The organism is Mesorhizobium sp. WSM4846 (assembly GCF_055811415.1).
In genome coordinates this window covers 1-55954 of sequence record NZ_JBVVPZ010000039.1, presented here as the reverse complement: position 1 = coordinate 55954, position 55954 = coordinate 1, and the positions used below count along the sequence as shown (strand labels likewise).

Here is a 55954-nt window from a genome sequence, read left to right as displayed (position 1 = left end):
TGCGCGGACCGGTCGAGGCGGGCAGGGCGCTGAGAGCGCGGCAGCGATCCGGACAGCGCACCGGCATCCTGTTCGGCCGCGAGCGGTTCGGGCTCTATAATGACGAGGTCGGCCTCGCCGACGAGATCGTCACCTTCCCGGTCGATCCCGCCTTCTCCTCGCTCAACATCGCCCAGGCCGCCCTGCTGATGTCCTATGAGTGGATGAAATCGGGCCTGGAAGATGAGACCAAAACCAATTTTTCCAGTCCCGACATGATGCCGGCGTCCAAGGAACAGTTGCACGGCCTGTTCGCCTATCTGGAAGGCGCGCTCGAAGCGCGCGGCTATTTCCGCCCGGCGGCGAAGAAGCCGAAAATGGTCGACAATCTGCGCGCGGTGCTGACGCGCGCCGGCTTCGCCGAGCCGGAGCTCAAGGTGCTGCGCGGCATAATATCATCGCTGGACAGGTTTTCGCCGGCCATGCCGCGCGGCGACGGATCGCCGGGCGATGATCCAAGGCGGCTTCCGGCAGCGGCCCGCGCCGCCAAGGCGACAGACAAGGACCAGGCCTAAGAGACAGGGGCTTTAGCCGTAACCGAATGTTATTTGCTGTGGTCCATCATCCCAAAATGATGGATCAGGAATTTGTATCATCTTCCCGCCGCGGGCCCGCAGCCTTCTCCGCCTTCTCCTGTAGACGATGACAATGACCGATCCTTCAAGCGCCCGCCCGATCCTGATGTTCGATTCCGGCATCGGCGGCCTGACGGTGCTGCGCGAAGCGCGGGTGCTGATGCCCGACCGCCGCTTCGTCTATGTCGCCGACGACGCGGCTTTCCCTTACGGGGCTTGGGAGGAAGCGGCACTGAGGGCACATGTGCTGGAGCTGTTCGGCAAGCTGCTCGACCGTTTTTCGCCGGCCATTTCGGTCATCGCCTGCAATACCGCCTCGACGCTGGTCATCGATGCATTGCGCGAAAGATTTCCCGGTCATCCTTTCGTCGGCACGGTGCCGGCGATCAAGCCGGCGGCGGAACGCACGCGCTCCGGAATGGTTTCGGTGCTGGCGACGCCCGGCACCGTCAAGCGCCAGTATACGCGCGACCTGATCGGCAAATGGGCGCAAAAATGCCATGTCCGCCTGGTTGGCAGCGACAGTCTGGCGGGATTGGCCGAGGTCTATATGCGCGATGGCTTTGTCGATGAAGACGCGGTGCGCGCCGAGATCGCGCCATGCTTCGTCGAACATGACGAACTGCGGACCGACATCGTCGTGCTTGCCTGCACCCACTATCCCTTTCTGGCCAATCGCATGCGCAAGACGGCACCCTGGCCGGTCGACTGGCTCGATCCCGCCGAGGCGATCGCCCGGCGGGCGCTCTCGCTGCTCGCGGGCGCCGAGGCCAACCACCGCGGCGAGGCGTTGCCGGAAGGCGCCGACCTTGCTGTCTTCACCTCGAAGCGGGTCGATTTCCCGACCCGCCGCCTGATGCAGGGGTTTGGGCTGGCGATTTCCTGATATCTGGGAACATCACCACGACCGCTGCGTTTTTCCCTCATCGCAAGACGGGAGAAACGATCATGCCAGCCACTTCAAAAGCCCAGCAGAAAGCCGCCGGCGCGGCATTGTCCGCCAAGCGTGGCGAGACCAAGAAGAGCGAACTCAAAGGCGCTTCGAAGGGAATGTACAAGTCGATGAGCGAAAAGCAGCTCGAGGAGTTCGCCGAGACCAAGCGCAAGGGCCTGCCCGAGAAGAAGTCGAAACACTAGCCGCTCGTCCGCACCCGAGGTCGGGACCGGTCCCATGGTTGGATAGCTGCGGTGCAGCACGCGCGCGCGGGGTACCGCGCCGTATCGGCTGCCATCACCGACGCCAGCCGCGAGCTTGACACCAGTTAAATCTCCGTCTAATCAGCCCACCAGCACCGGGCCGCAATGTCCGGTGGTTTCTTTATGTGCGCAAGACATTTGGGAAGCCGCTCTATTTTTCCCAGAATCTTGTCTAGAATGACGTGTCCCGTGGGTTTTCCGCCGCGTTGCGTGGGAAAACCCTGTCAGGTCTCGAAAACGGAGGCCAGAGGAGGGCGCGTTTCCTTCACCCGGACCATGAGGTTCCGGGTGTGTCTTTTTGAAAGGGAATGCGATGAGCAAGCGCGAATCCGCGAAATACAAGATCGACCGCCGTCTCGGCGAAAACATCTGGGGCCGCCCGAAGTCCCCGGTCAACAAGCGCGAATACGGTCCCGGCCAGCACGGCCAGCGCCGCAAGGGCAAGCTTTCCGATTTCGGCCTGCAGCTGCGTGCCAAGCAGAAGCTGAAGGGTCACTACGGCGACGTGTCGGAAAAGCAGTTCCGCAAGGTCTATGAAGAGGCGAACCGCCGCAAGGGCGACACCTCGGAGAACCTGATCGGCCTGCTCGAGTCGCGTCTCGACGCGGTCGTCTACCGCGCCAAGTTCGTGCCGACCATTTTTGCCGCTCGCCAATTCGTCAATCACGGCCACATCAATGTCAACGGCAAGCGCGTCAACATCGGCTCGTACCGCTGCAAGCCGGGCGATGTCATCGAAGTGCGCGAAAAGTCGAAGCAACTGGTGATCGTCCTGGAATCGGTAGGCCTGGCTGAGCGCGACGTGCCTGATTACATCGAGGTCGATCATAACAAGATGACGGCGTCCTTCGGGCGCATCCCCGGGCTGTCGGATGTTCCCTTCGCCGTGCAGATGGAACCGAACCTGGTCGTCGAATTCTATTCGCGCTGATCGTTTTTTTCATCTGCGACATCATCGAAGGCCGCCCTCGAGGCGGCCTTTTCTTTGGGGTTCCGAAAATCGATTTCGATTTTCGGGCCGATGCGCTACTCCGGGCAGCAACAAGGATTTTTGGGGCCGCCGCGCCATGAACATGCTGCCAGAAACAATCGAACCGATCGCCGATGCCGCAGGCGGCTTTCATCCGCTGTTTGCCGATGTGCCGTCCTCCGTCGAATTCAACAAGCTGCGCAAGCGGCTGCTGCGCCTCGCCCGTCAGGCGATCGATGATTTTTCGATGGTCAGGCCCGGCGATCGCTGGCTGGTCGCGTTGTCCGGCGGCAAGGATTCCTACGGCCTGCTTGCGTTGCTGCTCGACCTCAAATGGCGCGGGCTGCTGCCGGTCGACCTGCTGGCCTGCAATCTCGACCAGGGCCAGCCGAACTTTCCAAAGCACATTCTGCCCGATTATCTCAACAGATACGCCATTCCGCACCGCATCGAATATCAGGACACCTATTCGGTGGTGACCGACAAGCTTCCCCAGGGCAGCACCTATTGTTCGCTGTGCTCGCGGCTCAGGCGCGGCCATCTCTACCGCATCGCGCGGGAGGAGGGCTGCTCGGCTTTGGTGCTTGGCCACCACCGCGAAGACATTCTCGAAACCTTTTTCATGAACCTGTTGCATGGCGGGCGCCTCGCCGCCATGCCGCCAAAACTGCTCAACGACGACGGCGACGTCATGGTGCTGCGGCCGCTTGCCTATTGCGCCGAGGCCGATCTCGAAAAATTCGCCGGCGCCATGAGATTCCCGATCATCCCGTGCGATCTGTGCGGCAGCCAGGACGGCTTGCAGCGCAATGCGATGAAGGCGATGCTCGGCGACCTGGAAAAGCGCATGCCCGGCCGCAAGGACACGATGATCCACGCCATGACCAATGTGCGGCCCTCGCATCTGCTCGACAGGAAGCTGTTCGATTTCGCCGCCCTCAACGAAACCCTTACACGGCAAGACGATGACATTTGACGATACCGCGATCGACTGGCTCGCCAAGCTTCTGTCCGACGCCGCCATTGCCGAGATCATGCCGCGCTTTCGCCGGCTGGATGAGGGCGACGTCCGCCAGAAGACCTCGGCAGCCGACCTGGTGACAGAGGCCGATGTGAGTGCCGAGCGGCTCATCACCGTCAGGCTGCGTGAGCGCTACCCGCAGGCGATGATCGTCGGCGAAGAAGCCTGCTCCGACGACCCGGCGCTGCTCCAGGGCCTCGGCGAAGCCGATCTCGCCTTCGTCATCGATCCGGTCGACGGCACGTTCAATTTCGCCTCAGGCGTGCCGCTGTTCGGCGTCATGCTCGGCGTCGTGGTGAAGGGCGAGACCATCGCCGGCATCATTCACGATCCGATCGGCAAGGACTGGCTGATCGGCGCCAGGGGTGCTGGCAGCCACATACGGCATGCGCATGGCACTTTGGAAAAGGTGCATGTCGCCGAGCCTGCGCCGATCTCGCAAATGACCGGCGCGGTTTCCTGGCAATACATGCCCGAGCCGGAACGGTCACGGCTGGCGCGCAACCAGACGAAAAGCTTGTCGCAATTCGGCTATCGCTGCGCGGCACACGAATACCGCCTGCTGGCGAGCGGCCACGCCCACTTCGTCGTCTACAACAAGCTGATGCCGTGGGATCATCTGGCCGGTGTGCTGATCCATGCCGAGGCAGGTGGTTATGCGGCGCGTTTCGACGGCAGCGCCTATCGGCCTTCGCATGTCGGCGGTGGCCTTCTTGTCGCACCGGACGAAGCAAGCTGGCGCGAACTGCGCCGGGAACTCTGGGCGGAATAGGCTGTTGGGGATCGGCCCGGATGAAGCTCGCCGAGGATTATGGGGCCGAGCTGATGTATTCGCACGACATGGAAAACTTCAAGACCGATCGGACCGGCACGCAATTCTACGGCTGACCGCCGCCAACGCGGAGAAAAGACCATGCGCTATCTCGAACACGCCGAACCGGTCATCACACTTACTGCCGGGCCGGTGAACGCCTATCCCGACGTGCTGCGCGGCCTCGGCCGCACCGTGCTCTACGATTACGACCCGGCGTTCCAGCTCTTATACGAGCGTGTGGTTGACAAGGCGCAGAAGGCGATGCGGCTGTCCAACAAGCCGGTCATTCTGCATGGCGAGCCGGTTCTTGGCCTGGAGGCCGCGGCAGCCTCCCTGATCACGCCCGACGACGTCGTGCTCAACCTTGCCTCGGGAGTCTACGGCAAGGGGTTTGGTTATTGGGCGAAGCGCTATTCGCCGCATCTGCTCGAAATCGAGGTGCCCTATAACGAGGCGATCGACCCGCAGGCGGCTGCGGCAATGCTGGAAGCGCATCCGGAAATCAGCATCGTTTCCGTCTGCCATCACGACACGCCGTCGGGCACCATCAACCCGATCGATGCCATCGGCGCGCTGGTTTCGGGGCATGGCGCCTATCTGATCGTCGACGCCGTTTCGTCCTTCGGCGGCATGAAAACGCATCCGGAGGACTGCAAGGCCGACATTTATGTCACCGGCCCGAACAAATGCCTCGGCGCGCCTCCGGGGCTGACGATGATTGGCGTCAGCGAGCGGGCCTGGGCGAAAATGAAGGCCAATCCACTGGCGCCGCGCGCGTCGATGCTCAGCATCGTCGATTGGGAGCATGCGTGGTCGAGGGACAAGCCGTTTCCGTTCACGCCGTCTGTCGCGGAAGTGAACGGGCTCGACGTCGCGCTCGACCTCTACCTCAACGAGGGACCGGCGGCGGTGTGGGCGCGCCACGCGCTCACCGCCAAGGCCATGCGCGCCGGCGTCGCCGCGCTGGGTCTGTCGATCTGGGCGGCCAGCGACATCATCGCATCGCCGACCATGACTGCCGTCCGGACGCCCGAAGGCATCGACGAGGAGGCGCTTCGCCAGGCTGCGCGCGCCCGTTACGGCGTGGTGTTTTCGTCTGGCCGCGGCGAGACATTGGGCAAGTTGACGCGCATCGGCCATATGGGCCCGACCGCCCAGCCGATCTATGCGATCGCGGCGCTGACGGCACTTGGCGGCGCGATGAATGCTTTGGGCGAAAAGCTCGCCGTAGGCAAAGGCATCGATGCGGCGCTCGCCGTTATCGACGCCGACGTCTGAAAGGATCCATCCGCAGCGCTGATACTCGATGGAAGCTTTCGTCGAAAATTTCGATTACATTTATCCGCGCGAAACCGGAGACCCGAGATGAAACCTCGGTCCGCAATTGTCGCCCTTACCCTTGCCCTGGTTGCCGGGCCTAACGCGGCAACATCGCAGGAGCGCGGCTGTCGCAGTCCCGAACCCGTCGACACCATAAACGAGATGTTCTCCGCGATCGTCGCCTGTTGGGAGCCGCCGCCCGGAACCGCGGGCATGACCCTGACGCTGCAGTTCTCAATTCGCCGAAACGGCACACTTATCGGCAAGCCTCGCGCCACCTACTCCCGTCTGGGGGATGATGGCAGCCTCAACCGGGCTTTCGTCGCCTCCGTCCTCGAGGCGCTCGACAAGGCTCTGCCACTGCCGGTTTCGGACAGGATGGGTGGAGCGATCGCAGGGCGTTTGCTGTTCCCTCGCTTCACCGCAGCGAGCGGGGGTGAATCCTGAAACGCGTCCGGCCTTAAACCGGCGGGTTCTGCGGCTGGAAGAATTTGCCGCGCTCGGCGATCAGCACCATCACCAATGCGCCAAGCGAAACGCTGCAGAATCCGGCGGCCAAGGGTGTCACGGTGCCGTCGAAGGCTTGGCCGATCAGCGTGCCGAGCACGCCGCCGAGGAAGGTCTGCATGAAGCCCAGAATGGACGACGCTGTCCCGGCCAATTGGCCGAGCGGCTCCATGGCGAGTGCGTTGAAATTCGCGCCGAGTGCGCCGAACGGGACCATCGTGCAGGCAAAGAAGGTGATGAAAAGCCAGAGCGGCATCTTCATTTGGAGGGAAACGACCAGCCAGGCGAGGCTGATGGCCAGAAACAAGAGCAGCGCGCTTTGCGACAGGCGGCGCATCCCGATGCGGCCGACAAGGCGCGAATTCAGATAGCTCGAAAAGGAGAGCACGCCGGCGATCCCTGCGAAAATCACCGGGAACATCGCGCCGACGCCGAAGACGCCGACATAGATCTGCTGCGCCGAGTTGATGAAGCCGAACATCGCGCCGAAGGCAAAAGTGCTGGCGAAGGCATAGCATAGCGCGATGCGATTGGTCAGAACGATGCGGAAACCGCCGAGGACGGATAATGCCGTCAGCGGCCGGCGATATTCGGGATGCAGCGTTTCGGGCAGGCGCAGCAGCGCCCACACCGACACGATCAGCGCCCCGGCCGCCATTGTGATGAAGATCCAGTGCCAGGAGGCAAACAGCATGATGAACTGGCCGATGGCTGGCGCCACCACCGGAATGGCCATGAACACCATGAAGATCAGCGACATCACCTCAGCCATGCGCCGGCCTTCGAACGTGTCGCGCACGATCGAGACGGCGATGACGCGTGTGGCCGCGGCGCCGATGCCTTGCACCACCCGGCATAGGATAAGCGTGGCGAATGTCGGGGCGATCGCCGCCGCACTCGCCGCTGCGACGTAGATAACCAGTCCGACGACGAGCGGAGCGCGGCGTCCGAAGCGGTCCGAGATCGGCCCGAAGAAAAGCTGTCCGCCGCCAAAGCCGAGAATGTACGCGGCAATCACATATTGACGATGGTTTTCATTTTCCACGCCTAGCGAGGCGCCGATCTGCTGCAGCGCCGGCAGCATGATGTCGATGGCCAGCGAGTTGAGCGCCATCAACGCCGCGCACAGCGCGATGAATTCCCAGCGCGGAATAGGCAAGGTGCTTGCCTGTTGCTGCGCTTCTGCATGCTGATCCACGGCAAAGTCCGATCTTCAAACGAAAAAGCGCCGGCGCACCGGCGCATTCATTCGTCTTGTGCCCCGATACCGGGGAGATAATCAGCTTGGCGAAGTGCCCTAAATGTTCGTCAGGCGGCGCCTTTGACGCTGACGCCCTTTTCGACGAGGAACGTCTGCAGTTCGCCAGCCTGGAACATCTCGCGGACGATATCGCAACCGCCGACGAACTCACCCTTGACGTAGAGCTGAGGGATTGTCGGCCAGTTGGAGTATTCCTTGATACCTTGCCGCAGCTCGGCCGAGGTCAGCACGTCGACGCCCTTGTAGTCGGCCCCGATATAGTCGAGGATCTGCACGACCTGACCGGAAAATCCGCATTGCGGAAAACCGGGCGTGCCCTTCATGAAGAGAACGACGTCGTTGGCCTTCACTTCGCTGTCGATGTAGTCGTTGATACCGCTCATAGAAAATCCTTTCATGCCCGCGGGAGTCGGGCTCGAAACATTCCCTTTCAAATAAACCCATAGGTTGCCTGAAACAAGACGTTTGCCGCCCTCGTCACGCAAATGGCGCAAAGGATGGCCTGGGCCAAGAGCATCGGACGGCTATTTTCCCAAGCCAGCAAAGCCCAAAAAAAGCTTACTCCGGCACGCTGGTCTGCAGAGCGAGCGCGTGCAGCACGCCGCCCATATTTCCCTTCAGCGCGTCGTAAACCATCTGATGCTGCTGGACGCGGCTTTTTCCGCGAAAGCTTTCGGCCACCACTTCGGCCGCATAATGGTCGCCGTCGCCGGCCAGGTCGCGAATCGTCACCTTGGCGTCCGGAATGCCTTCCTTGATCAGCCGTTCGATGTCGTGCGCGTCCATTGCCATGCGAGGATTCCTTGTTCAGATCTCATAGATATGATCGAAATGGCGGATGAACCACACCGAAACGGGCCCGCTCGATCAAATCATGGGTCCACGACCTCATTTGCCATGAAGCGAGGAAACCAGGATTCGTGGGCAGCGGTCAATTCGCCGACAGCGATCGCCTGTGCCTCGCCAAGTTTCAACTCACGGCCGCCGGTCGAGCCGATCCACGGTGCGAAGATGCCGAGCTTGCTCTGCTGTTCGCGAATGGCGTCCCATTCCTTGCTTTGCGGATCGATCGACAGCGTCAAGAGGTAGCGGCCCTGATCCTCGCCGAACCAGACCGGGATCGGGTCGGTCCCGACCAGGCCGGGGACGGTCGCGCCGATACCGGACGCCATCGCCATCTCGGCCAGCGCGACGGCAATGCCGCCATCGGAAACGTCATGCGCTGATGTGACGACGCCGGAGGCGATCAGGGTGCGTACATGGTCGCCGACGCGCTTTTCGTGGTCGAGGTCGACCGGCGGCGGCGGGCCGTCGGTGCGGCCATGGATGTCGCGCATATAGGCCGACTGGGCGAGATGCGTTCCCCACATCGATGGCGCGCCGACCAGCAGGATCATCTGGCCCTCGGCGGCAAAGCCGATCCGCGCCATCTGGGACCAGTCGGCGATCAGTCCGACGCCGCCGATGGTCGGCGTCGGCAAGATGCCTTGTCCGTTGGTTTCGTTGTAGAGCGAGACATTGCCGGAGACGATCGGAAAGCCGAGCGCGCGACAGGCGTCGCCGATGCCTTTCACGGCGCCGACCAACTGGCCCATGATCTCGGGTCGTTCCGGATTACCGAAATTGAGGTTGTCGGTGGCGGCGAGCGGCAGGGCGCCGGTGGCGGTAAGGTTGCGCCAGCATTCCGCCACCGCCTGCTTGCCGCCCTCGTAAGGGTCGGCCTCGCAATAGCGCGGCGTGACATCGGAGGAGAAGGCGAGCGCCTTGGTCGGATGGCCCTCGACGCGCACCACGCCGGCATCGCCGCCCGGAAGCTGCAGCGAATTGCCCTGAATCAACGTGTCGTATTGTTCCCATACCCAGCGGCGCGACGACAGGTCGGGTCCGCCGAGCAGTTTCAGCAGCGCCTCGGCGACATCCGCTTGTGGTGCATCGCCGGCCGCCAGCGGCGCCGGCTTCTTCGGCTCGGTCCAGGGACGGTCATATTCCGGCGCCTGGTCGCCAAGGTCCTTGATCGGCAGATTGGCGACCTCGTCGCCCTGGTGCAGCACGCGAAAGCGCAGATCGTCGGTTGTCTTGCCAACGATGGCGAAGTCGAGGCCCCATTTGTGGAAGATCGCCTCGGCTTGCTTTTCCTTTTCGGGGCGCAGCACCATCAGCATGCGCTCCTGGCTCTCCGACAGCATCATCTCATAGGCGCTCATGCGCTCCTCGCGCACCGGCACCTTGTCGAGGTCGAGCTCGATGCCGAGGTCGCCCTTGGCGCCCATCTCGACAGCCGAGCAGGTGAGGCCGGCAGCACCCATGTCCTGGATGGCAATGACGGCACCGGACGCCATCAGTTCGAGGCAGGCTTCGAGCAGGCATTTTTCGGTGAACGGGTCGCCGACCTGGACGGTGGGCCGCTTCTCGTCGATCCGGTCGTCGAATTCGGCCGAGGCCATGGTGGCGCCGCCGACACCGTCGCGGCCGGTCTTGGCGCCGAGATAGACGACCGGCAGGCCGACGCCCTTGGCTTCCGACAGGAAGATCGCATCGGTCTTGGCCAGCCCCGCCGCAAACGCGTTGACCAGGATGTTGCCATTGTAGCGCGCGTCGAAATTGACCTCACCGCCGACCGTCGGCACGCCGAAGGAATTGCCGTAGCCGCCAACACCGGCAACGACGCCGGCGACCAGGTGCCTGGTCTTGGGATGGTCCGGCGCACCGAAGCGCAGCGCGTTCATCGCCGCGATCGGCCGCGCGCCCATAGTAAAGACATCGCGCAGTATGCCGCCGACGCCGGTTGCCGCGCCCTGATAGGGCTCGATGAAGGAGGGGTGGTTATGGCTCTCCATCTTGAAGACGACGCAGTCGCCGTCGCCGATATCGACCACGCCGGCATTCTCGCCCGGCCCCTGGATGACCTGCGGCCCGGTGGTCGGCAGCGTGCGCAGCCACTTTTTCGAGGATTTGTAGGAGCAGTGCTCGTTCCACATCGCCGAAAAGATGCCGAGCTCGGTAAAGCTCGGCTCGCGCCCGACCAGATCGAGGATGCGCTGATATTCGTCGGGCTTCAGCCCGTGCGCGGCAATGAGTTCCGGAGTGATCGGCACGGAATTGGAAATGGTCATGGGCGGCAATTTATGTCCTTGGGATCGAGTCCCGTCTTATCGCAAGCTTTGCAGCCGATACACCCATCAAGCGACGAAAAACGATGGAAAGGGTGCAGCAAGTAGCGAAAGATCGCCACTCGGCCCGCCGGTTTCAAGCCGGTTCAGGAGAAACTGTCGTAGCCGGCGCGGCCCTCGTCCAGCAGCCGCCGGATCACGCCGACGCCGCCGGCGATGTCCTCTCGTCGCTCCGGCTGTGAAACGCCAAACCGCACGCCGTGAAAAACCTGCTCGGAACGCCCGGCCTTGAACTCGTCCTCGTCGTCGATGAGCACGCCATGTTCGAGACAGGCGTTCTTGAAGGTGCCGGAAAGCCATGGATCGGGCAGGGTGAGCCAGACGAAGGGCACATTGTCTAGTGCGTTGAAGTCGAACCCGGCTAGTGTCTCGCGCACGCTCGCCACGCGCGCGTTGATCTCGACGATGCTGCGCTTGCGCATCTCGCTGGCCTGGCCGGACAGAACCAGTCGGCTACACACTTCCGCCAGCAGGAAGGGGAGGCCACCCGTCAGCATTTTGTGAGCGACCCGGATCCGGTGGCGATAGGCCGGCGGACAAGCGAGCCAGCCGCCGCGAACGCCGGCCGCAACCGATTTCGACAGGCCGCCGGCAACGATGGTCCGTTCGGGGGCATATTCGGCCAGGAGCGGCGTCGGGTCGTCGGTCAGATCGCCATAGAGATCGTCCTCGATCAGGATGACATTGTATTCGCGCGCGACGCGCGCGATGGCCTCGCGGCGCGTCGCCGACAGCGTCACCAGTGTGGGGTTCTGGGCCGTCGGCATCAGGAACATCATTTTCGGGTGTTTTTGCGCGCAGACGCGCTCGAAATCCTCCGGATCGAGCCCTTCCGCGTCCGACGTGACCAGCGCGGTGCGGCGGCCGATCAGGCCGGCGCTGCGTGAAATCTGCGAATAGGTGAGGTGCTCGAAGACGATATAGTCACCGGGCGTGGTCAGCGCGGCAATCGCCGCCATAACCGCGGCATGGGTGCCGAGCGTCGGAACGATGCCATCGGGGCTTGGGCGAAACGAATTTCGCGACAGCCAGCTGCAGCCGGCCTCGGACCAGCGGTCGGGAAAATCCCGCGTATAGCTTGAAATCTCGTACGGATGCTCCTGCGCCGTGCGCGAAAGCACATCGGCGACAATGGCGCCCTGGCCGGTATCAGGCGCAGCCGTGCTGTCGAAGCGCAGTTTGCCGCGAGGCGCATCGATATAGCGCGTGCCTTCCACGTGCGGGTCGGGCGCCAGCAGATCGGTCTTGGTGTCATGCCGGCCAAGCACATAGGTTCCGCGTCCGACTTCGCCGCTCACCAGGCCCCGCTCGCGCAACAATTGGTAGGCCCTGCCGACCGTGCCGACGGTCGTGCCGATGTCGTATGCAAGATCGCGCTGCGGCGGCAGTTTTGCCCCGGCGGCGATCACGCCACGGTCGATGTCCGTTTCGATGGAATCTGCAAGCCGCTGATAGAGCGGCCCGGAGCCGGTGGAAAGGTCGGGAAGCCAATTTGTCATGGTGACAATTTTCTATATTGCACCGTTTTGACAGTCAATACATATGTGATCGCGCAACAAATAGGTACAATCTCGAATTTTGGTAGTAAGAAAATGGCTGCAATCGATACAATCCGTTACATGAGAGCTGGATTGCCCGGAGCCCGCCCGTCAGGCCGGCAAGGCTATGTCCGTCGCCTGGTGCGAATGGTCAACTCACTCGCAAACCGGATCGGCAACTTGCTGGATCGCCGGCGCAGCCGGCTGGTCTTGCTGGAGATGACCGATGACCAGCTTAGGGATATCGGCATCTCGCGTGCGGACGCCCATCGTGAGGGTCTGAGGCCGTTCTGGGACTGAGAATACGCGCCGAAATAGAAGACCAGCGAGCCGAAAAAACTGCGGCCGGCTGCTATCGACGCTGGAACGGTGATGAAGATTTGCAGGACAAGTGCGGCCAGGCCGATGACCAGACCGGCGACCTGCAGGCAGCGGCTCACTGCCCTATGCAGCCGCACCGCAGGCCGGATTGCCAGCCTGCCAGCGGGCAATGTCCGAGCCGATGCGTGCGCCGAGCGGTTCGGCCATCAGCGGACCGTACACGTCGACCCGGCGTGAATTGCCCTGTGCCTGCACCACCAGCAACGGCTTTCCGCCATAATGCTTGACCGGGACCAGCAGGAAGCGCGGCGTGCCGGTGAACGAATTCAGCTCGTTGGCCATCTGATAGGGCTTGAAGGCGGGATCCTTGCTGGCGATCCAGCATTTGTGGGCGGCGATCGCCACTTGTTCCATGGCAAGCAGCGCCGCACTCTTGCCCGAAGGCGCCGGCGCGTTCTTCGGCTTCGACTGGCAGGAGGCGAGCACAAGGCCGGCTGCGGCGACGAGAGCGAGGCAGGCAATCGTCGGTCTCATGGTCAAGCGCCTATGTCGAGTTCGGGAAGGGGACGAACGCTGAAGAATCAAGCGGCGATGCCAAGCGCACTTTCGAACAGCGCCCGGCCGTCGCTGCCGCCATGCGCCGCTTCGATCAGGTTCTCGGGATGCGGCATCAGGCCGAGCACATTGCCCTGGCCGTTGATGATGCCGGCAATGTCGTTGATCGAACCGTTGGGATTGGTGTCTTCGGCATAGCGGAACACGACCTGGCCTTCGCCTTCCAGCCTGCGCAGCGTCTCGGCGTCGGCAAAATAATTGCCGTCATGATGCGCCACCGGCGAGCGGATGATCTGGCCCGGCTGGTAGCGGCGGGTGAACATTGTGTTGGCGTTGGCGATCTGCAGCTTGACCTGTCGGCAGACGAATTTCAGCGACGTGTTGCGCATCAAGGCGCCTGGCAAAAGGCCGGCCTCGACCAGGATCTGGAAGCCGTTGCAGACGCCAATGACCATCACGCCCTTGGCCGCCTTTTCGGCGACCGCCCGCATCACCGGCATGCGCGCCGCAATGGCGCCGCAGCGCAGATAATCGCCGAAGGAGAAGCCACCGGGAATGGCGATCAGGTCGACGTCGGGGATTTCGGTATTGGTCTGCCAGACCGTCACCGGCGGCGTTCCCGAAATCTTGGTCAGCGCCGCGATCATGTCGCGGTCACGGTTGAGGCCCGGCAGAAGAACGACGGCTGATTTCATTTCGGTTCGTAAGGCCCCTGGGCTTCGGCAAGTCCACGCAATTCGAGACGGCGCTCTATACGTTCGAGACGATCGTCTTGACGGCCAAGAATGCCGTAGATGTTATGGATGTCGCTTTGCGTTGCGACCATGTGACCCCGAATTGCGTTCAACTCCCGCTTCACTTCGGAAACATCTGGTCGAAGTTCAGCAACTTCGTGGTGCACACGCTTCAGGAGCTCGTACATCAACTCGTTCGTGGCTTCAGTCATATACCCTCCGGCACAACCTCAGGTAATGGCCACACTATAGTTCTCAATCACCGTATTCGCCAGAAGCTTGTCGCACATGGCTTTGAGATCGGCCTCGGCCTTGGCCTTGTCGCTCTCGGCAAGCTCGACGTCGAAAACCTTGCCCTGCCGCACCTGGCCGACGCCGTCAAAGCCCATCCCGGACAATGCGTGTTCGATCGCCTTGCCTTGCGGGTCGAGCACGCCGTTCTTGAGAGTGACGGTAATGCGGGCCTTGATCACGCTGGACATGCTCCTGTTCGACGTGTTGAGCGGCAAGAAATCTCAGTGCGGCTTGCCTTTGAGGCCATCGGTCGAGGCGACGAGCACCGGCCCGGCGGGACGCGGCGGCTCGTTCTCGTTCATGATGCCGAGGCGGCGGGCGACTTCCTGATAGGCTTCGACCAGACCGCCCATGTCGCGGCGGAAACGATCCTTGTCGAGCTTGTCCTGGGTCGCCACGTCCCACAGACGGCACGAGTCCGGCGAGATCTCGTCGGCAACGACGATGCGCATCATGTCGCCTTCGAACAGCCGGCCGCATTCGATCTTGAAGTCGACAAGCTGGATGCCGACTCCCATGAACAAGCCGGAGAGGAAATCGTTGACGCGGATGGCCAGCGCCATGACGTCGTCGATCTCCTGCGGGCTTGCCCAGCCGAAAGCAGTGATGTGCTCTTCAGACACCATTGGGTCGTCGAGCGCATCGGCCTTGTAATAGAATTCGATGATCGAGCGCGGCAGCACGGTGCCTTCCTCGATGCCGAGACGCTTGGCCAGCGAGCCGGCGGCGACATTGCGCACGACCACCTCGAGCGGGATGATCTCGACTTCCTTGATCAGCTGCTCGCGCATGTTGAGCCGCCGGATGAAATGGGTCGGAATGCCCATCCGGTTGAGATGGTTGAAGATGTGCTCGGAAATGCGGTTGTTGAGCACGCCCTTGCCATCGACGATTTCGTGCTTCTTCTTGTTGAAAGCGGTCGCGTCGTCCTTGAAGAACTGGATCAGTGTTCCCGGCTCAGGACCCTCATAGAGGATCTTGGCCTTGCCTTCATAAATGCGGCGGCGATTTTTCATCTGATCTTTTCTCTGGATTTCCGGGCAGGCGGCAAGCGACCAGTTCCTGTCCGTACGCCTAAATTAGTGCGGCAACGGTAGGGGTTCAATGCCGGTGTCTATCCCAATCGCAGTGTTTGCTCAATCGGCAAATCCTTTCAATCACCGCTTTCCGGAATGAAATGCCGCAGCGCAGCAAGTGATGTAGCATATTGACCGGCCCGCGGCCTTTTGGTTTGTGCTGGGCAGTACACATATTTCGACTGCCAACCAAATCGGATTTGACCGGAGGGATGCCATGAGCAGCATGAAAGATCGCGAGGAGGGCTTCGAGCGCAAGTTCGTAATCGACGAGGAACTCCGGTTCAAGGCTGCGGCGCGCCGCAACAAGGCGCTCGGCCTGTGGGCCGCCGAAAAGCTCGGCAAGGCCGGGGCCGACGCCGAAGCCTATGCCAGCCAGGTCGTCCTCGCCGATATCGAGGAAGCCGGCGACCACGACGTTTTCCGCAAGATCCGCAAGGATTTCGACGAAGCTGGAGTCGCCCAGTCGGATCATCAGATTCGCCGCACCATGGACGATCTGATGGCGCAGGCAATCGAGCAGATCAAGAACACCTGACCCTTGCTCTGAGCCAATCGACACGCTGGACCAATCGACCGCCTCGCCCCTCCGGGCGGTTTTTCTTTGCCTTTGCAGCGGTTTCCGGCTGAACTGCATTAGAGCGACGTGCATCCATTCGGAAAGTACGAGGTACGCTCAACTTTGACTCCTCGCATCGGGCTTGCCGATTTTGGGCCGATGCGAGGTCGAATAAGGAAGGCGCCCATGTCCCTCAAGTCACGCCTTGCGGCCGATGAAACCTTGTGCACCGCATGGTCTGGCGTGCCTGATGCCCTGACGGTCGAGATTCTTGCCAGACAGGGGTTCGATGCCGTCACGCTCGACATGCAGCATGGCGGACATCATGAGGACAGCGTGCTGCGCGGCCTTGGGCCGGTGCTGGCCGCCAACAAACCGGCGCTGGTGCGCATTCCGGTTGGCCGCTTCGACATGGCCAGCCGCGCGCTCGATTTCGGCGCCGAGGCGGTGATTGCGCCGATGGTGAATTCGGTGGCGGATGCCAGGCTGTTCGCTGCCGCCATGAAGTATCCGCCGCTCGGCGAGCGCTCCTGGGGCCCGACCTATGCCTTTCCGCGTCATGGCAAGGGCGACTATGCCGACTGGCTGCGCGACAGCAACGCGCGCACCATGGCCTTCGCCATGGTCGAAACGCGCGCCGCGCTCGATGCACTCGACGGCATCCTCGACACGCCGGGTATCGACGGCATCTTCCTCGGGCCATCGGATTTTTCGATTGCCTGGTCGAACGGCGCCGCCGTCAACTCGACGCTCGAAAGCATGATGGAAACAGTCGCCTCGATCGCCGAGCGGACGCGCAAGGCCGGCAAGCATGCCGCGATCTACGTTATCGAGCCGACCATCGCCGGCCGCGTCGTGTCGATGGGCTATCGGCTGCTGGCGATGGGCTCCGAGCACGCGCTGATCGGGCTGGGGGCAAAGACCCTGCTGAAGAGCGTGAGGGACTCGATCGGATCCTGAAGGGTCGAATCGAAGGGATGCAGCGCGCTTGAAATCTTTGTTTTATGCATGTCGTTGTCCCAAAACCGCTTCGCACCCTCGGGTCAGGCCCGAGGGCATGCTTTTGGGCGACATGCACTAAAGGTCGGTCAGGAATTTCGCAAAAGTCATCGAGCCTTCCGGCCACGGGCCGAAGCCGGCATCGGCGTTGAGATGTCCGGCCTCGCCGGCGTCGATGAACAGCGAGCCCCAGGCGCCGGCAATGTCCTCGGCCACCTCGAAGGTGCAGAACGGGTCGTTGCGGCTGGCGATCACCACCGAGGGAAATGCCAGCGGCTCGCGCGGATAAGGGCCGAAGGTCATCAGGTGCCTGGGTTTTATCTCTGGGTTGGCGACGTCGGGCGGCGCCACGAAGAAGGCTCCGGCGACCGGACGCTGGAACTGTGGCATTGCCTGGATCACGGCGGCGACGCCGAGCGAATGAGCGACGACAACGACCGGTCGCTCGGCCTCGTTGACCGCCTTCGCCACGCTCGCCGTCCAGTCTTCGCGCACTGGCTTCGACCATTCCGCCTGCTCGACGCGCCGCGCCGTCGACAATTTCGATTGCCAGCGGCTCTGCCAATGGTCGGGGCCGGAATTGGTGTAGCCCGGCACGATAAGAATGTCTGCATCCCTGACTTTCATGGCGCGCATGTAGCGAGGGACACGGTTTCGTGCAACCGTGATGATGATCGGTGCGATACTCACAAATAGTGAACACCATGTTCGCTTCTTGCCGTCTTGTGTGAACGATCGCGATCGACGATCTGTCATCGGGAAAAGAAACAGCCGTGTAATGAGAACCAGGATTTGGAACTGACACGACGTACGATGGTAGGTGGCGCCGGGCTCCTGGCTTTGGGGATCTCGTCGAAGGCCGCCCAAACGGGAGACTTTGATGAGTGAATTGCCTTTTGCCGCCACGACCCCGGTCAGCGTTGCCCGCGTCGGGCTGCGCGCGCGGAACGCTGAAAGCCTGGCCGCTTACTATCGCGATGTCGTCGGGCTGCGGGAACTGAGCCGCACCGGCGGCACGATCACGCTGGGCGCCGCCAATCGTCCCTTGCTCGACATCGAAGCGGATGCAGCGGCGAAGCCCGACGATCCGCGCAGCGCCGGCCTGTTTCACACTGCCTTCCTGCTGCCCAGCCGGGCCGACCTCGGGCGCTGGATCAACCACGCCATCGCCAACAATATCGGCATCGACGGCGCTTCCGACCATCTGGTCAGCGAGGCGCTCTACCTGACCGATCCCGAAGGCAACGGCATCGAGATCTATTCCGACCGCCGCCATGAGGACTGGAAGTGGAATGGTGACAAGATAGCGATGGCGACCGAACGGCTCAACATTTCGTCGGTCGTCGCCGACGTGCCCGCCGGCAATGCGGCCTGGCAGGGCATGCCGGACAACAGCATCGTCGGCCATGTCCATCTGCGCGTCGGACGGCCGGAAGACGCCGAGGCCTGGTGGCACCAGGAATTCGGCTTCGATACCATGGCGAAATATGGTGGCGCGGCGGTGTTCCTGTCATCAGGCGGCTACCATCACCACATCGGCGCCAATTCGTGGCAGAGCGCCGGCGCCGGCCGTCGCGATCCTTCCCAGTCCGGCCTCGCCTGGGTTGAAATGTGTTCGAACAATGTGACTGATGAAACGACCCGCGAGGACCCATGGGGAACGGTGATCAGGGCCGTTCCCGGCAAGGCTTGATTATTCGAACCTGACGGTGCGACGAGGTCGATGCCGTCTTACCTCCCCTTGTTGTGGGAGAAGGTGGCCGCCCACGGGTCTTGCCTCCGGCAAGCCCGAGGACAGGCTCCGCGGTCGGATGGGGGGTGCTCCAGCTTGGAACCGCCGGCCAGAACCGGTCAAGTCCGCGTGGCCTCACGCTTCTCCGAACACCCGCTTGAAGATCGTGTCGACATGCTTGGTGTGATAGCCAAGGTCGAATTTTTCACGAATCTCGGCTTCGGGCAAGGCTGCGGTGACCCCCTTGTCGGCCAAAAGTTCCTCAAGGAAATCAGCGCCTTGCTCCCATACTTTCATGGCGTTTCGCTGCACCAGCCGGTAGGCGTCCTCACGGCTGACGCCGGCCTGCGTCAGCGCCAGCAGCACACGCTGCGAATGCACGAGGCCGCGGAACTTGTTCATGTTCTTCAGCATGTTGTCGGGATAGACGAGCAATCTGTCGATGACACTGGTCAGCCGCGACAGCGCGAAATCGAGCGTAACAGCCGCATCCGGGCCGATCATGCGCTCGACCGACGAATGCGAAATGTCGCGCTCGTGCCAGAGCGCCACGTTCTCCATCGCCGGCAGCGCGAACGAACGCACCATGCGCGCAAGCCCGGTGAGGTTTTCGGTCAGCACCGGGTTACGCTTGTGCGGCATCGCTGACGAGCCCTTTTGCCCGGGCGAAAAATACTCTTCGGCCTCCAGCACCTCGGTGCGCTGCAGATGGCGGATTTCTGTCGCCAGCCGTTCGATCGACGAGGCGATGACAGCGAGCGTCGCAAAGAACATCGCATGGCGGTCGCGCGGGATCACCTGCGTCGACACCGGCTCCGGCTTCAATCCGAGTTGCTTCGCCACATGCTCTTCGACATAGGGATCGATATTGGCGAAGGTGCCGACTGCACCTGATATGGCGCATGTCGCAATATCCTCGCGCGCGTGCACCAGCCGCTCGCGGCAGCGCGAGAATTCGGCATAGGCCTGCGCCAGCTTGACGCCGAAGGTGGTCGGCTCGGCATGGATGCCGTGGCTGCGACCGATGGTGACGGTGTCCTTGTGTTCGAAGGCGCGGCGCTTGAGCGCCGCAAGCAGGCCGTCGATGTCGGCCAGAAGGATGTCGCTGGCGCGGGTGAGCTGCACGGCAAAGCAGGTGTCGAGAACGTCCGAGGAGGTCATGCCCTGATGAATGAAGCGGGCGTCCGGCCCGACGAATTCGCTGAGGTGGGTGAGGAAGGCGATGACGTCGTGCTTGGTGACGCGCTCGATCTCGTCGATCGCCTCGACGTCGAACTTGGCGGCCCCGCCTTTTTCCCAAATGGTTTTGGCGGCCTCCTTCGGGATCACGCCGAGCTCGGCCAGCGCGTCGCAAGCGTAGGCCTCGATCTCGAACCAGATGCGGAACCGGGTTTCGGGCGACCAGATGGCGACCATTTCCGGCCGGGAGTAGCGAGGGATCATCGGTCAGTCCTGACTTGCGAGGGCGTTCGCCCGCGTCGTAACAGAGGCGGACAAAATGCTCAACGCTGCTGCCGCGCAAACCAGATGCTGGCGAGAGCAAGCGCGATGAAACCGAGCGGAAAATAAAGCCGGATGCCCAGCACGATGAATTGATAGAACGCCGTTGCCATGGTGTGCACGAACTGGATGGACCAGCCAATGGTCAGTGCAGGTTCATGCCACTGGGCATAGTAGGAACGGTATTGCAGCGCAAAGAGCCCACCGGTGAAGCCGATCGTGGTGGCAAGAAGGCAGACAAACGCGGCCGCCAAGGCTACTTGCCAATGCCGCCCGAGCGAGACGAGCCGCGCCAGGAACAGGCCAACCGGAAAGGCGAGCGCACCGCCCGCCGCATAGAGCAACGAGACGAAGCGGATATTTGCCGGGGTCACCCAGTCGTCCAGCAGCAGATTGACAAGTGCGCTGGCGGCCATCGCTGCGGCCCACAGCAGGGCGCCGCAAACTGCGGCGGACGGCGACGGCAAGGCCTTGCGGATGCGATTCAGGACGCCGTTGCGCATGGCGGGGAGCGACGTCACAGCCGGCCGGTCACCGCGATCCAGCGATAGTCGGGCCCTTCGAAGCCGTACCGGCGCACCGCGATCAGCACGGCATAGGCGCTGAGGCCCTGCATGGAAAATGTCTGCACCGCGCCGATCCGATAGCCGTTCGGGCAGCCTCTGCTTTTGGGTATCGACTTGTCCTCGTGCAGGAGTTCAGTCTTGCCGCCGTCTTTCGCCTCGATGCGCATCAGGCGAAAGCCGTTGATCTCGCCAAGGTTTTGGCAGGTTTCGGTATCGTTCATGCCGATCTCGTCGAGCCGGAACTCGAGCGGATCATCGACCGGCGAAAAGATCGGCCGCGGGTTGACCACCATGCGGAACGGATCGGCCGAAAGCTCGGTCACCGGATTGGAGCCGGCGGTGATGCCGCGATTCGCGGTCAATTCCGCCTGTTTGATGACAGCTTCGCCTTTCTGCCGGGCTGCAAGGCGCGCCGCGTCGAGCGTTGCGTTCTCGTCGTCAAGCCGCACCCTGATCGGTGTGCCCTTGAGAAAGCTGTCGTCGGCGGTGTTGATGTAATAGCGATTGGCATAGGGAAACCCCGACCCGTCCTGGACGCCATATTCCTCGAAGGCGAAGGCGCCGCCATCCCCGGTGAAGCCGAGGATCTCAAGCTCGGCAACATCGCCGGCATGCGCGGCGAGCGAGGTTGCAAACTGGGCGAGGAGGGACACAACAAGCAGGACGAGAATTCGCATCGGATTTCCGTTTGAGCAGCCAGCGTTGTTTCGATCACTATCACTCATCGTCAAAACGTCGTGCCCTCTGAGACGCAACCCGATGCATCCAATCGTGCCGTCATTTGTTTAAGTTGGCAGCTTGAAATGGAGAACCCACAATGACCGATGCAGCCAGCATTCGCGAACATATGGAAGTGATCGGCGCCGACGGCGTCCATGTCGGCACTGTCGACAAAGTCGAGGGACAACGAATCAAGCTGACCAAGCGCGACAGCGGCGAGGGCGCCCACAGGGGGCATCACCACTTCATTCCGCTCAGCCTCGTAGCCGAAGTCGAGGGCCAGAAAGTCCGGCTGTCGGCAAATTCGGATGTCGCGGTCACGTTCGAGGAGGAAAAATCCGACCCCACCTGATGACGGGTCACGGCAGCCCGCATTCAGCGCGACGACCAGACCGGAAACAGGTCGCCATCGGCGGGCGTCGCGGCAAAGACGCCGCGGCTGATGGCGCGCGCCATGGTGGCGCCGGCCGCGGCGTAAAGCTCGATGGCGTCGTTGGGGGCGAGCTCGATGCCGCTCTTGCCGGTCGCCAGCGCGAAAACCAGATCGCCGTCGGCCGGCGTATGTGTCGGCCAAATGGCGCGCACGAAGCCGTCATGCGCTGATATCGCCAGGCGTTTTGCGGCGGCCTTGGTGAGAAGGGCGTCCGTGGCGATGACGGCGATGGTCGTGTTGCCTCCGACATGCTTGTCGCGAAACTTCAGCAGGATCCTTTTCGCGTCCGCCGGCATCGGCGCGGGATAACCGAGCCCGCCGAACTCGTCGCCGATCTCGAAGGGCGCTGCCCAGAAGTGCCTGCTTCGGGCGATCGTCACCGAGCCGGTCGGATTGACGGCGGCGAGTGCGCCGATGGTGACGCCGCTGTCGAGCATCGTCGAGGCCGATCCGAGGCCGCCCTTGAGGCCGGAACTCAGGGCACCGGTTCCCGCGCCGACCGTGCCGAGCGGAAAATCGATGCCGACTGCCTGTGCCGCCTCATAGCCGAGATCGCGGTAGGGCGGATAGCGGCCCCAGTCCTTGTCGCCGCCGTTGCGCAGGTCGAACAGGATCGCCGCCGGCACGATCGGCACGCGAAAGCCGCCGACCTCCACGCCGATGCCGTTTTCGCGCAGTGCCGCGTGTACGCCGGAGGCGGCATCGAGGCCGTAAGCCGAGCCACCCGAAAGCACCACGGCATGGATCGCCTCGATCGAATTGTGCGGATCGAGCAGGTCGGTCTCGCGGGTGCCTGGCGCACCGCCCAGGATCTGGACACCGGCCACCGCCGGTTCGTCGCAGACGATGGTGGTCACCCCGGACTTCAGCCTCACATCGGAAGCGTTGCCGACGCGCAGGCCGGCGACATCGGTGATGAGATTGCGCGGCCCTGTCCGAAACATCATTTGGCCTCCGCCGGCACGAAATGTGCGCCGTTGAAACGGAAGACCCGATAGAGGTTCTCGGTCAAGTCGCCCTTGCCGTCAAAGCGGATGGGCCCGATCGCGGAGCTGAAGTCATGCGCGGTAAGCGCCTCGGCCAATGGCTTGCCGGAGGTTTCCGCCAGCGCCGTCGCCGCTTCGGCGATCTCGACCGCCGCAAAGGCCGGCAGCGTGTAGCCGTCCGGCACGATCTTTTGTGCGGCAAAGCTTTCGAGCACCCTGGAGTCGGCCACATCGGCCCATTCGGGCGGCGCAATCATCAGCGTGCCCGTGGCATAAGGCACGTCGCCGGGCGGAGTGCGCAGCGCTTCGCCGCCGGCAAAAATGATGCCGGCATCGAGTTGGCCGGCGTCGCGGCCTATGATGGCGATGTCTTCGCCGTCGCCGCCGGCGAAGACATGCGTTGCACCGGCCTTCCTCAGCCGCCCGATCAGCCCGATCTGGTTGTCGAGCTGCGGCCTGAATGTGTCGACGAACACCGGTTTCAGCGCCGCCTGCTCGGCTGCCGCCCGAAGCGTCTCGGCGATTTCGCGGCCGTAAATCGTGCCGTCGTCGATGATGGCGAACAGCTCGTTCTGCCATTGGCGGGTGAGATTGAAGGCGACGGCGTTGCGCTCGTCATCGCCGCGCGGCCCGAGCCGAAAGATCGGCCAGCCGGTCTTGGCGCGCCGGTCGGTCAGGCTTTCGGTGCGCACGCCAACGGTGATGACCGGTATGTCGGCGTCCTTCAGGATCGGCAGTGCCGCCTCGATCGCCTCGGTGCAGAGGAAGCCGACGACCACGCCGACTTTCGACGCAACGAATTTCCTCGCCGCGGCAGCCCCGCCATCGGCCGTGCAGGCGTCGTCGACAACCTTGAGTTGAGCACCGTTCGCCGCTGCCGCCAGGCCGGCGCCCGCCTCGATCTGCTTGCCGAGGGTCGCCGACGGCCCGGACAGTGGTGCTGCGACGCCGACCAGCAGCATCTCAGCGTTCGCATCACCGGCGAGAGACAGCCAAGCCAGCACCGCTATTGTCGTTGTCGTGCCTATTGTCCGGGGTCGCATGCGAGCGAAGAATTCCTCCGCGCCGGTCGCGTGTTTGCCGGCGCCACTTCCTGCCAAGACCTAAAGGCTGGTCAGCTTTCACGCAACACGCGAAATTCAGGATGCATGTCAACCACTTCGCTTGTGGCATGCAATATGCCGCCATATATAACGGTTGGGTTCATCTCGCTTCAAACCAATGGAAATCGCCGGTGCTGAAGAAGAACGACATAGGGCCGCAGGCCTATCGCGACGCGATGGCCCATTTTGCCGGCCACGTCCATGTGGTCACCACCGATGGTTCCGCCGGCAGGCGGGGTGCGACTGTCATTGCAGCCTGTTCGGTGTCGGACACGCCGCCGACCATCCTGGTCTGCCTCAATCGCGAAAATCCCAAGAACGAGCCGTTCGTGAAGAATGGCAGGTTCGCCTTGAACGCGCTGGCTTCGGACCAGGAGGCGCTGTCGGTCGGCTTTTCCGGCCTCACCGGCCTGCCCGTCGAGGAACGCTTCGCGCTCGGCGAGTGGGATATGATCTCGACCGGCGCGCCGACACTGAAGGGCGCGCTTGCCGTGTTCGACTGCGAACTGATCGATACCAAGGATCTGGCCACCCACCGTGTGCTTTTTGGCAAGGTGACAGGCCTGCGTATCGGCGATAATTTGCGGCCGCTGATCTATCACGACCGCGGCTATCACGCTCTGTAGAGGCTCTGGATGGGCCGCACGCACGGAGAGAGAATGACCGGGTTGAAACCACGCCCTACGCCGCGGACGATCGATGAGACGCTCGATCTCCTGACCGGCGCGGACTATGTGGCGGACCGGTCGCTGGCGACCGTGCTGTTCTTGTCGCTGCGCATGAAACGGCCGCTGTTCCTCGAGGGCGAGGCCGGCGTCGGCAAGACCGAGATCGCCAAGGTGCTGGCGCAAGCGCTCGGGCGCCGGCTGATCCGCCTGCAATGCTATGAAGGCCTTGATGTCTCTTCGGCCGTCTACGAGTGGAATTACGCCGCGCAGATGATCGAGATCCGCATGGAGGAGGCGGCCGGCAAGGTTGACCGCTCCGACATGGAGCGCAACGTCTTTTCCGAAAAATACCTGATCCGCCGCCCGGTGCTCGACGCGCTGACCGGCAAGGCGGGCGCCGCCCCGGTCTTCCTGATCGACGAGCTCGACCGCACCGATGAGGCCTTCGAGGCGTTCCTGCTCGAAATCCTCTCCGACTTCCAGGTCACGGTGCCCGAGCTCGGCACGATCAAGGCGGAGGAGCCGCCGATCGTCATCATCACCACCAACCGCACCAGAGAGATCCACGACGCGCTGAAGCGGCGCTGCCTCTATCACTGGGTCGACTATCCGAATGCCGAGCGCGAGCTGGAAATCGTGCGCCGGAAAGTGCCGCAGGCCAACAGCCGGCTGTCGGCCGAGGTGGTTTCGTTCATCCAGAAGCTGCGCCAGATCGAACTGTTCAAGGTGCCGGGTGTGGCCGAGACCATCGACTGGGCCGGCGCGCTGACCGAACTCGACAAGGTGGCGCTCGATCCGGAAACCGTTTCCGACACGATCGGCGTGCTGCTGAAATACCAGGACGACATTGCCCGTATCGAGCAGGGCGAAAGCCGGCGCATCCTCAACGAGGTCAAGGCCGAGCTTTCGGCGGCGGAGTAGGGCGATGGCAACGCCGCATCCCGAACCGAAAGAGGCCACGCCGGACGGGCGGATCGCCGATAACATCGTCTATTTCGCCCGCACCTTGCGCAAGGCCGGCATGCGGGTCGGCCCGGCCTCGGTCAAGGAGGCCATCGAGGCGGTGCTGGCCGCCGGCATCGGTTCCCGCGACGATTTCTACTGGACGCTGCATGCCGTGCTGGTATCGCGGCACGAGGACCACCCCACCTTTGACGAAACCTTCCGGCTGTTCTGGAAATCGCACGAGCTGATCGAAAAGATGCTAGCGATGTTTTCGCCGGTTGCGCCGAACAATCGCGAGAAGCAAAAGCCGCGAGCTGCGGAAAACCGCGTCAGCCAGGCGATGTTCGAGGGCCACCAGAAGAACCAGCCGGTGCAGGAAATCCCCGAGATCGAGGTCGACGCCCGCTTCACATTTTCCGGCAACGAGGTGCTGAGGGGCAAGGATTTTGCCCAGATGAACGCCGCCGAGATGATCGACGCCAAGAAGGCGATCGCCGCGTTGCGGCTGCCCTTCGACATGGTCAGGACACGCCGCTTCAAGTCCAATGCGCATGGTCGCCGTATCGATCCGCGCGCCATGATGCGTTCCTCTGCGCGCACCGGCGGCGAATTGATCCTGCCGAAATTCCGTTCAGCCCGCGAGGTTCACCCGCCGCTGGTCGTGCTTGCCGATATTTCCGGTTCGATGAGCCAGTACACGCGCATCTTCCTGCATTTCCTGCATGCGCTGACCGAAAAGCGCCGGCGCGTGCACGCCTTCGTTTTCGGCACCAGGCTGACAAATCTGACGCGGCAGATGCGCCATCGCGATCCGGACGCAGCACTCGCCGACTGTTCGGCGGCGGTGATGGACTGGTCGGGCGGCACCCGCATCGGCGATACGATGGGCGAATTCAACCGGCTGTGGTCGCGGCGTGTGCTGGGGCAGGGTGCGGTGGTTCTCCTGATCACCGACGGGCTGGAGCGCGACGACGTTGCCGGCCTGTCGGAGGAAATGGAGCGCCTGCGCAAATCCTGCCGGCGGCTGATCTGGCTGAACCCGCTGCTGCGCTTCGACGGCTTCGAGGCGCGCGCCCGCGGCGTCAAGGCGATGCTGCCGCATGTCGATGAATTTCGCTCGGTGCACAATCTCGATGCGCTCGCCGACCTGTGCGCGTCGCTGGACAAGACTTCGGCGCGCTCCGTCGATCCACGCCGGTGGATTGAGGGTGGCGCGAGAAGCGCCGCATAGCCATATGTTTTCTCCGGGAGAAACGGTGATGGAAAACAGCATTTATCTCGATGAGGCGCGCGATCCGCTGATCATAGCTGAGGGTTGGATGAATGACGGCACGGACGTCGCCATTGCCACCGTGGTCGAGACCTGGGGCTCGGCGCCGCGCCCGGTCGGAAGCCACCTTGTCATCGACGCGGACGGCAATTTCCACGGTTCCGTCTCTGGCGGCTGCGTCGAAGGCGCAGTGGTCACCGAGGCGATCGACGTCATCGACTCAGGCAAGGCGAAGATGTTGGAGTTCGGCGTCGCCGACGAAACCGCCTGGCAGGTCGGCCTATCCTGCGGTGGTCGCATCAAGGTCTATGTCGAGCGATTGGGTTAGGCTAGCACTATGGATCCCTACGCGCTGAAAACGCTGAACGCCGAACGCCGCGCCCGCCGCGCGGTGATCCTGGTCACCGATCTCGGCGATGGCCGCGATCGCATCGTGAGGGAGGGCGATCAGGTCGCCGGCGAATTGGGCGCTGCGATCGCCAAGGCGTTTCGATCAGGCAGTTCCGGGTCGGTCGAGGCGGAAGGGCAAACCTTCTTCCTCAACGCCTATCTGCCGCAGCCGCGCCTGGTGGTGATCGGCGCAGTCCATATCAGCCAGGCACTGGCGCCGATGGCCAGGATCGCCGGCTACCCCGTGGAGATTGTCGATCCGCGCACGGCCTTTGCCACCGCAGACCGCTTTCCCGATGTCGCGCTGCATGCCGAATGGCCGGAGGATATCCTGAAGCGCCAGCCGCTCGACAGCTTTACGGCGCTGGCCGCCGTCACCCATGATCCGAAGATCGACGATTTCGCGCTGAAGGCGGCGCTCGACGCCAACTGCTTCTATGTCGGTGCGCTTGGCAGCCGCAAGACCCATGCGAAGCGGGTTGAGCGCCTGCTGGCATTGGGCGCGACCGCCGACCAGATCGCCCGCATCCACGCGCCGATCGGTCTCGACATCGGTGCGGCGAGCCCGGCCGAAATAGCTGTGGCGGTGTTGGCGCAAGCGATCCAGGCGTTTCGTTCGCGCGGCCTCGAATCCAAGGACGCGGTGGCGTGAAGTTTGGGCCAATCCCCGTAGATACGGCCGAAGGCGCAGTGCTGGCGCATGCCACCACGGCCGGAGAACGGCGCTTGCGCAAGGCACACAGGCTGAGCGCCGAGGATGTGTCTTTGCTCAAGGCAGCAGGGATTTCGGAGATTGTCGCGGCTGTTCTTGCTCCCGATGATTTGAGCGAGGACGCTGCCGCCGAAAAGATCGCCGAAAGCATGATCCATCGCAATGTCGAGGCGAGGCCCGCCGCGACCGGCCGGGTTAATCTGCACGCCCGGGCGGCCGGTATCTTCACGGTCGATGCCGCGATGATCAACGCCATCAACGCCGTCGATCCGACCATCACCATCGCCACGCTGGCGCAGCACGCACCGGTCGAAAATGGCCAGATGGTCGCAACCGTGAAGATCATTCCCTTCGCCGTTGCTTCCGCCCTGGTCGATGCGGTGGCAAGGATCTGCGCCAGCCGCGAGATCTTTGCGGTCAATGCCTATCAGCCGGTGCGTGTCGGCGTCATCCAGACGGTTCTGCCCGGCATCAAGCCGAGTGTGCTCGACAAGACGTTGCGGGTCACCGAAGCCCGTCTGGCGCGCTCGGGTGGCCGGCTGACGACCGAGCGCCGAACGCCGCACGACGCTGGCGCCGTTGCGGAGGCTGCGGGCTCGCTAGCGCGTGACAACGATATTGTGGTGATCTTCGGCGCATCGGCGATGAGCGATTTTGGCGACGTCATCCCGGCAGCGATCGAGAAGGCCGGCGGCACCGTCACTCGCGCCGGCATGCCGGTCGATCCCGGAAATCTCCTGGTGCTCGGCGCGCTTGCCGGCAAGCGCGTCATCGGCGCGCCGGGCTGCGCCCGCAGCCCCAAGGAGAACGGCTTCGACTGGGTTCTCGACAGGTTGATCGCCGGTCTCGACGTGACGGCCAAGGATATTGCCGGCATGGGTGTCGGCGGTCTGTTGATGGAAATCCCGACCCGGCCACAGCCGCGCGAGCCGCTGCCGGCGCCAAAGTCTGAGAGTGCCGAGTTGAAGGTCGATATCGTGCTGCTGGCCGCCGGCCGCTCCAGCCGCATGGGCGGCCCGAACAAGCTGCTGGCACTGTTCGACGGCCAGCCGCTGGTGCGCCGTAGCGCCGAGCGCGCGCTCGGCTCCAAAGCTTCGGGCACCGTCGTCGTCACCGGCCATCAGCGCGAGCGTGTACGCGCCGCGTTGTCGGGACTGGATGTGACTTTCGCCGATAATCCGGATTTCGCCGAGGGCCTGTCTTCATCGCTGAAGGCCGGCATCGCGCGGGTCAGCTGCGATGCTGCCGGGGCCATGATCGTGCTTGGCGACATGCCTGGCATCGCGTCAGCCGACCTCGACAGGCTGATCGATGCATTCCGCAAATTCGAGGGCCGATCGGTCGTGCGCGCCTCGCATGAGGGAAAGCGAGGCAACCCTGTGTTGCTGCCGCGTTCGCTGTTTGCGGCGATCGCTCATCTGGAAGGCGATACCGGCGCGCGCCATCTGGTCGAGGCCGAGGGGCTCGATGTCATCGATGTCGAGATCGGCAGGGCAGCGTCCATCGATGTCGACACCCCCGAGGCGCTGGAAGGCGCCGGCGGCGTGCTGCAGGATTGACAAACCGAGGCCGAAAAACGCATGCCTATTCGTACCGTCCTACCCCCCTCTGGCCTGCCGGCCATCTCCCCCTCAAGGGGGGAGATTAGCAGTTTCGCCGACGGTGCACATTCAACACCCTTGGAGAATGGCGAAAGCCGAAGTGGCTTACAATCTCCCCCCTTGAGGGGGAGATGGCCGGCAGGCCAGAGGGGGGTATTCGTAAATCTCTACGCCCTTTTGACTGCAACGTTTGTTTTTTGTGCCGCCGCCCATGCCGACGCTTTCGAACTAAAGTCCTTCAAGGACGATCTGTTCGCCTATCCGGCCATCCTCTCGTCCGAGGGCGCCTATATAGTCGTCGACTATCGCGAGCTGCGCGATATCAACGCCCGCGACCAAGTGCCGGAGCTTCGCGCGCAGGCGCAGTATGTCGACACCGGTGTGCGCAAGGTGCAGCAGGATCTGCTGCTGAAGACCGACGCCGGCAATATCCGCCACGTCGCCGTCGGTCGCACGCAAGGCGCCGGCATCATCGTGCTCTATCTCCACGGGCAGGGCGGCAGCCGCAAGCAGGGCGTCGACGATTTCACCTTCGGTGGCAATTTCAACCGCATCAAGAACCTGCTGGCCGGCAATGGCGGCCTCTATCTGTCACCGGACTTTTCCGATTTCGGCGACACAGGTGCGGCCCAGATCGCCGCGCTGATCGGCCACTATGCCGAACGGTCGCCGGGCGCGAAGATCTTCGTCGCCTGCGGCTCGATGGGCGGCGCATTGTGCTGGAAGCTGGCCGCCCGCAAGGATACTGCCGGCCGCATCGGCGGGCTACTGCTGCTCGGTTCGCTGTGGGATGAAAGTTTCCTCTCGAGCCCGGCCTTCAAGCGCCGTGTTCCGGTCTTCTTTGGCCAGGGCAGCAAGGATCCGGTGTTTCCAGTCGGGAAACAGGAAGCCTTCTTCCGTTCGATCCTGGCCAAATCGAGGACCTATCCGGCCCGCTTTGTCCGCTTCGAGACCGGCACGCACGGCACGCCGATCCGCATGACCGACTGGCGCGGCGCGCTCAACTGGATGCTGTCGGAGGCCCCTTAAGGCGGTGTGTTGTAGTCCACGACCGTCTGCGGGTTGATCTTACCGTCGTACGAGGCGTCGACATCGTACTGCACCAGCGAGAAATTGCCGTTGCGAAACAGATACGTGCCGGCCGACGCGGCATCGCCGAGGCCGCGCCACTTGTTGAGCGACGAGATCGTCTTGGTGGCGTTGTCATACTCGGAATTGACCAGCTGGTCGTCGGTCTGGAAGCCGGTGACGTTGATCGCCTCGACCTTGCCTTCGCTATCGTTGTTCTCATAGTGGATATCGAGTTCCGGCGAGGCGAACTGCAGCTGCCGGACGCCTGACACATCGTCGTGGACATAGTAGACGGCACTCTCATTGTAGGCAGCCATCGAGCAGAAGAAGCGAAACAGCCGCGTCTCGCGTTCGGGCTGATCGGCCTCGGCGCCGGCATCCTTGTAGCGCAGGGAGTAGGCGTCCGGCTCTGCCAAGGGCTCGCCGCCAGGCATTTCCTTGTCGCACTGGTCGCCATAAGTGGCCGCAAACGCCTTCTTGGCCTGCTCCAGCGCCGCATCCTTCTTCGGCGGCGGCGGTGCGTCGCCGCAGCTTGCCGGCACGGCGTCCTCGAATTCGGCCTTGGACGGTTTCAGCGCGCCCTTGTCGATGAAGATCGGGCGGAATGGCGGTTCCTGGATCGAGGCGTTGACCTGGCGCAGGGTGTAGCAGCCGGCAAAGACATTTTCGCTGCCGTCCTTGGCTGTCGCCCGGATGGCGACCGGAACATTGTAATAGATGCTGCCGGCCGCACCGTCTTCGGACACGCCACCGGTTTTGACCTCGACCCTTTCGGTGCCGTCATAGCCCTTGACGAAGGCGTCGAGATCCTGGACCGGCTTGGTTTCGCCGAAATAGTCCCAGGCGCGCGCGAATTCTTGCCGGTTGATGGCGCTGTAGAACGAGCGGATGACCGCTTCGGCGTCCGACCTGTCGTCGACATAAGGCGCTTCGGCGGCGAGCACCGGTTGGCCTGTCACGGCAAGGGAGAAAAAAGCGGTCGCTGCAAAAAGGGCGCATCTCATCGGGAATCTCCACCGGATGGGAAATCCTATCATAGCGATTGCGGCGACGTGGTGACGCTTGAAGAATCGCCTGCGCAGGCGTAGGTGCCGCCGTCGGCGTTCCCGCCGGAATAGGAGATTCACGTGACCATATCGATGTACGAAGCGTCCGTGCCGGTGTTTTCGGCCAGGTTGAAGGCGCTATCCAACGTGCTGAACATCGCCGAGCAGAATGCGCTCGATCGCAAAATCGATCCGCAGGTATTTTTGGCGTCGAGCCTGGCGCCGGACATGTATGCGTTGACCAGGCAGGTGCAGATCGCCACCGACCACGCCAAGGGCGCGCCGTCGCGGCTTGCCGGTCGCGAGGTGCCGAACTACGAAGACAACGAGGCGAGCTTTGCCGATCTCCAGGCGCGCATCGCCAAGACCGTCGACCTTCTGGCGACATTCGCGGCTGCCGATATGGACGGCTCCGATGACAGAATGATCGAGCTGAAGCTTGGCCAGCGCGAATTCTCGATGGCCGGCATGCAGTATCTGCTGCATCTCGCCATGCCCAATTTCTATTTCCACGTGACCACGGCGTACGACATCCTGCGCCACAATGGTGTGCCGCTGAGCAAGGCGATTTTCATGGGTTCACGTTGAAGAATTGGCGAGGAGATATCCCGGTCGAGCCGGGATATCCGTGACTAACGTGAGGACATTTCGCGGGCGACGCGCGGAAAATCGGCTGGTTTGATGCCGATGTCGGCCCGGTCGGCATTGCTCATCGAATGAAGCAGCGCCAGAGCGGCGCGGTAGCGCAGATGTTCCTGCGGGCGCGGACGGGCGAACATTTCAGTGAGGAAACCCATGATTGAAGCCCCTGGTTGGTCCTCCCCGAATCCCAATATAGGCAAATCGTGACAATTGTGCAGTGCAGCATTTGCATGGCAGCCATGCCTCACTGATCTTTGACTGCGCCGAGCGCCCCGCTTCGGCCCGTCGGAAAAGTCGCTGGCAACTGGCCGGAGGGTTGGAGACAGCCGGTGCATTCCTGTATGCTGCGGCTTCCTTCCTGCGCAGCCGCGCAAAAGAGTTCCCGCCGGAGAAATTACCATGCAAAAACGCCGCCTTGGTCGGACCGATCTTCTTGTTTCCCAGATTTGCCTGGGATCGATGACCTGGGGCCAGCAGAACACCCAAGCGGATGGCCACGCCCAGATGGATTTGGCATTTTCGCGCGGCGTCAACTTCATCGACACCGCCGAGCTCTACCCGATCCCGCCCAAGGCGGAGACGCAAGGCTGGACCGAGAAGATAATCGGCAGCTGGATGAAAGCAAAGGGCAACCGCGATCAAGTGATCATCGCCTCGAAGGTGGTTGGCCGCACCGCCAACACATGGTTTCGCGGCAACCGCCCGTCGAAGCTGGTGCGCGCCGACATCTTCGATGCCGTCGAAAAATCGCTGACCAGGCTCAACACCGATTATCTCGACCTTTACCAGATCCATTGGCCGGAACGGGACGTGCCATGGGGCGCCAATCCGAACCGCGTCGGCGCCGTGCCGCTGCGGGCAGACTCCGCCGGTGCACCGGGCGGCGAGACGCCGATTCCCGAGACGCTCGCCGTCTTCGACGAATTGGTGAAGGCCGGAAAAATCCGCCATTTCGGCCTGTCGAACGAGAGTTCGTGGGGCGTCATGCGGTTCGTCGGCGAAGCCGACAAAGGCGTCGGCCCGCGCCTGGCGTCGCTGCAAAACGCCTATAATTTCGTCAACCGCGGCTTCGAGGTGAACCTTGCGGAGGTCTGCGAGCGCGAACAGGTTTCCCTGCTCGCCTATTCGCCGCTGGCGCAAGGCTACCTGACCGGCAAATACGATCATGGCGCGCGGCCGCAAGGCTCGCGTTCTCAGCTTTTCAACCGTGGCCAGCGCTACGAGACGCCCAATGCCGCGGAGGCGCAGCTCCAGTATAACGAACTGGCGCGCTCTTTCGGCATGGAGCCGGCATTGTTTGCCAACGCTTATGTCACGAGCCGGCCCTTCGTCACTTCGAGCATCATCGGCGCGACGACCCTTCCGCAGCTCGAAATGGCGCTGTCTTCCGCTGATGTCGTCTGGACCGAGGATATGCAGAAGGCGGTCGATGCAATCCACCAGCGTGTCGGCAACCCGTGTCCGTGAGCTGCTTTCCGGCTCTGTAGGTGTGATTGCCAAACGATTTCAGTAGGGAAGGGGGAAAAAGTGAATTTTCCGATTGAGGTCGTGCGCGAGAAATTTCCGGCACTGTCGCTGACCGACAAGGGCCGTCGCCGCTTCTATCTCGACAACCCTGCCGGCACGCAGGTGCCGCAGGCGGTCGCAGACGCGGTGTCACGTTGCCTGCTGACAACAAACGCCAATCTCGGCGGCTTCTTCGAAACCACGATCGCGGCGCAACAGATCGTCGATGACGCCCATGCGGCGATGGCCGATTTCCTCGGTGCTGCAAGCCCGCAGGAAATCATCATCGGCGCCAATATGACGACGCTGACTTACCACATGTCGCGCACCCTCGGCCGCACGATGAAACCCGGTGACGAGATCATCCTCACCCGTATGGACCACGAGGGCAACGTTTCGCCGTGGCTGCAGCTCGCCGAAGATCTTGGCCTTGTCGTGCGCTGGCTGGCTTTCGATGAGCAGAGCTGGCAGATCGAGGAGGCGGCGCTTGCTGCGCTGCTCACCGACAGGACGCGGCTTGTCGCCTTGAACTACGCCAGCAATCTGACCGGCTCGATCAACCGGGTGAAGGCGCTGACCCGCATCGCCAGGCAGGCCGGCGCGCTGGTCTATGTCGACGCCGTGCAGTTCGCGCCGCACGGCCTGATCGACGTCAGGGATCTCGGCTGCGATTTCCTGGCCTGCTCGGCCTATAAATTCTTCGGGCCGCACATGGGCATAGTGTGGGGCCGGCTGGATGTCATCGACGCGCTGAAACCCTACAAATGCCGCTGTTCGTCCAATGCTCTGCCGGAGCGGTTCGAGCTCGGCACGCCGCAGATCGAGCTGATGGCCGGACTGACAGCCGCGGTCGATTATTTTGCGGACTTGGGCGCCGCCGCCGGTAAGGATGGTTCGCGACGTGCTAGGATAGTCAAGGCGTTTGAAATTTCAATTGCTTACGAGAACAGGCTGACGCAAAAGCTGATCGACGGCCTGTCGGCCGTTTCGGGCCTGACCATCCACGGCATCACCGATCCGGCGCGTGTCGGCGAGCGCGTGCCGACGGTCTCGTTCACTGTCGACGGCATCGTGCCGGAGACGATCGTGCGGCAGATGAATGCGGAAAACATCTTCCTGTGGTCCGGCCACAACTATGCCTGGGAGATCGTGCACCAGCTTGGCATTCCGGCCGAGCACGGTGTCGTGCGCATCGGCATCGCCCATTACAATACGGCGGCCGAGATCGATGAGACGCTGGAGAGCGTGCATCGCGTTATCGCGATGTTGCGACAGGAGCGATCCTGAGGCATCCGGCTGATATTAGCGTTTCTTGCCGCCGCTGAACCCGGTGAGGAAGGCAGTAAGATTGTCGCCGAGTTCGTCGCAGAGATAGCCGCCTTCCTGGACGATGACCGTCGGCAGGCCACAACCGGCGATGGCTTCGCCGATGCGCGAGAAGCCTGGCGTCGTTACCGTCAGTCCGCCGAACGGATCGCCCTCGAAGGCGTCGAGGCCGAGCGCCACGACAAGCGCTTCCGGCGCAAAGGCGCGGATGCGCTGGAACGCCATGTCGAGTGCTTCCAGGAACGCGGCATCGCCGGATTTGCGCGCCAGCGGCAGGTTAAGATTGTAGCCGAGACCAGGCCCTTCGCCGCGTTCGTCGGCATGACCCCAGAAGAACGGATAGAAGCGCACCGGATCGGCATGCAGCGAGACGGTGAGCACGTCCGGCCGCGCGTAGAAAATGCCTTGCGTGCCGTTGCCGTGATGCAGGTCGACGTCGAGGATCGCCACCCGCGCAACATCCTTGCGCAGCGTCTGTGCCGCGACCGCCGAATTGTTGATGAAGCAGAAGCCGCCGGCGACGTCGGCAAAAGCGTGATGGCCGGGCGGACGGCACAGCGCATAGGCAGCCGGCGCGCCCGCCATCACGCCCTCGGCGGCTTCAACCGCGCTCCAGGCGCTCCACAGCGCGCTCCGCCAGGTCTCGCCGGAGATCGGGCAAGCGGTATCGGCCATGTGGTAGCCGGCCTGGCCGACCGCCGAGGCCGGATAAGAGCCGCCCCGCGCGATCGGATGGATGTTGGGGATCACCTCGGCCGAAGCGCCTTCGATGCGCTGCCAGCGCGCGAAGATGTGCTCGAGAAAATCGAGATATTCGGGCGTATGCACAGCGGCAACCGGACCAAGCCCGTGATCTCTCGGCCGTTCGATCGTGCAGCCGGCAGCCTCGGCGCCGGCGAGCAGCCGTTCGACGCGCTCCGGCTTTTCCGGATTGGGCTTTTGGGCGCCGCTGGAGAGGAACGCCTTGGGATCGTGGCGCTTTTGCTCGTCGGCATAAAAGGCTTTCATCTTGGCTCCTCATTCCTCTGGTGCATCGGCGAAGGCAAAGAACGCGTCGCCGACGATTTTTTGCACCTGCTCGTAGCTCGACCAGGCAATGCCCAGCCTTTCATAAAGGGCCTTGGCGGTTTCATTGTCGCTATCGACGGACAGTCTGAGATAGGCGCCACCGTCATTCCGGCATTCTCGGGCGACACGCCGCAGCAGGCGTTCGCCGATCCTGCGGCCGCGAAACCGATCTTCGACATAGAGGTCCTGCACATAGACGCCGGGCCGCCCCATCCACGTCGAGAAGATCGGGAAATGCAGGCACAGGCCGGCAAACTCGCCGTCGACTTCGGCGATCAGCGTCGAGAAGGCAGGGTTTTCGCCAAAGCCATAGCTGCGGAGGTCTTCGGCCGTAGAGGTGATTTCCTGGTGTGCGCCGGTATGCGCGCCAAGCCGCAGGATCGCGGCATGGATGGTTTCGACGTCCTCGATGGTGCCGGGTCGGATGATGATTTTGGTAAATCGACAGTCACCGGAGGTTCGGCGCCCAGGCACCCCCCTCTGTCCTGCCGGACATCTCCCCCGCAAGGGGGGAGATTGGTAGCGTCAATCTACCCACACATCCTGCAACGTTCGCGATTGGCGAAAGCGGCAGCGACATCTGATCTCCCCCCTTGCGGGGGAGATGGCCGGCAGGCCAGAGGGGGGTGGGACGGAACGCAAGCATCTCAGGCCATAACCATCTCAGAACGCCACCCGATCGCCGCCCTTGAGCGCCAGCATCTCGCGCGCCTCAGTGGGCGTGGCGACGTCCAGCGACAGCCCGTCGAGCACGCTGCGGATGCGCCGCACCTGGTCGGCATTGGACTTTGCCAACTGGCGGCCGTCGTAAAGGCTGTCCTCCAGTCCGACGCGGACATTGCCGCCCATCGCCGCCGCAATCGAGATCATTGGCATCTGGTGGCGCCCGGCGGCCAGCACCGAAAACTGGTAGCTGTCGCCGAACAGTTTGTCGGCGATGCGCTTCATATGGACCAGATTGTCGGGATCGGCGCCGATACCGCCGAGAATGCCGAACACGAACTGGATGAACAGAGGTCCCGACACCAGACCTCGATCGCGAAAATGCGCCAGTGAGTAGAGGTGGCCGACATCGTAGCATTCAAATTCGAAGCGTGTGCCGCAGCCCTTTCCAAGTCTTTCGAGCACGGTCTCCATATCGGCAAAGGTGTTTTTGAAGATCGTGTCGCGGGTCGCTTCCAGCAGCTTCGGCTCCCACTCGTGCAGCCATTGCCTTGGCCTGTCGAGCATCGGGAACAGCGCGAAATTCATCGAGCCCATGTTGAGCGAGCACATTTCGGGCTCGGCCCTGAGCGGTGCGGCCAGCCGCTGGTCGAGCGTCATCAGCGAGGAGCCGCCGGTGGTGATGTTGATCACCGCTGATGTCGCCTGCTTGATGCGCGGCAGGAACTGCATGAACACATCAGGATCGGCGGTCGGCCGCCCATCCCCGGGGTCGCGGGCGTGAAGATGCAGGATCGAGGCGCCGGCTTCGGCAGCCGCGATCGCCTCTGCGGCGATCTGGTCCGGCGTCACCGGCAGGTGCGGCGACATCGACGGCGTGTGCACCGACCCGGTGACGGCACAGGTGATGATGACTTTTCGCGGCGCCATGGCTGGCTCTCAGCCTTCAATCGGCAGGTCGAGTTCGCCGGCCAGCACCTGCAGCGAGTCACCGATGATGGCGACGATCTCACCGACCTGTTCCTTGGTGACGATCATCGGCGGCGCCACCATGAAATTGTCGCCGTCGACCCCGCCGTTGACCTTTCGCCCATAGATGATCAGGCCGCGCTCATAGGCGAGGTCGAGCAGGCGCTGGGTGGCCTTCTTCGCCGGTGCGATCGGCCGCAGCATATCGGGGTCGGCGACCATCTCGGCGCCTAGCAGCAGGCCCTTGCCGCGCACGTCGGCGATAAACGGAAACCGCTTGGCCAGGCCCTTCAACTCAGCCATCAAAAGATCGCCCATGCCAGCCGCATTGGAGATCAGGTCGAGACGATCCATTTCGCCAAGCACGGCGAGCCCGGCGGCGCAGGCGAGCGGATTGCCGGCATAGGTATGGCCATGCTGGAAGCCGCCGGAGGCGAGCAGCGGCTGCACCAGCTGCATGGATGCGGCCAGCGCGCCGAGCGGCGCATAGCCCGAGCCCAGCCCCTTCGACAGCGCGACGATGTCGGGCTTGCAGTCAAAATGGTCGCCGCCGAGGAATTTGCCGGTGCGGCCGGCACCGCTCATCACTTCGTCATGGATGAGCAGGATGCCGTAGCGGTCGCAGATTTCGCGGATGCGCGGATAATAGCTGTCCGGCGCCACCAGCGCCGCGGTGGCAGCGCCGCCGACCGGCTCCATGATGAAGGCGAGCACGCTTTGCGGCCCCTCGGCGAGTATCTTCTCCTCCAGCATGTCGGCGTAACGGACGCCGCGCTGTTCCATCGAGAGATTGTCGCGGTCGCGCCAGGCGGCCGGCGCCGGCACGGTCGGCATGACCTGCATCATCGGCGCAAAGGTTTCGGCCAGCGCATCGTCGCCGGTGACGGCAAGCGCCCCGAGCGTGCCGCCATGATAGGAGGGAAAGCGGGTGATCACCTTCCAGCGGCTGGCCTGTCCGGTGGCGACAGCCCATTGCCGCGCCAGCTTGACGCAGGATTCCGTCGCTTCCGAACCGCCCGAGACAAAGAAGATCCGGTCCAGGCCTTCGGGCAGCTTTCCGGCCAATTCCCGTGCCAGGTCCTCGGCCGGCTCGTTCTCGAAATGCAGCCGGTAGGCGAAGGTGGCGCGATCCATCTGCCGCTTCATCGCATCGAGCACGTTGCGGTTGGAATGACCGATATTGGCGACCATCGGTCCGCTCGACCCGTCGATGAAGCGGCGGCCGTCCTGCGTCCAGATGTAGATGCCTTCGGCGCGGTCGACCAGCGGCCGGCGCAGGCTGGACAGATAGAACAGATGCGACGGCAGGCGCGTCTCGGTGTCCGGGGCAGGGGTCTGGGACTTCAGCATGTCAGGACTTTCCGAGATAGCGGTCGAGTACATTCCTGGTGACGCGCTCGACCATCGCGTCCTGCCTTAGCAGGCCGGCCACCCATTCGCAGCTTCCGGCGTGGAACACCTCGCCCTTGCCGCGCGGGAAATTGACGATCATGCCGTTGCCGCGCTTGACCTTGTCGAGATTGGCGTCGCTCGCCTCGCCGAACAGCGTTTCGGCGGTGAAGCGTCCATCCTCGTCGCCGAGAAACTGGTGTTCGAACGGGATGTCGGCGCTCTCCTCGACTTGCGCAGCCATGCCGACCGCAAGGATTTCCAGCCCATCCGGCGCGCCGCTGTCGGGCGTCGGGTAGGGCAGGCCGCCGTGGATCTCGTGGTCGAGCCCGTCGACCTCATAGCCATAGACATGGCTGTCGGCGCCGAGCAGGTCGCCGTAATAGATGCCTGTGCCGGCGAACGCCCAATGCTCAGGCCGGTAGACCGGAAAGCCGCGCACGCCGCGCGGTGCGCAACCGCCCCAGCCGGCGTAGAGGCCCCTGGTCGCATTGAGCCCGAAGGTCGTCGCACCCGGCCGGCCGATTTCCGGTGCTTCCCAGGAGTTGGTGGCGCGGGTCACGTCGCCGCCGCGATAGGCCGGATCCTCGGCACGGGCGCGGTATTTGTAGCAGACCTGCCGGCGGCCCTCGTCCTCCAGCCTGGTCTGCCACATGAAATTGCCGGCGAAGCGCGCCGCGCGACCGCCGCGCTCGATGTAGGCGTCGACAGCGTCGCGCATCTCCCAGGTCCAGTATTCGTCATGCCCGACGAAGACGACGCAGTCATAGCCGTCGAGGATTTCGGGCGAGAAATGCAGTTCGTGCTGGCTGGCGAGGTCGACCCCATAGCCGGCGCGTTCGGCAAAACGAAAGAAGTGGCTGTCATAGCTTGCCCAGCCGGACGAGGCGTATTTCTTCGAATGGCCGGTGGCGAAGGCCCATTCCATATGCGGATAGCGCGGCACGGTTTTGGGCGGCACGGCGACCTCGAGCGGCACGCGCGGCGCCTCCTTCGGCAGAACAACAAAGCCGCGGCACCATGGCCGCTGTGTCGACACCATTGGGGCATACTGGTCGCGGTTCGGGCCGGTGATGCCTTCGTAATGATTGGAGCCGCCCCAACTGTTGTAGGCAAGCCAGGTGCCGGTGGCCGCGACCTGCAGCACACGCCCGCGTTTCTTGCCGGGCTGCGGGGTAACGATGAAAAGATGATGGCAGCGGACCGGCTTGCCGTCGCGGCCATCCGCCGTCAGCGTGGCGCGGTAGGCTCCGGATGGCCAGTCGTCGCCGACGCGGAATTCAAACGAAGCGTCCCAGCCGCAGCCCACGACCGAACATTGGTCGGGTGTATCCTGCCAGCGCGCCGCGATACCGGCCTTCTCGAACATTTTCGTCTCGGCGCCGCCGTCGCGGACGATCGCCATGCTGAAGCTGGAGGCTGTAGAGCTGACATGCAGCGTCACCGTCTCGCCCCGACGGTATGAGAAACGGTCGCTGTAGCACCAGATCTCGCCATGTTCGCCGTCCATGCCCGGCCACTCCCAGTAGTGGCCGCGCACCGCTTGCCTGCGCTGGTGGGGCGTCAGTCCGAAATCGGGGAATTCGGTCGGCAAGTCAGTCATGGCTACCGGCATGATCGAAGATCGCCATTTCGGCCATCTGCTCGGCAAGCGTCAATCGGAAACGATCGGGCCAGCGATAGCTGACAGCCGGCCTTGGCCTTGCCTGTCAAACCGACTATCTCTCAAAAGGCGGCCTTTTCCGCCGCGGGAGCCGACATGCTGAGAGTGCAAAAGGTCAGGGTGGACGACATCTACGTGCCGACCGCGCGCAGGAAGACGCTGCATCCCGAGACCGTTCGGCATCTGGCCGAGGACATTCTGGAAAACGGCATGAAGACGCCGATCCAGGTGCGCCACGACGGCAAGCGCCATATCCTGGTTGAAGGCCTGCACCGGCTGGAAGCGGCAAAGTGGCTCGGCGAGACCGAGATCGAAGCCTATCTGGTGCAAGCCAAGCGCCACTAGGTTTACGCGGCCGCCCGCCTAAATCGGTCTAGCGAGATTTTTCGCGAGACCGTGTCGGGCTGCGCGTTGCCCGCTCGTCCTTGAGACGGAAACCGGCATTCAAGCAACCCTTTTGCAAGCAAGTGAGGAGACCATCATGACGACCAAGCTCGACATCGCCCCCAGCTCCGACCGCGAACTGGTTCTTGCCCGCATCATCGATGCGCCGCGCGAGAACGTCTATCGCTGCTGGACCGAGCCGAAGCTCGTGACGCAATGGTTCGCGCCAAAGCCGTGGACGACGCCGCGCGCCGAAATGGACGTACGCACCGGCGGCTCCAGCCTGGTTGTGATGGCCGGTCCCGACGGCAACGAGTTCCCGAACCCCGGGGTCTTCCTCGAAGTCGTGCCGGGCAAAAAGATCGTTCTCACCGACGCCTACACAAAGGCGTGGGAGCCGTCCGAAAAGCCGTTCATGACGGTCGTGCTGACCTTTGAGGATGAGGGCGAGGGCAAGACCCGCTACATCGCCCGGGTTGCGCATTGGTCGGTCACTGACCGCGAAGAGCACGAGAAGATGGGCTTTCACGAGGGCTGGGGCCAGTGCGCCGACCAGCTCGAAGAAGTCGCCAGGCGGCTTTGATATCGGCGGGACGCAAGGAGACCGACATGTCCAGATCGATGTTTTTCGCCATTTTCGCGTCGGCCGCGGCGCTCTTCGCCGCGCCGGGCGCCACCAAAGCCGAGGACGCAAAGCCGTCCATGACCAGCGAAACGAAAGCCATGCCGAAGCCGGCGAAATCCGGCCTGCTGCCGATCAACGGCCTGAATTATTATTACGCCGTCTATGGCCGGGGCGAGCCGCTGTTTCTGCTGCATGGTGGGCTCGGCACCACCGACATGTTCGCGCCGATCCTGCCGAAGCTTGCCGAAAGCCGCACCGTCATCGGCGTCGACCTGCATGGTCACGGCCGCACCGCGCTCGGCGATCGGCCGTTGAGCCTTGAGGCGATGGGCGACGACATGGCGGCGATCGTCAAGGCGCTCGGCTACGACAAAGTCGACGTCATGGGTTATTCGCTGGGCGGCGGCGTCGCCTTCCGCATGGCCGTCCAGCATCCCGAGACAGTGCGCCGGCTGGTCCTGGTCTCGACCGGCTATGCCTCGGACGGCTTCTATGCCGACATGCGTACTCAGCAGGCGCAGGTCGGCGCGGCGATGGCCGACATGATGAAGGACACGCCGATGTACAAATCCTACGTGGCGGTCGCGCCGCGCCCGCAGGATTTTCCAAAACTGCTCGATCAACTGGGCGCCTATATGCGCAAGGACTACGACTACTCCGCCGACGTGGCGAAGCTGAAGATGCCGGTCATGCTGGTTTTTGGCGACAGCGACATGTACCGGCCCGAGCATGAGATCAAGTTCTACCAGATGCTCGGCGGCGGGCTGAAGGACGCCGGCTGGATGCGCGAGAACCTGTCGCAGAACCGCCTGGCCATCCTGCCGAACCGCACCCATTACGACGTGTTTTTTGCGCCGGAACTGGTGGCCGCCGCACTGCCCTTCCTCAATGGCGAGACCAAGGTCAGGACCTGGGACGAGATCGTCAGCGAAACGCACTGACCGCCTGACAACTGCCTGCCGGCCGTCCTCCCGCGAGATGGCCGGCGACGCTCGTTGCGCATCGCGCCTGATCGTACGTTCGGCCTGCCGCATCACGCCAACAGATGGCGCCATCAAAGCTTTTCAATTGACGCTCCTATCCCGGCAGCTACCTTCCTGACAATCTTCAGAAAGACGGGCTAAGACAATGGCGAAATATCACGGTGGCTGCCTGTGCGGGGCAGTGCGCTACCGCACTGAGGCCGCGCCAATCAACGAGCGCGTCTGCCATTGCCGGCTTTGCCAGAAGGCGCTGGGCGCGGCCTTCAACGCCCGCGTGCTGTTCCGTATCGACGATGTGACCATTGACGGGCCGGTGGCGACGGTGAATTCCTCGCCCGATCTCAAGCGCGGCTTCTGCCCGGGCTGCGGCACGACGATGTTTTCCCGGCGCGACTCCGCCGGCATCATCGGCATCACCTCCGGCTCGCTCGACGATCCTTCCATGTTCAAACCGCAGATGCATATCTGGACCGCCTCGAAGCAGCCCTGGGTGCAACTCGACGACGAACTGCCGCAATATGAAGGCGCCCCCCCGCCCAACTGAGGCGCAGGGCGTGCCCAAATTTTTTTCGTCCGGGACACGAGATAGTCGGCAAAGCGTCATTGGCGAGCCATCATTGCCGCCTATCTATTGCCTGCGGGTCGGCAGTCGAAGGAGGCGACGGATGAATGACAGAATTAACACCCTGGATGAGCTTTTGAGCGATCCAATGGTCAAGCTGGTGATGGAGCGTGACCGCGTGCAGCCGGCCGAGCTTCGCTCGCTGCTTGAAGAAAAGGTTCGCCGGGATGACGATGCGTCGGTCAATCCCGTCACCGATCGCCCAAACTCCGATCGCCTTGGCACCGACCGCTCCGTCCCGCCCGCTCATATGGTAGCCGAGAGCTGCCACAAGCTATGGTTGTGTGGCTAAGCAGCGGCCTGCAGGTGTCGGCGATCCTTCGCGCGCCTTCGGTCCTGCGGCGTTTCCAGGCTCTCACCGCTACGGTGATAGAGCGAGCGCCTTGCCCAGCCCCTCTGCCCTAACAATTTGATTCAAACTTTGTTGGTAATTTCTTGTTAGTAATCCGGACTGGTTTGTCCGGCGGCGTTGTCTTGCCCTCGGTCTGTTGTGTTCTGCGTACAGGTCCAGATGCGGTTATCAGGCGTCGTCATCTTCTCGATCGCGTCACTTTGCCTTGCCGGCTGCACGTCCACGTCCGGCGTCGACGCGCTGCAAGTGCCGTCCAGCGAGACGACCAGCTCGGTTGTACGACCGCCCGCGCCGGTGGCGTCGGTCGGCGCTGCCGATGCCGAACCCGACTTCGCGCCGGAGGAGGCGACGGAGCAGACTGTGGCAATGGCCACTCCGGAGCCTGCCGAAAGCATCGAGCCACCCGTCGAGCCGATTGCCCTGGTGGCGCCGAAGCGGCTGGCACGGGCAGCACCGATCCTTGCCGAGCCGGTCCAGCGCTATCGTTTCCGTGACGCCAAGCCGATCAATTTCGGCAGGGCATCGCCCAGGCACCTCGCCGTTCACGGCGTCGACGTCTCGCGCTGGCAAGGCAATGTGAACTGGGCGAAGCTGCGCGCGCAGGGCGCGAACTTCGCCTACATCAAGGCGACCGACGGCGGCGATCACCTCGACCCGATGTTCAGGAAGAACTGGCGCAATGCCGACGCCGCCGGCCTCAAGCGCGGCGCCTATCACTTCTTCTACTGGTGCCGCACCGCTAGTGAGCAGGCTGACTGGTTCATCCGCAACGTGCCGAGGGTCGAGGGCGCCTTGCCGCCGGTGATCGATGTCGAGTGGAACGGCGAATCCAGCTGCAAGCGGCGGCCGTCGCGGCAAAAGGTGCTGGAGAAGATGCAGGTGTTCATGGACAAGCTCGAGCGCCACTACGGCCAGCGGCCCATCATCTACACCGCGCCTGATTTCTACCGCGACAATCTCAGAGGCGCATTTCTGGACTATCCATTCTGGCTGCGCGCGGTGGCACAGCACCCGTCAAAGGTCTATCCCGGCCGCAAATGGGTGTTCTGGCAGTATTCCGGCTCCGGCCTGTCGCATGGGGTGAGGGGCCGCATCGACCTCAACGTCTTCCACGGCGACGAGAGAGCCTGGCGGAACTGGGCTGGCGGGCGGCAGATGGTGGCCGAGGCGGAGTAGGCGGCCGAGGAAAGCCCCATTCGCAGGCCAGCATGAGATGAATATTGACGGACCTGGCCGCCTGTCGCGGAAGTGTCATCGATCCGTCATCGCATTGCAATGTCGTTCCCGCAATCAGGTGGCTTCCATTCGAACAGGAGACGCCACCCGTGCCCCGCCATTCCGCGCTTTTCGTCCTGACGGCAGCGCTTGCTGCCTCGGTTTCGCTGCCGGCCCATGCCGACATGATGTTCAACCGGGTCGCGAGCTTCGCAGTCGCCGGTAACCTGCCGGGAAACGTCGAGAACACCACGCCGACTTCGTCCGAGATCATCACGGCGAGCGAAGACGGCATGACGCTGGTTTATTCCGATAGCCCGCTCGGTGCTGTCGGCTTCATCGACATCGCCGATCCCAAGGCGCCCAAGGCCGGCGGCATCGTCAAGATAGCAGGCGAGCCGACCTCGGTTGTGGTCATCGGCGGCAAGGTGCTGGCCGGCGTCAACACGTCGGAAAGCAAAGCCAGGCCTTCGGGCAATCTCACCGTTATCGACCTTGCCTCCAAGGCGATCGAAAGCACTTGCGACCTCGGCGGCCAACCGGACTCGCTGGCGTTCAGCAAGGACGGCAAGTTTTTGGCCATCGCCATCGAGAACGAGCGCGACGAGGATCTGAACGACGGAGAAATTCCGCAGATGCCGGCGGGCGACCTCAGGATTTTCACGCTTGCCGAAGGCCAGCCTGATTGCGCGACGATGAAGACCGTCAACCTGGCGGGCATTGCCGAAGTCGCTGGGGAAGATCCCGAGCCGGAATTCGTCGCCTTCAACGAGGCCGGCGAGATAGCTGTCACGCTGCAGGAAAATAACCACATCGCCATCGTCAACGCCGAAACCGGCGCGATCGTCACGCACTTCTCCGCAGGCTCGGCCACTCTGGACAAGATCGACACCAGGAAGAACGGCGCCTTGTCCTTCGATGGCAAGATCGAAAACGTCGCGCGCGAGCCCGACGCCGTGAAATGGCTCGACAATGACCGCCTCGCCGTCGCCAACGAAGGCGACTACAAGGGCGGCTCGCGCGGTTTCACGATCTTCAGCAAGAAGGGCGAGGTGCTCTACGAATCCGGTTCGTCCTTCGAGTACCAGGTCGCCAATGCCGGCCATTATCCCGACGACCGCAACAAGAAGGGCGTCGAGCCGGAAGGTCTCGAGACCGGCACGTTCGGCGAGGATAGGCTGCTGTTCGTCGCTTCGGAGCGTGGCTCCGTTGTCGGCGTCTACAAGGACGCGGGTGCGGAGCCCCGGTTTGTCCAGATCCTGCCGTCCGGCATCGGTCCGGAGGGCTTGGTCGCGATCCCGTCGCGCAATCTCCTGGTCACCGCCAACGAGGCCGACCTGGTCGAGGACGGGCTCGCCCGCTCGCACGTGATGATCTACGAGCGCTCCGAGGGTCCCGCCACTTACCCGATGATCACGGCAAAGCCCACGGCAGACGGCACGCCGCTCGGCTGGGGCGCGCTTTCGGCGCTCGCGGCCGGCGACACTGCCGGCAAGCTGTTCGCTGCCTCGGACTCGTTCTACGCCAACGCGCCCTCGATCTTCGAGATCGATGCCACCCAGACGCCGGCGCTGATCACCGGCAAGACCATCGTCACGCGTGATGGCCACCCTGCACAGAAGATCGACATCGAGGGTCTTGTCGCCAACGGTGAAGGCGGCTTCTGGCTGGCCAATGAAGGCGATCCGGCAAAGCTCGTCCCGCACGCCATCCTGCGCGTCGACGACAAGGGCGTGATCAAGCAGGAAATCGGCTTCCCGATGGAACTGCTCGCCCACCAGAGCCGCTTCGGTCTCGAAGGCATCACCGCGATCGGCGAAGGCGACGACCTGACGCTGGTGATGGCTGTCCAGCGCGAATGGGCCGACGACCCCAAGGGCCAGGTCAAGCTCTTGGCCTACAAGCCCAAGGCCAAGGAATGGTCGGCGGTGCGCTACCCGCTCGAAGCGACCGAAGCCGGCTGGATGGGCCTGTCGGAGATCACCACGCACGACGGCAAGCTCTACATCCTCGAACGCGACAACCAGATCGGCGACCTGGCCAAGGTGAAGCGCATCTATTCGGTGGCGCTCGACGCCTTCAAACCGGCCAAGCTCGGTGGCGACCTGCCGTTGGTCGAAAAGACGCTGGTGCGCGACATCGTCGGCGACCTGAAATCAGCCAGCAACGGCTATGTCGCCGACAAGGTCGAAGGTTTCACCATCGACAAGAATGGCGACATCTTCGTCGCCACCGACAATGACGGCGTCGACGATTCTTCCGGCGAAACCCTGTTTTTACGCCTGGGTAACATCAGCGCCGTGAACTGAGGGTGTTTCCCTCCCCCTTGAGGGGAGGGTCGATCCGCGAAGCGGATCGGGGTGGGGTCGTTTCGGCCGCTCGACTCTTCCCTGACGGACAATCCGACAACAGCCGCAGAATCTTCGCTGCGGCAGTTTTCGTTGACGACATGCGCGGCGGGTTTCCGCGGAACCCAAACCGCCAGCACGTCGGTCGCGGATGGTGTTGGACCTCTACATATTTATTCCGCCAGGCCGACACCTTTGGGCACACCCAGCCCATCGGCACGCAAGCCTTCGATATGAAAGCATATTGCATCGCGAATTTCGGTTTCCACCTCAGGCACCGTCGCGCCGGTCGCGATGCAGCCGGGTAGATCTGGCACGTAGGCGGAAAAATTATTGCCGGCCTTTTCGATCACCACCGCGTAACGCATGTCATCACTCCTTTAAACCGGACTGCTTGAGGATGCTGCTCAGTGTTCCCGGTGCAACTTTCAGACATTCCCAAGAAGCGGGCTGGAAAGTACGGAGTGACGTTCAAGGACTGACGCGGAGGGCGAACGCGAGAAGCGGTGGGCGCCGTGGCCGCACGCACCAATGACAATCCCGACGAGATCAGGGCCTGCATCTTGTGAGTTATCGAATAAGCTCAGCCTCCCTCAACGCACCTAAGGCCATCTCTTGTGCAATGTGCGGTTTTAATTTGGTAATCGTTTTTGCCTGCTCTTCAAGAGAGAAATTGGAAAAGTTTGACATTACATAAACGGCTGTAGCAACTCGTTCAAGCTCCGCTACGTTTTTTCGGGCCAATGCACTACTAACTGAGTAAATCCCCGCCTCAAATTGAGAATAAAAACTATCCAGGCGAGTGTTAAGCGCCTTCCAAAGGGAATCGCTTACTCGAAAACTTGGGCCATAGCCCGGATTGTTCTCAGTATATAGCAAGCCACGGCTAAGCATGTGAACAATGCTTTTGCTCATGTCAAAAGAAAAAGGGCCGTGCTTATATAGCACGAACTCACTCTCAAATGGGATGTTTCGCCTTACCTTTGCGATGTACGCGGCTTTCTGAATATGTGTTTCGCCTGTCCAACTCCCGCGATCCTTCAAAGCCTTTACAACGCCCCCTATGAGTACCATCTCTCTGGATGTCGTCATGTTAGGTCTCCTTGAAGTACCTTATCCCGGTTGCTTGTTATCCAGTCTCTTGCTGTCTGTGCTAATTCTGGCGAAAAATACACAGAATCGACTGTCATGAGCGGGAAGTTTCTCAGTATCGGAGAAAGCGTAATGGAAGATTCGATACGACCGTCCTGCATTATCACGGGAAATAGAGCGTAGGAGCTTCCCTGAATGTAAAGGTCTTTTTTTGTCTCTGATTCGCCGAATTCTTTTGCCAGAGCTTTCCAAATTTGATGGGCTGGCGAGTTGAATGGCTGATCAATCTCCACTTCAACTTTCCCATCCTCAATTGATCTTTTTAGGACGTCTTGGTCGCTCGGGTTAAATGCATACACAAGCCGAAAATGCCCTCTGCAGAGGATTGCCTTCGCAGAGGCATGCCCAACCGCGCGCCCATCCAATTGAGCGGACCGAATCGCGCTCATGACCTCATTGTCTGTCTGTGACAAATGAAAGGCAACGTCTCTGCTGTAGCCGTTTGCCCCGTAGTGCGAGACCATAAAATCGATCAAGTGTTGATCATATATACGTCGTACGGGATAAAAGTAAATTTGCTCATACATGAAGTAACGCGCAAGCAGCATTGCCTCGGCGGAGTGGAGGCCGTTTAATTCGACGCCAAGGGTTGGCTCTTGGCTCTTATCTTCTCCGGACTCTTTCGGTAGGATTCGTAGAGAAGACATGAGTTTTAGATGATCAAATTTTCCATAACTGACCCCGGAGTGATAAGAGTCCCGTAGAAGATAGTCCATTCGGTCAACTCCGAACGAGTCGCCAGTAATAATTTCAGATAAAATTGACTCCCAAGTCGTAAACTCGACATTCTTGAGCTTCTTTTGTCCAACTGCTAGTTTTTGGACGTCTTTAAAATTGATCGGGTGCCCAATTTGCCAAACGTGACTCAGGTGACCGCATTCTATGAGGTCAAGGGTGAGATTCTCATGGTCTTCGCCCTTTGGAAGCAGCCTTTTTTCAGCGGCGTGTGAGAAGGGTAAGTGACCGAGGTCGTGCGCTAGCGCAGCCAATGAAAGAACTGATCGCCAATGTGGCAAGTGCTGACGATCAGGTATGATGTGTTCTATTTTCGGATGGATGTTAGCTGGGTCTGTCACGATATCGAACACCCGCCGCGCAAGGTGCATCACTCCTAACGAATGCTCAAACCGTTTATGTGTGGCGCCGGGATAAACGAGGGAAGAGAGCGCCAGTTGATTGATGTGCCGCAAACGCTGGAACGGAATAGAATCAACAAGCGCTCTTTCTTGCCGATCCAGTTCGATGAAATCATGCAGAGGGTCGCGGAATTCGTGGATCCGTTTGAGCGGCATCGGCGACCTTCTGAAGGATGTTTCCTATTTGTTCTACTCGAATCTCACATGCGCGGCAAGACTGCCGTGCACGTGAGATTTACTTGTCACCAGTATCCAAATTACGAACACCCGCTCGTCGAGCCACAGGTGTCGCACTTCTCGCACGTGCCGTTCCGCACCATCGTGAAATTGTGGCATTCGGAGCATTCGTTGCCGGTGTAGCCCTGCATCAGGGATTGCTGACGCCTTGTAGCGGCAAGCGCCTTGGCCTCGGCCGCTTCTTTCGCGGCCTCGTCGGTGAACAGCCCAGTCGGTTCGGTTGCTTCTTCGTAGACGATATCCTCGACCAGTTCCTTCGCCCGCTCCTCGTAGTCTCGCTTATAGGCCATCGCTTCGTCGCTGGCCGGCTTCAGCGCCAGCACATTGGAGCCTGAGAACGCCGTCGGCGCCGAGCGAGTGGGAGCGGGAGAGGGATTTGAACCGCCGAACCCCTTGGGGTCGGCGCCCATGCCCGATACCAGCTTGACCGGCGAGACGCCGCGGGTCAGCCCCTTCGAGAACGGCGTCGCCTTGCCTTCGTTGATGCCGCGGCCGAGTGCGGTCTTGTCGAAGTCCGACTGGTCGACATGGGCGAGGTCGTGGCGGGCAAGATAGGACACGGCAAGCTCGCGGAACACGTAGTCGAGGATCGACGTGGCGTTCTTGATCGCGTCATTGCCCTGCACCATGCCGGCCGGCTCGAATTTGGTGAAGGTGAAGGCTTCGACATATTCCTCGAGCGGCACGCCATATTGCAGGCCGAGCGAGATGGCGATGGCGAAGTTGTTCATCATCGCCCGGAAGGCCGCACCTTCCTTGTGCATGTCGATGAAGATCTCGCCAAGGCGACCGTCGTCGAATTCGCCGGTGCGCAGATAGACCTTGTGGCCGCCGACGACCGCTTTCTGGGTATAGCCCTTGCGGCGGTTCGGCAGCTTTTCGCGGTCGCGATAAAGGCGTTCGACGACGCGTTCGACGATCTTTTCGGTCACCTGCACGGCGCGCTGTGAAGCAGGTGCTGCGATCAGCTGCTCGACGGCATCGTCCTCGTCGTCTTCGACGTCGGCAAGCAGCGAGGCATTGAGCGGCTGCGAGAGTTTCGAGCCGTCGCGATAGAGCGCGTTGGCCTTCAGCGCCAGCTTCCACGACAGCATGTAGGCGCCCTTGGCGTCTTCCACCGTCGCGTCGTTCGGCATGTTGATGGTCTTGGAAATGGCGCCGGAGATGAAGGGCTGGGCTGCCGCCATCATCTGGATGTGGCTGTTGATCGACAGTGAACGCTTGCCGATCTTGCCGCACGGGCTGGCGCAGTCGAACACCGGCAGATGCTGGTCTTTCAGAAATGGTGCTCCCTCGAGGGTCATCGCCCCGCAGACATGGATGTTGGCGGCCTCGATGTCCTTCTTCGAGAAGCCGAGCGCCGGCAGCATCTCGAACGAGAAATCGTTGAGCTGCTCGTCGGTGAAGCCAAACGTCTCCTTCACCCAGTCGGCACCCAGCGTCCACTGGTTGAAGACGAACTTGATGTCGAAGGCCGACTTCAACGCGGCGTTAAGTGCTGCGATCTTGTCGTCGGTAAAACCCTTTGCCCTAAGCGAGCCGGGGTTGATGGCAGGCGCCTGGTTGAGGTTTCCGTGGCCGACCGCATAGGCCTCGATCTCGGCGATCTGGCTTTCCGAATAGCCGAGCGTGCGCAGCGCTTCAGGGACGGCGCGGTTGATGATCTTGAAATAGCCGCCGCCGGCCAGCTTCTTGAATTTCACCAGTGCGAAATCGGGCTCGATGCCGGTGGTGTCGCAATCCATGACCAGGCCGATCGTGCCGGTCGGCGCGATCACGGTTGCCTGCGCATTGCGGTAGCCATGCTCCTCGCCGAGCTCGATGGCGCGGTCCCAGGCAGCCTTGGCATGGGCGGCAAGCTCCGGCTGCTTCAGGTCGGAGGCGACCAGCGGCACCGGGTTGACGGCGAGTTTCTCGTAGCCGTCCTTGTCGCCATAGGCAGCACGGCGGTGATTGCGCATGACACGCAGCATGTTCTGGGCATTGCGGTCGTAATCGGGGAAAGCGCCGAGCTCGGCGGCCATTTCGGCCGAGGTGGCATAGGCCGTGCCGGTCATGATTGCGGTGAGCGCTGCGCAGATGGCGCGGCCCTCGTCGGAATCATAGGGAATGCCCGAGGTCATCAGCAGGCCGCCAATATTGGCGTAGCCGAGGCCGAGCGTCCGGTATTCGTAGGAGAGCTTGGCGATCTCCTTCGACGGGAACTGCGCCATCATGACGGAAATTTCCAGCACCATGGTCCACAGCCGAACCGTGTGCTCGTAGGCAGCGATGTCGATGGTGCCGTCGGCGTTGCGATAGGGCAGCAGGTTGATCGAGGCCAGGTTGCAGGCGGTGTCGTCGAGGAACATGTATTCCGAGCACGGGTTGGACGCCCGGATCGCACCGGCCGCGGCGCAGGTGTGCCAGTCGTTCATCGTCGTGTTGAAGTGCAGGCCCGGGTCGGCCGACGCCCAGGCGGCATAGCCGATCTTCTCCCACAGATCCCTGGCCTTCAGCGTCTTCATCACCTTGCCGTCCTTGCGGGCGGTGAGATGCCAGTCTCCGTCCTGCTCCACGGCGCGCAGGAAATCGTCCTTCAGCGAGACCGAATTGTTGGAGTTCTGACCCGAAACGGTGAGGTAGGCGTCCGAATCCCAGTCGGTGTCGTAGGTCTTGAACGACATCGAGGTGTAGCCCTGTCTGGCAAACTGGATGACGCGGTAGATATAGTTCTCCGGCACCCCGTCCTTCTTGGCCAGCTTGATCTCACGTTTCAGCGCGGTGTTGATCGCCGGGTCGAAGCAATCGTCGTCCTGGCCTTCGCAGTTGATGCAGGCCTTCATGATCGCTTCGAGGTGCTTCTTGACGATCTTCGAGCCGGTGACCAGCGAAGCGACCTTCTGCTCCTCATTGACCTTCCAGTCGATGAACTCCTCGATATCGGGATGGTCGGCGTCGACGATGACCATCTTTGCAGCGCGGCGCGTCGTGCCGCCCGACTTGATGGCGCCCGCCGCGCGGTCGCCGATCTTGAGGAAGCTCATCAGGCCGGACGAGCGGCCGCCGCCGGACAGTTTTTCGCCTTCGCCGCGCAGGAACGAGAAGTTGGAGCCGGTGCCGGAGCCGTATTTGAACAGGCGCGCTTCACGCACCCACAAATCCATGATGCCGCCTTCGTTGACGAGATCGTCCTGCACGCCCTGGATGAAGCAGGCATGCGGCTGCGGATGCTCGTAGGAAGACTTCGACTTGGTCAGCTTGCCGGTGAACGGGTCGACATAGAAGTGGCCCTGGCTCGGGCCGTCGATGCCGTAGGCCCAGTGCAGGCCGGTGTTGAACCATTGCGGCGAGTTCGGCGCAACGCGCTGGGTGGCCAGCATATAGGCGAGCTCGTCGCGGAAGGCGCGCGCGTCGTCCTCCGACTTGAAGTAGCCGCCCTTCCAGCCCCAATAGGTCCAGGTGCCGGCAAGACGGTCGAAGACCTGGCGGGCGTCGATCTCGGAGCCGTAGCGCTCGGCTGCGGGCAGTTTTGCCAGCTCGGCCTCGTCGGCGACGGAGCGCCACAGGAAGGAGGGGACGTCATTCTCCTCGACCTTCTTCAGCCGTGCCGGCACTCCGGCCTTGCGGAAATATTTCTGCGCCAGGATGTCGGCGGCAACCTGACTGAACTGCGCCGGCACATCGATATTGTCCAAGCGGAACACCACCGAGCCATCCGGATTCTTGATCTCCGAAAGCGCCTTGCGGAATTCGATCTCCGCATAAGCCGCCCGTTCTTGACCTGCTAGCCCTTGCTTGGTGAAACGACGCTCGATGCGCATTGGTCCTATCCCTTTGTGTCTAGATATAGCGCCTTTCCCAGGGGATTTCTGCCCCCATTGCGAAACGCGCATGTCCGCCGTCTGCCGGCGTTCGAAAACGGCCGGCTCCTTTTCACGAGGCTCCGCCCGCCCTGCTGGTCGAACTCCTTGCGAAGTAGCCGTCCAACGCGCCGACAGACCCTGCGGGTCCCTCAAGACTGAAACTTTTTTGCGACTCCCTCAATCGAGGGAACTTCACATTATCTAGCGTCGAACCTACCTGCAAACACTAAATATAGTATTAACAGACAATTTATTCCAGTCCGACATTTTTCCCTTTCGTCCCCAAAAACCCCAAAATCCCGACGCCTCCGCCGGCCCCGTAGCCAGGGCAGAAATGCGGCCAAACGCACATAATCCGGGAAAAAAGACCGGGCTCAAAACTTTCCGGTCGCGCTCTCAACAGGAGCGCATGACCTATAAAAGGCGACTCGTTTTGCGCCGTCAAGGATTCGTTTGCGTAGCTTTTGTGACCCCAACATCTTGTGTGTCACATATGTGGATAACGGGGATAGAAGTGGCCGCAGGATTTCGATTTACCCACGTTCAGGCCATCAGCCCGACAACGCATGCCAAAGCTGGAGTGGCCAAATCGATTCCCTTTGCCCAAGAACATCGCCGGTGATGCGCGGCAGGTGCGCGGCTTTGGCCGCTATGCTTGCTCAGGAGAACTGGTGCGGGTCGGCACAGAAATAGGCGATGATCTGGCCAAGATCCGGCTCGTTGACCATGCGCACAGCCTCGGCGGGGCTGACCCATTTTCGGATGCGCGACCGCTTTTCCTTCCACCGGTCGGCGATCTTGTCGACCCGCAGCGGAAACACCAAAACCTCGCAAGGCACTTCCTCGCCGGAAGCCAATGCCTTGGCATAGAAGTAGCGGCCGGCTTCGTGGTGGGAGACCGTGCCGCGCAGTCCGGCTTCCTCGCCGGCCTCGCGCGCCGCCGCTTCGCAAAGCAGTTCCTTGGCCTCAGGCCAGCCCTTGGGAAGCACCCAGCGACCGGTATCGCGGCTGGTGATCAGCATGATCTCGACGCCATGGCCGGTGTCGCGCCAGGGCAATGCTGCAACCTGCAGGCGGCACGGCGCTGCGCCGAAGAGCCGCTGGACCCTTTCGGCCAAATGGTTGTGCGTTACTGGCCTCGTCAACATCGTAGAAGCTTGCCCCAGCCTCCAGAATCACTTGTCGTCTCGTGAATCTTACGGCTAATCATAAGCAATAAAAGTAAAAAACCTCATACGCACGAATTAACCACACACGAGACGTCGATTCAGGAATATCGTGCGCCGCTGCACTCTTTCAAGAAGTGCGCCGGCAAGAAGGCCGCGCCGGTATGTTCCGGGAGGAGAAAAAGCAGCTGCCGCGAATCAGCCGGCGTGGTCGTCGGCGATCGGCTTCTGGTAGGTGAAGCCCATGTCCCACGGAAAATAGATCCAGGTGTCCTGGCTGACCTCGGTGACGAAGGTGTCGACCAGCGGCCTGCCTTTCGGCTTGGCGTAGACGGTGGCGAAATGCGCCTTGGGCATCATGGCGCGGACGATGCCCGCGGTCTTGCCGGTGTCGGTGAGGTCATCGATGATCAATACGCCGGCGCCGTCATCGGCGAGCAGTGCCGGCGTGACCTCCTTCAGCACCTGCAACTGCCCCTGGCTGGCATAGTCGTGATAGGAGGCGACGCAAACCGTCTCGATGACCCGGATGCCGAGTTCACGCGAGATGATGGCGGCCGGCACCAGGCCGCCGCGGGTGATGCAGACGATCGCTTTCCATTGGCCTTTGTTGGCGCCGGCAAGCCGCCAGGCGAGCGCACGCGCGTCGCGGTGGAACTGATCCCACGAGACGGGAAAGGCCTTTTCGGGAAGGGACATTTCTGCGCACTCCGCAGCGCGCGAAAAACCGCGCGCAGACACTTGAAGGAACGCGCGGAATTAACTGGAAAGCCCTGGCCCTGGCAAGGGGCGATGCAAGACGGGGCGGCGGCAGGGCTTCAGACAAAAGAGGGCCTTCGGCTCATGTCGGTGTGACCAGTCCTGGATGTTGGCGCCGTCCCTCATTGCCCTGCCTGTCCAGTTGATGGATGGGTAACACTTTGAACCGGATACATGGGTTACAGTTTTCCCCCTGTCGTGGGGGGGGGGG

Annotated in this window: 59 protein-coding genes (1 of these 59 cut by a window edge); 30 read left to right on the top strand and 29 right to left on the bottom strand. The window is 62.3% G+C overall.

What is annotated here, in order from left to right; genetic code table 11:
* The 8 genes from AC0L15_RS25895 to AC0L15_RS25860 form a co-directional block, all read left to right on the top strand.
* On the top strand, positions 1-554 hold the 3' portion of the coding sequence (locus AC0L15_RS25895) for an RNA methyltransferase (protein WP_287247487.1). 295 nt of this gene lie to the left of the window's left edge; 554 of the gene's 849 nt are visible here — the last part of the coding sequence; its start codon lies off the left edge, out of view; it ends in the stop codon at positions 552-554.
* A 133-nt stretch (positions 555-687) separates the two neighbouring features.
* Positions 688-1500, top strand: coding sequence for a glutamate racemase (gene murI, locus AC0L15_RS25890; RefSeq protein WP_287247485.1), 813 nt, complete (start codon positions 688-690; stop codon positions 1498-1500).
* 62 nt (positions 1501-1562) lie between these two features.
* A complete protein-coding gene (locus AC0L15_RS25885) occupies positions 1563-1751 on the top strand; it encodes a DUF3008 family protein (RefSeq protein WP_023717374.1) in 189 nt (62 codons plus the stop codon).
* Positions 1752-2124: 373 nt separating this feature from the next.
* Positions 2125-2742, top strand: a complete 618-nt coding sequence (rpsD, locus tag AC0L15_RS25880; RefSeq protein WP_023798277.1) for a 30S ribosomal protein S4 — start codon at positions 2125-2127, stop codon at positions 2740-2742.
* A 136-nt stretch (positions 2743-2878) separates the two neighbouring features.
* Positions 2879-3757, top strand: a complete 879-nt coding sequence (gene ttcA, locus AC0L15_RS25875; protein ID WP_287247482.1) for a tRNA 2-thiocytidine(32) synthetase TtcA — start codon at positions 2879-2881, stop codon at positions 3755-3757.
* On the top strand, positions 3747-4574 hold the full coding sequence (locus tag AC0L15_RS25870; protein ID WP_473497536.1) for an inositol monophosphatase family protein: 828 nt from the start codon (positions 3747-3749) through the stop codon (positions 4572-4574). The genes ttcA and AC0L15_RS25870 overlap by 11 nt, the downstream gene beginning before the upstream one ends.
* Positions 4575-4715: 141 nt before the next feature.
* Entirely contained in the window at positions 4716-5894 is a 1179-nt protein-coding gene (gene ppaT / locus AC0L15_RS25865; protein ID WP_287247479.1) for a pyridoxamine--pyruvate transaminase, read from the top strand.
* Between the two features lie 255 nt (positions 5895-6149).
* Entirely contained in the window at positions 6150-6383 is a 234-nt protein-coding gene (locus AC0L15_RS25860) for a hypothetical protein (RefSeq protein WP_473497534.1), read from the top strand.
* A 13-nt stretch (positions 6384-6396) separates the two neighbouring features.
* On the opposite strand, the gene AC0L15_RS25855 is transcribed toward AC0L15_RS25860, so the two are convergent.
* From AC0L15_RS25855 to AC0L15_RS25835, 5 genes are all read right to left on the bottom strand, one after another.
* Positions 6397-7557 carry a multidrug effflux MFS transporter gene (locus AC0L15_RS25855; protein WP_287247703.1) on the bottom strand — a complete coding sequence of 387 codons (1161 nt, stop codon included), beginning with the start codon at positions 7555-7557 and terminating at the stop codon, positions 6397-6399.
* Between the two features lie 194 nt (positions 7558-7751).
* The gene (gene grxD, locus AC0L15_RS25850; protein WP_023798253.1) at positions 7752-8087 is read right to left on the bottom strand and encodes a Grx4 family monothiol glutaredoxin; all 336 of its coding nucleotides are present in this window, start codon (positions 8085-8087) and stop codon (positions 7752-7754) included.
* A gap of 175 nt (positions 8088-8262) precedes the next feature.
* Positions 8263-8496, bottom strand: coding sequence for a BolA/IbaG family iron-sulfur metabolism protein (locus AC0L15_RS25845; protein ID WP_023798252.1), 234 nt, complete (start codon positions 8494-8496; stop codon positions 8263-8265).
* 80 nt (positions 8497-8576) lie between these two features.
* Positions 8577-10817, bottom strand: a complete 2241-nt coding sequence (gene purL / locus AC0L15_RS25840) for a phosphoribosylformylglycinamidine synthase subunit PurL (protein WP_287247475.1) — start codon at positions 10815-10817, stop codon at positions 8577-8579.
* Between the two features lie 143 nt (positions 10818-10960).
* Complete coding sequence (locus AC0L15_RS25835) at positions 10961-12373, bottom strand: aminotransferase-like domain-containing protein (RefSeq protein WP_287247474.1); 1413 nt, start codon at positions 12371-12373, stop codon at positions 10961-10963.
* A 132-nt stretch (positions 12374-12505) separates the two neighbouring features.
* On the opposite strand from AC0L15_RS25835, the gene AC0L15_RS25830 reads away from it, so the two are divergent.
* A complete protein-coding gene (locus AC0L15_RS25830) occupies positions 12506-12712 on the top strand; it encodes a DUF1127 domain-containing protein (protein ID WP_473497532.1) in 207 nt (68 codons plus the stop codon).
* 144 nt (positions 12713-12856) lie between these two features.
* Here AC0L15_RS25830 and AC0L15_RS25825 read toward each other — a convergent pair whose 3' ends face one another.
* From AC0L15_RS25825 to purC, 5 genes are read right to left on the bottom strand one after another with little or no spacing between them, the layout of a single operon-like run.
* Entirely contained in the window at positions 12857-13267 is a 411-nt protein-coding gene (locus AC0L15_RS25825; RefSeq protein WP_287247472.1) for a hypothetical protein, read from the bottom strand.
* 47 nt (positions 13268-13314) lie between these two features.
* On the bottom strand, positions 13315-13983 hold the full coding sequence (gene purQ / locus AC0L15_RS25820) for a phosphoribosylformylglycinamidine synthase subunit PurQ (RefSeq protein ID WP_287247471.1): 669 nt from the start codon (positions 13981-13983) through the stop codon (positions 13315-13317).
* On the bottom strand, positions 13980-14234 hold the full coding sequence (locus tag AC0L15_RS25815; protein WP_023798247.1) for a hypothetical protein: 255 nt from the start codon (positions 14232-14234) through the stop codon (positions 13980-13982). The genes purQ and AC0L15_RS25815 overlap by 4 nt, the downstream gene beginning before the upstream one ends.
* Before the next feature lie 18 nt (positions 14235-14252).
* Positions 14253-14495: a phosphoribosylformylglycinamidine synthase subunit PurS gene (gene purS / locus AC0L15_RS25810; protein ID WP_023798246.1), complete on the bottom strand. Its 243-nt coding sequence runs from the start codon at positions 14493-14495 to the stop codon at positions 14253-14255.
* Between the two features lie 42 nt (positions 14496-14537).
* Positions 14538-15332: a phosphoribosylaminoimidazolesuccinocarboxamide synthase gene (purC, locus tag AC0L15_RS25805; protein ID WP_023798245.1), complete on the bottom strand. Its 795-nt coding sequence runs from the start codon at positions 15330-15332 to the stop codon at positions 14538-14540.
* Between the two features lie 277 nt (positions 15333-15609).
* Here purC and AC0L15_RS25800 point away from each other — a divergent pair, with 277 nt between their 5' ends.
* Entirely contained in the window at positions 15610-15930 is a 321-nt protein-coding gene (locus AC0L15_RS25800) for a DUF1476 domain-containing protein (protein ID WP_027154189.1), read from the top strand.
* Between the two features lie 207 nt (positions 15931-16137).
* The gene (locus AC0L15_RS25795; RefSeq protein ID WP_287247470.1) at positions 16138-16911 is read left to right on the top strand and encodes an HpcH/HpaI aldolase family protein; all 774 of its coding nucleotides are present in this window, start codon (positions 16138-16140) and stop codon (positions 16909-16911) included.
* 117 nt (positions 16912-17028) lie between these two features.
* On the opposite strand, the gene AC0L15_RS25790 is transcribed toward AC0L15_RS25795, so the two are convergent.
* The gene (locus AC0L15_RS25790) at positions 17029-17577 is read right to left on the bottom strand and encodes an RBBP9/YdeN family alpha/beta hydrolase (RefSeq protein WP_287247701.1); all 549 of its coding nucleotides are present in this window, start codon (positions 17575-17577) and stop codon (positions 17029-17031) included.
* A gap of 253 nt (positions 17578-17830) precedes the next feature.
* Here AC0L15_RS25790 and AC0L15_RS25785 point away from each other — a divergent pair, with 253 nt between their 5' ends.
* Complete coding sequence (locus AC0L15_RS25785) at positions 17831-18643, top strand: VOC family protein (protein WP_287247468.1); 813 nt, start codon at positions 17831-17833, stop codon at positions 18641-18643.
* Positions 18644-18817: 174 nt separating this feature from the next.
* Here the strand turns inward: AC0L15_RS25785 and purB are convergent, their stop codons facing one another.
* The 3 genes from purB to AC0L15_RS25770 are packed head-to-tail and all read right to left on the bottom strand — an operon-like array spanning position 18818 to position 21425.
* Complete coding sequence (purB, locus tag AC0L15_RS25780) at positions 18818-20125, bottom strand: adenylosuccinate lyase (protein ID WP_287247465.1); 1308 nt, start codon at positions 20123-20125, stop codon at positions 18818-18820.
* Between the two features lie 59 nt (positions 20126-20184).
* The gene (locus AC0L15_RS25775) at positions 20185-20703 is read right to left on the bottom strand and encodes a hypothetical protein (protein ID WP_287247463.1); all 519 of its coding nucleotides are present in this window, start codon (positions 20701-20703) and stop codon (positions 20185-20187) included.
* A complete protein-coding gene (locus tag AC0L15_RS25770; protein WP_287061909.1) occupies positions 20700-21425 on the bottom strand; it encodes a DUF2259 domain-containing protein in 726 nt (241 codons plus the stop codon). Before AC0L15_RS25770 ends, AC0L15_RS25775 begins: the two co-directional genes overlap by 4 nt.
* 140 nt (positions 21426-21565) lie before the next feature.
* On the opposite strand from AC0L15_RS25770, the gene AC0L15_RS25765 reads away from it, so the two are divergent.
* Positions 21566-21820: a DUF2171 domain-containing protein gene (locus tag AC0L15_RS25765; RefSeq protein WP_023798236.1), complete on the top strand. Its 255-nt coding sequence runs from the start codon at positions 21566-21568 to the stop codon at positions 21818-21820.
* Between the two features lie 23 nt (positions 21821-21843).
* On the opposite strand, the gene AC0L15_RS25760 is transcribed toward AC0L15_RS25765, so the two are convergent.
* Entirely contained in the window at positions 21844-22845 is a 1002-nt protein-coding gene (locus tag AC0L15_RS25760) for a P1 family peptidase (RefSeq protein ID WP_287247699.1), read from the bottom strand.
* Positions 22845-23930 (bottom strand): branched-chain amino acid ABC transporter substrate-binding protein, encoded by a 1086-nt coding sequence (locus AC0L15_RS25755; RefSeq protein WP_287247461.1) that lies wholly within the window; start codon positions 23928-23930, stop codon positions 22845-22847. The genes AC0L15_RS25760 and AC0L15_RS25755 overlap by 1 nt, the downstream gene beginning before the upstream one ends.
* 191 nt (positions 23931-24121) lie before the next feature.
* Between AC0L15_RS25755 and AC0L15_RS25750 the strand changes: the two genes are divergently transcribed.
* The 7 genes from AC0L15_RS25750 to AC0L15_RS25720 all read left to right on the top strand — a co-directional run bounded on the left by AC0L15_RS25750 (position 24122) and on the right by AC0L15_RS25720 (position 30605).
* Positions 24122-24616, top strand: coding sequence for a flavin reductase (locus AC0L15_RS25750; RefSeq protein WP_023798233.1), 495 nt, complete (start codon positions 24122-24124; stop codon positions 24614-24616).
* 33 nt (positions 24617-24649) lie between these two features.
* Complete coding sequence (locus AC0L15_RS25745; protein ID WP_023798232.1) at positions 24650-25579, top strand: AAA family ATPase; 930 nt, start codon at positions 24650-24652, stop codon at positions 25577-25579.
* 4 nt (positions 25580-25583) lie between these two features.
* Positions 25584-26834, top strand: a complete 1251-nt coding sequence (locus AC0L15_RS25740) for a vWA domain-containing protein (protein ID WP_287247459.1) — start codon at positions 25584-25586, stop codon at positions 26832-26834.
* 28 nt (positions 26835-26862) lie between these two features.
* The gene (locus AC0L15_RS25735; RefSeq protein WP_287247458.1) at positions 26863-27201 is read left to right on the top strand and encodes an XdhC family protein; all 339 of its coding nucleotides are present in this window, start codon (positions 26863-26865) and stop codon (positions 27199-27201) included.
* 9 nt (positions 27202-27210) lie between these two features.
* The gene (locus AC0L15_RS25730; RefSeq protein WP_287247456.1) at positions 27211-27915 is read left to right on the top strand and encodes an XdhC family protein; all 705 of its coding nucleotides are present in this window, start codon (positions 27211-27213) and stop codon (positions 27913-27915) included.
* Complete coding sequence (locus tag AC0L15_RS25725) at positions 27912-29534, top strand: NTP transferase domain-containing protein (RefSeq protein ID WP_473497526.1); 1623 nt, start codon at positions 27912-27914, stop codon at positions 29532-29534. Before AC0L15_RS25730 ends, AC0L15_RS25725 begins: the two co-directional genes overlap by 4 nt.
* Positions 29535-29753: 219 nt before the next feature.
* A complete protein-coding gene (locus tag AC0L15_RS25720) occupies positions 29754-30605 on the top strand; it encodes an alpha/beta hydrolase (protein ID WP_287247452.1) in 852 nt (283 codons plus the stop codon).
* On the opposite strand, the gene AC0L15_RS25715 is transcribed toward AC0L15_RS25720, so the two are convergent.
* The gene (locus tag AC0L15_RS25715; RefSeq protein ID WP_287247450.1) at positions 30602-31651 is read right to left on the bottom strand and encodes a DUF1176 domain-containing protein; all 1050 of its coding nucleotides are present in this window, start codon (positions 31649-31651) and stop codon (positions 30602-30604) included. The genes AC0L15_RS25720 and AC0L15_RS25715 overlap by 4 nt on opposite strands.
* Positions 31652-31774: 123 nt before the next feature.
* Between AC0L15_RS25715 and AC0L15_RS25710 the strand changes: the two genes are divergently transcribed.
* On the top strand, positions 31775-32281 hold the full coding sequence (locus AC0L15_RS25710) for a DUF1993 domain-containing protein (RefSeq protein WP_287247448.1): 507 nt from the start codon (positions 31775-31777) through the stop codon (positions 32279-32281).
* A 44-nt stretch (positions 32282-32325) separates the two neighbouring features.
* On the opposite strand, the gene AC0L15_RS25705 is transcribed toward AC0L15_RS25710, so the two are convergent.
* Positions 32326-32490 carry a hypothetical protein gene (locus tag AC0L15_RS25705; protein WP_023798224.1) on the bottom strand — a complete coding sequence of 55 codons (165 nt, stop codon included), beginning with the start codon at positions 32488-32490 and terminating at the stop codon, positions 32326-32328.
* Positions 32491-32734: 244 nt separating this feature from the next.
* Here AC0L15_RS25705 and AC0L15_RS25700 point away from each other — a divergent pair, with 244 nt between their 5' ends.
* Together AC0L15_RS25700 and AC0L15_RS25695 are read left to right on the top strand one after the other, a co-directional pair.
* A complete protein-coding gene (locus AC0L15_RS25700) occupies positions 32735-33802 on the top strand; it encodes an aldo/keto reductase (protein ID WP_287247447.1) in 1068 nt (355 codons plus the stop codon).
* A 60-nt stretch (positions 33803-33862) separates the two neighbouring features.
* Complete coding sequence (locus AC0L15_RS25695) at positions 33863-35128, top strand: cysteine desulfurase-like protein (RefSeq protein WP_287247446.1); 1266 nt, start codon at positions 33863-33865, stop codon at positions 35126-35128.
* Positions 35129-35143: 15 nt separating this feature from the next.
* Here AC0L15_RS25695 and AC0L15_RS25690 read toward each other — a convergent pair whose 3' ends face one another.
* The 5 genes from AC0L15_RS25690 to AC0L15_RS25670 all read right to left on the bottom strand — a co-directional run bounded on the left by AC0L15_RS25690 (position 35144) and on the right by AC0L15_RS25670 (position 40859).
* A complete protein-coding gene (locus AC0L15_RS25690; RefSeq protein WP_287247445.1) occupies positions 35144-36175 on the bottom strand; it encodes a histone deacetylase family protein in 1032 nt (343 codons plus the stop codon).
* A 9-nt stretch (positions 36176-36184) separates the two neighbouring features.
* Positions 36185-36709, bottom strand: a complete 525-nt coding sequence (locus tag AC0L15_RS25685) for a GNAT family N-acetyltransferase (protein WP_473497523.1) — start codon at positions 36707-36709, stop codon at positions 36185-36187.
* Positions 36710-36898: 189 nt separating this feature from the next.
* Positions 36899-37828 (bottom strand): 3,5-dioxohexanoate:acetyl-CoA acetone transferase, encoded by a 930-nt coding sequence (gene kce, locus AC0L15_RS25680; protein ID WP_128182200.1) that lies wholly within the window; start codon positions 37826-37828, stop codon positions 36899-36901.
* 9 nt (positions 37829-37837) lie between these two features.
* A complete protein-coding gene (locus tag AC0L15_RS25675) occupies positions 37838-39217 on the bottom strand; it encodes an aminotransferase family protein (protein ID WP_287247443.1) in 1380 nt (459 codons plus the stop codon).
* Between the two features lies 1 nt (position 39218).
* Entirely contained in the window at positions 39219-40859 is a 1641-nt protein-coding gene (locus tag AC0L15_RS25670) for a N,N-dimethylformamidase beta subunit family domain-containing protein (RefSeq protein ID WP_128182204.1), read from the bottom strand.
* 156 nt (positions 40860-41015) lie between these two features.
* Here AC0L15_RS25670 and AC0L15_RS25665 point away from each other — a divergent pair, with 156 nt between their 5' ends.
* From AC0L15_RS25665 to AC0L15_RS25635, 7 genes are all read left to right on the top strand, one after another.
* On the top strand, positions 41016-41264 hold the full coding sequence (locus AC0L15_RS25665; RefSeq protein ID WP_023798216.1) for a ParB N-terminal domain-containing protein: 249 nt from the start codon (positions 41016-41018) through the stop codon (positions 41262-41264).
* 136 nt (positions 41265-41400) lie between these two features.
* On the top strand, positions 41401-41886 hold the full coding sequence (locus tag AC0L15_RS25660; protein WP_128168485.1) for an SRPBCC family protein: 486 nt from the start codon (positions 41401-41403) through the stop codon (positions 41884-41886).
* A gap of 26 nt (positions 41887-41912) precedes the next feature.
* Positions 41913-42869, top strand: a complete 957-nt coding sequence (locus tag AC0L15_RS25655) for an alpha/beta fold hydrolase (protein WP_473497521.1) — start codon at positions 41913-41915, stop codon at positions 42867-42869.
* A 187-nt stretch (positions 42870-43056) separates the two neighbouring features.
* Complete coding sequence (locus tag AC0L15_RS25650) at positions 43057-43455, top strand: GFA family protein (RefSeq protein WP_473497519.1); 399 nt, start codon at positions 43057-43059, stop codon at positions 43453-43455.
* A gap of 121 nt (positions 43456-43576) precedes the next feature.
* Complete coding sequence (locus AC0L15_RS25645; RefSeq protein ID WP_128173211.1) at positions 43577-43825, top strand: hypothetical protein; 249 nt, start codon at positions 43577-43579, stop codon at positions 43823-43825.
* A gap of 219 nt (positions 43826-44044) precedes the next feature.
* Positions 44045-45061, top strand: a complete 1017-nt coding sequence (locus AC0L15_RS25640; protein WP_473497517.1) for a glycoside hydrolase family 25 protein — start codon at positions 44045-44047, stop codon at positions 45059-45061.
* 149 nt (positions 45062-45210) lie between these two features.
* On the top strand, positions 45211-47409 hold the full coding sequence (locus AC0L15_RS25635) for an esterase-like activity of phytase family protein (RefSeq protein WP_473497515.1): 2199 nt from the start codon (positions 45211-45213) through the stop codon (positions 47407-47409).
* 212 nt (positions 47410-47621) lie between these two features.
* Here AC0L15_RS25635 and AC0L15_RS25630 read toward each other — a convergent pair whose 3' ends face one another.
* The 6 genes from AC0L15_RS25630 to gpt all read right to left on the bottom strand — a co-directional run bounded on the left by AC0L15_RS25630 (position 47622) and on the right by gpt (position 55683).
* The gene (locus AC0L15_RS25630; protein ID WP_287247437.1) at positions 47622-47816 is read right to left on the bottom strand and encodes a type II toxin-antitoxin system HicB family antitoxin; all 195 of its coding nucleotides are present in this window, start codon (positions 47814-47816) and stop codon (positions 47622-47624) included.
* 202 nt (positions 47817-48018) lie between these two features.
* Complete coding sequence (locus AC0L15_RS25625) at positions 48019-48540, bottom strand: hypothetical protein (RefSeq protein ID WP_287247436.1); 522 nt, start codon at positions 48538-48540, stop codon at positions 48019-48021.
* Positions 48537-49892, bottom strand: coding sequence for an HD domain-containing protein (locus tag AC0L15_RS25620; protein WP_287247434.1), 1356 nt, complete (start codon positions 49890-49892; stop codon positions 48537-48539). Before AC0L15_RS25620 ends, AC0L15_RS25625 begins: the two co-directional genes overlap by 4 nt.
* 101 nt (positions 49893-49993) lie before the next feature.
* Entirely contained in the window at positions 49994-53776 is a 3783-nt protein-coding gene (locus AC0L15_RS25615; protein ID WP_473497512.1) for a vitamin B12-dependent ribonucleotide reductase, read from the bottom strand.
* Positions 53777-54477: 701 nt separating this feature from the next.
* On the bottom strand, positions 54478-54966 hold the full coding sequence (locus AC0L15_RS25610; protein ID WP_128168492.1) for an NUDIX hydrolase: 489 nt from the start codon (positions 54964-54966) through the stop codon (positions 54478-54480).
* 216 nt (positions 54967-55182) lie between these two features.
* The gene (gpt, locus tag AC0L15_RS25605) at positions 55183-55683 is read right to left on the bottom strand and encodes a xanthine phosphoribosyltransferase (protein ID WP_023798205.1); all 501 of its coding nucleotides are present in this window, start codon (positions 55681-55683) and stop codon (positions 55183-55185) included.
* Between the last annotated feature and the right edge of the window lie 271 nt (positions 55684-55954).

Bases quoted from the DNA above. Each gene is read 5' to 3' on its own strand.
- purB (WP_287247465.1), bottom strand. From the start codon at position 20,125: ATGATCCCTCGCTACTCCCGGCCGGAAATGGTCGCCATCTGGTCGCCC.
- AC0L15_RS25735 (WP_287247458.1), top strand. From the start codon at position 26,863: ATGGAAAACAGCATTTATCTCGATGAGGCGCGCGATCCGCTGATCATA.
- AC0L15_RS25760 (WP_287247699.1), bottom strand. From the start codon at position 22,845: ATGTTTCGGACAGGGCCGCGCAATCTCATCACCGATGTCGCCGGCCTG.
- AC0L15_RS25790 (WP_287247701.1), bottom strand. From the start codon at position 17,577: ATGAAAGTCAGGGATGCAGACATTCTTATCGTGCCGGGCTACACCAAT.
- AC0L15_RS25825 (WP_287247472.1), bottom strand. From the start codon at position 13,267: ATGAGACCGACGATTGCCTGCCTCGCTCTCGTCGCCGCAGCCGGCCTT.
- AC0L15_RS25630 (WP_287247437.1), bottom strand. From the start codon at position 47,816: ATGCGTTACGCGGTGGTGATCGAAAAGGCCGGCAATAATTTTTCCGCC.
- AC0L15_RS25740 (WP_287247459.1), top strand. From the start codon at position 25,584: ATGGCAACGCCGCATCCCGAACCGAAAGAGGCCACGCCGGACGGGCGG.
- AC0L15_RS25770 (WP_287061909.1), bottom strand. From the start codon at position 21,425: ATGCGAATTCTCGTCCTGCTTGTTGTGTCCCTCCTCGCCCAGTTTGCA.
- AC0L15_RS25690 (WP_287247445.1), bottom strand. From the start codon at position 36,175: ATGAAAGCCTTTTATGCCGACGAGCAAAAGCGCCACGATCCCAAGGCG.
- AC0L15_RS25785 (WP_287247468.1), top strand. From the start codon at position 17,831: ATGAGTGAATTGCCTTTTGCCGCCACGACCCCGGTCAGCGTTGCCCGC.
- AC0L15_RS25795 (WP_287247470.1), top strand. From the start codon at position 16,138: ATGTCCCTCAAGTCACGCCTTGCGGCCGATGAAACCTTGTGCACCGCA.
- rpsD (WP_023798277.1), top strand. From the start codon at position 2,125: ATGAGCAAGCGCGAATCCGCGAAATACAAGATCGACCGCCGTCTCGGC.
- ttcA (WP_287247482.1), top strand. From the start codon at position 2,879: ATGAACATGCTGCCAGAAACAATCGAACCGATCGCCGATGCCGCAGGC.
- purC (WP_023798245.1), bottom strand. From the start codon at position 15,332: ATGAAAAATCGCCGCCGCATTTATGAAGGCAAGGCCAAGATCCTCTAT.
- AC0L15_RS25755 (WP_287247461.1), bottom strand. From the start codon at position 23,930: ATGCGACCCCGGACAATAGGCACGACAACGACAATAGCGGTGCTGGCT.
- AC0L15_RS25700 (WP_287247447.1), top strand. From the start codon at position 32,735: ATGCAAAAACGCCGCCTTGGTCGGACCGATCTTCTTGTTTCCCAGATT.
- AC0L15_RS25675 (WP_287247443.1), bottom strand. From the start codon at position 39,217: ATGCTGAAGTCCCAGACCCCTGCCCCGGACACCGAGACGCGCCTGCCG.
- AC0L15_RS25855 (WP_287247703.1), bottom strand. From the start codon at position 7,557: ATGGCGCTCAACTCGCTGGCCATCGACATCATGCTGCCGGCGCTGCAG.
- purL (WP_287247475.1), bottom strand. From the start codon at position 10,817: ATGACCATTTCCAATTCCGTGCCGATCACTCCGGAACTCATTGCCGCG.
- gpt (WP_023798205.1), bottom strand. From the start codon at position 55,683: ATGTCCCTTCCCGAAAAGGCCTTTCCCGTCTCGTGGGATCAGTTCCAC.
- AC0L15_RS25860 (WP_473497534.1), top strand. From the start codon at position 6,150: ATGACCCTGACGCTGCAGTTCTCAATTCGCCGAAACGGCACACTTATC.
- AC0L15_RS25715 (WP_287247450.1), bottom strand. From the start codon at position 31,651: ATGAGATGCGCCCTTTTTGCAGCGACCGCTTTTTTCTCCCTTGCCGTG.
- AC0L15_RS25815 (WP_023798247.1), bottom strand. From the start codon at position 14,234: ATGACTGAAGCCACGAACGAGTTGATGTACGAGCTCCTGAAGCGTGTG.
- AC0L15_RS25640 (WP_473497517.1), top strand. From the start codon at position 44,045: ATGCGGTTATCAGGCGTCGTCATCTTCTCGATCGCGTCACTTTGCCTT.
- murI (WP_287247485.1), top strand. From the start codon at position 688: ATGACCGATCCTTCAAGCGCCCGCCCGATCCTGATGTTCGATTCCGGC.
- AC0L15_RS25800 (WP_027154189.1), top strand. From the start codon at position 15,610: ATGAGCAGCATGAAAGATCGCGAGGAGGGCTTCGAGCGCAAGTTCGTA.
- AC0L15_RS25625 (WP_287247436.1), bottom strand. From the start codon at position 48,540: ATGACGACATCCAGAGAGATGGTACTCATAGGGGGCGTTGTAAAGGCT.
- AC0L15_RS25845 (WP_023798252.1), bottom strand. From the start codon at position 8,496: ATGGCAATGGACGCGCACGACATCGAACGGCTGATCAAGGAAGGCATT.
- grxD (WP_023798253.1), bottom strand. From the start codon at position 8,087: ATGAGCGGTATCAACGACTACATCGACAGCGAAGTGAAGGCCAACGAC.
- AC0L15_RS25610 (WP_128168492.1), bottom strand. From the start codon at position 54,966: ATGTTGACGAGGCCAGTAACGCACAACCATTTGGCCGAAAGGGTCCAG.
- AC0L15_RS25660 (WP_128168485.1), top strand. From the start codon at position 41,401: ATGACGACCAAGCTCGACATCGCCCCCAGCTCCGACCGCGAACTGGTT.
- AC0L15_RS25730 (WP_287247456.1), top strand. From the start codon at position 27,211: ATGGATCCCTACGCGCTGAAAACGCTGAACGCCGAACGCCGCGCCCGC.
- AC0L15_RS25665 (WP_023798216.1), top strand. From the start codon at position 41,016: ATGCTGAGAGTGCAAAAGGTCAGGGTGGACGACATCTACGTGCCGACC.
- purQ (WP_287247471.1), bottom strand. From the start codon at position 13,983: ATGAAATCAGCCGTCGTTCTTCTGCCGGGCCTCAACCGTGACCGCGAC.
- AC0L15_RS25745 (WP_023798232.1), top strand. From the start codon at position 24,650: ATGACCGGGTTGAAACCACGCCCTACGCCGCGGACGATCGATGAGACG.
- AC0L15_RS25835 (WP_287247474.1), bottom strand. From the start codon at position 12,373: ATGACAAATTGGCTTCCCGACCTTTCCACCGGCTCCGGGCCGCTCTAT.
- AC0L15_RS25620 (WP_287247434.1), bottom strand. From the start codon at position 49,892: ATGCCGCTCAAACGGATCCACGAATTCCGCGACCCTCTGCATGATTTC.
- ppaT (WP_287247479.1), top strand. From the start codon at position 4,716: ATGCGCTATCTCGAACACGCCGAACCGGTCATCACACTTACTGCCGGG.
- AC0L15_RS25765 (WP_023798236.1), top strand. From the start codon at position 21,566: ATGACCGATGCAGCCAGCATTCGCGAACATATGGAAGTGATCGGCGCC.
- kce (WP_128182200.1), bottom strand. From the start codon at position 37,828: ATGGCGCCGCGAAAAGTCATCATCACCTGTGCCGTCACCGGGTCGGTG.
- AC0L15_RS25705 (WP_023798224.1), bottom strand. From the start codon at position 32,490: ATGGGTTTCCTCACTGAAATGTTCGCCCGTCCGCGCCCGCAGGAACAT.
- AC0L15_RS25615 (WP_473497512.1), bottom strand. From the start codon at position 53,776: ATGCGCATCGAGCGTCGTTTCACCAAGCAAGGGCTAGCAGGTCAAGAA.
- AC0L15_RS25885 (WP_023717374.1), top strand. From the start codon at position 1,563: ATGCCAGCCACTTCAAAAGCCCAGCAGAAAGCCGCCGGCGCGGCATTG.
- AC0L15_RS25870 (WP_473497536.1), top strand. From the start codon at position 3,747: ATGACATTTGACGATACCGCGATCGACTGGCTCGCCAAGCTTCTGTCC.
- AC0L15_RS25650 (WP_473497519.1), top strand. From the start codon at position 43,057: ATGGCGAAATATCACGGTGGCTGCCTGTGCGGGGCAGTGCGCTACCGC.
- AC0L15_RS25645 (WP_128173211.1), top strand. From the start codon at position 43,577: ATGAATGACAGAATTAACACCCTGGATGAGCTTTTGAGCGATCCAATG.
- AC0L15_RS25670 (WP_128182204.1), bottom strand. From the start codon at position 40,859: ATGACTGACTTGCCGACCGAATTCCCCGATTTCGGACTGACGCCCCAC.
- AC0L15_RS25655 (WP_473497521.1), top strand. From the start codon at position 41,913: ATGTCCAGATCGATGTTTTTCGCCATTTTCGCGTCGGCCGCGGCGCTC.